We start from the raw sequence: 51,052 nt of genomic DNA, 5'->3' as shown, positions 1-51,052 counted from the left end.
ATTGCCGGCCGACCGGAACCCGGTCTCGCTCGGGAACGGCCTGCCGGCATCGACGGCGTAGAAACAGCACCACCGGTCGCGCTCGACGATCGCGCGGATGCCCTCGACCTCAACCACGGGGAAGGTCCGGATGGTCGGCTCGAAGCTGAAAAGGTCGGGCGCAGTCATAGGTCCGCTCCGATCAGCAGCGGCTGCACGGACCCGTCCGAGAAGACGGCATCGAGCGGGACGTCGGCGGTCGGCTCGTCGCCGGTCCATCGCTGCGGCCATGTGCCGGCGGCAATCAGCTCGCGAATGCGCGCCTCCTCCTCGTCGTTCAGCAGGTCGACGTGCGGCCGGCCGAGCCGGTCAGCCTCGGCGTTGCAGGCTGCCTGGATGGCCAGGATGCGGTCGAGCGCGTCGAGGCGCGCCGGCAGGGTGATCGGGCCCATGCGCTGCTGGTTCGGCACCAGCGTCCCGTCCTTGCGCGTCTCGCCGCCGGGCTGGCGCAGCCGGTTCCGGGCGAGCCGCAGCTCCCGGTAGATCGGGCGCAGGCCGAGCAGCGGGGCGAGGTACGACCACGCCGGCAGCGCAACGACCGCCTCCAGGGCCTTGTCCCGGGCCGCGAGCGGGCAGCCGACGCAGCCGGTGCGCGCGTTCGCCTCCTCGGCCTCGTCGCCACCGTAGGCGTCGGCCAGCATCGCCGTCGCCCAGCCGCCGTAGGCGCGCATCGGCGCGTAGACCCGCAGCCAGTCCCAGACGTTGCAGACCCGCCAGTGCAGGATCGGCGCGAGGGTCGCGAGACGCCCGCGGACGCCCTTCATGTCGGGGAGGACCTGCTGATACCAGCCCTGGCCGCACTCGGCCCCGTCCTTCGAGCAGCTCATCTCGATCCGCCTGTCGCGGATCGCGCTCTCACCCTGGCGGACGCCGGTGATCGTCAGCACCGTGTCTGCCTCGGGCATCCCGGCGAGGTCGGCCTCGATCGCGGCCGCCATCGGGTCGATCTTGATCTGCCGGGTGCACCAGCGGAGCGTGTTGTTGTTCGGCGGCGGCACGCCCCGGCCAAGAATGTAGACGAGGAAGCGGCGGTCGAGCGGCGCGGTGACGACGCGCAGCCGGATCCACGGGAGGCGCGCGAGCCGGGCCATGACGTCGGCCGCGGCGATCGCGAGGGGCGTCAGCTCCTGGCGGGTGTCGGCATAGTAGACGGTCAGCGTCTTCGGCGGCGCGAGCCGGCCGGCCTCGATCAGGTGGACGATCAACGTCAGCGTCGCGGTCGAGTCCTTCCCGCCCGACCACGCCATGGCCCAGTGCTCGTGCTGCGGGCCGTAGGCCTGGAGCGAGGCGAGGGTCATCTCGACCGCATCGTCGTAGACCAGGCGCTCGGCCGTCAGCGCGAAGAGGTCGTGCTGCCGAGAGCCGCGGAGGATCGGTGCGGGCGCGTTCACGCCGCCACCTGCAAAGCTGCGGCCTCGCGCTGGAGAGCGTCTTCGAGGGCCTTGGTCGCGGCGCGGTGCTCGGCCCAGGCCTGCTCGACCGTGGGCGGCGGGGGCGCCTCGATCGCGGCCGGGCCGTCGAAGAAGGCCTCAACCGGCACCTTGAGCAGGTCCGCGACGCGCTGGAGGTTGGCGGCGCCGATGCGGTTCTTGCCCTGCTCGTACTTCTGGACCTGCTGGAACGAGATCCCGAGGGCGTCGCCGAGACTGGTCTGGCTCATCCGCGCCCGCTCTCGAGCGATGCGGATCCGCCCGCCGATCCGGGCGTCGAGGTCGGTGCAGCGCTTCGGGCCGGGCACGGTGGTGGCCTCAGACATCGAACATCTCCGCAATGTCACGATCGACGGGTTGGCCCATGGCCCGGTTGAGCGTGGCCTCGACGACGAGGTCGGCCATGCTGGGTTCGGGGTCGTGGCCCTGGCGGCGCGCGCGGCGCTCGGCCTCGCGGACGAAGACCGGATGCTCCGGGACGCAGGCGCGGGCCGCCTTGAGCCCGTGATTCGCCTTCACGTGTGAGAACATCGCCTCGGTGCTGGCGAGCGTGCGGGTGCAGTGGGGGCAGCGGAGGGCGTTCATGCCGCCACCTCGGTGGGCGCCTCGGCCTTCATCCTGGCGGCCCAGAGCTTCACGGCCTCAAACGCCCAGCGCGATTGCGCCGTGTGCCGATAGAGCGGATCCTCGAAATCGCCCGTCAGATTGTAGATGCGCTCGGCCGACATGCTGTCGTCGTCGCGGAAGCGCCGGACAGCGTCCTTCCGGTCAGCCGGGTCGTTCTCATCGCCGCCGTATTCGTCGCAGAGCTGCTTGAACAACTGCGGCTGCCACTTGTGCCGCAAGCTTTCGTAGGCGCTCTGGATCAGAGCTTCGACGGTGGCCTCGCGGTCGTATTCCTCCTTGAACTCCGACTTGCTCGTGAGATAGTCGAAGTTGGCTCTGTCGACGAAATCAACCGCGCCCTCCAGGGTGTTGAACGCCGGCCAGACCTCGTAGACAGCCGTACCGAGATCGCCCCCGACCGCCAGCATGCCGGTGGCCCAGGTGACGCGGAAGGCGTAGGCGCCTGTTCCCGGCTTGCCGAGCCGCCACGACTTGGCCGGCACATCCTGCATGACGTGCTCGGCGAAGCTCAGCGCGGCGATGCGCTGAATATTCTCGTGCTCGCTCATGACTTCGCTCCGGGATCCTGGTCGATGCGCTCGGCGTCCTCGGCCTTGAGGGCGCGGTGCGAGGACACGAGCGCCCAGACGGCGCCGGCCAGGGCGAGGCCGATGGCGATCCCGATGAAGAGGCTGGGCCAGGACATCAGGCGGCCTCGTCCGAACCGCTGATCGGCCGGACCTGGAAGCACGTCGCCGTGCTCGCCTCGGCCTCGCAGATCAGGGAGCCGTAGCCGAGGAGCGTCTCGACCTTCTCACCGCGGCGGACCGGGCGGACGGACAGCTCCAGCATGGTGCCGTCCGTGAACCGGACGGCGAACAGGCGGCCGCGGCCCTCGTACCGGGCGCGGCGGCGTTCGTTGATCGTCTCGCGGTGGACGACGCGGCGCTGGGACGACGAGTAGCCGGACCACTCGCCTTCGAGGACGTAGCGGGCCATCTCAGGCGGCCTCCGTCCGGCGACGGATCTCAGTCTTGACCGTGAAGGCGACGTCCTCGTCCATGTCCTGACGGGCGCACCACATCAGGTAATCGAAGGGCACCTCGGACCAGAGCGTGCCGCGGTGCTTCCCGAAGGCGCAGCGGACCTGAAGGGCCGGCTGGGCCGAGATCAACACCAGGTCGTCGAGGGTGGTCCGGGCCAGCAGCTCGCGCAGCAGGAACGCGGTCACGTAGGCGTCGGGCCCGGCCCGGTGCGCGGGCTGGGCGATCTCGCGCTCCAGGCCGGCCGGGTTCAGCCAGTACCGGAGCGCCCCATTGTTGTGGGCCGGCGCCTCCGGCCAGATGCGCAACGCCGCCTTGTAGGTGCAGATCCAGTGCGCCTCGCCCGTCACCTCGCGCGTGAGCCACTGGCGCTCGAACCTCGCGTTGTGCGCAACCAGCACCACGTGCGGCGCCTGGAGCCATGCTTCCTCGAAGAGGGCGGATCGGACCGCCTCGGCGAAGGTCGGGGCGCCGACCACGTCGGCGTCCGTGATGTGGTGGACGGCGGACGTCTCCGGCGGGATCGGGCAGCCAGGATCCACGAGGAGGTTGTCCGGCTGGCCGACGCGCCAGCCATCGGCGTCCCGGACCAGATCGCAGAACCCGATCTCGCAGACGCCGGCGGGCGGCTCGAAACCGGTGGTCTCAAGATCAACGACACGGATCAGCATCACGCGGCCTCCGCCGTTCCGATGGCCAGAAGGGTCGCGACGCGGGCCTCGACCTCGCCGAGGAAGGCGCGCACGGCGGCCTCGTCCTTCGCGATCTGCTCGTCGTCGCGGTGGAGGCGCTTCACCCAGAGGCGGAGGGCCGGCGGCACGCTCGGGTGCCACGAGGCGAAGTCGCACCACTTCCGGCCCGTGCAGGCCATCTGCCAGCGCATCTGCGGCAGGTACTGCTCCGGGATCGTGCCGGAGAGCAGCGTGTCGAGGTGCGTGCGCAGGGTCGGGCACTTGATCTCGACGAGGCCGAGATCGCCCACCAGCCGGTCCGGGCTGGCGCCGGCCATGGCGATGCTCGGGTGCTCGACGAAGCCGATCTGGTCGACGTCGACGCCATGCAGGAAGGCATAGGCGTCGGCGGCCTGCGGCTCACGCTCGGAGCCCTCCAGCATCGGACCAGTGAGGTAGTGCTGGGTCGTGAGCCCGGTCAGCCGCTCGCCGACGAGCTCCATCAGGTAGCGCTCGCGCTCGGCGGTCGGCTTGCCGTCCTTCTTCACGGCGAGGATGTCGGCGATGCGGGAGGCGGTCGCCTTGCCGCAGCGCGCGTCGAGCCACTCCGGGCTCCCCTGGACCATATCGGCCATGTCAGCGGCCCTCCTGCTGACGGGCGCGGTTGGCCACGGTGGTCTTGATGGAGGCCAGAACCTCGTCGAACCGATTGGCCGGCAGGTCCGGCACGCTCTCGACGCCGAAGAAGCGCAGCAGCCGGTCCGGCGGGATCTTGTGCTCGGTGAGCTGCTTGCGGATCTGCTCCGCCTGCTCGTCGCTGATGACGTCGTCGTTGCCGCCGGCCGGTGCCCCGTCCGTGTCGTGCGGGTCGTTCGTCAGCGCGATGTTGAACACCTGCAGGACGAGGTAGCGCCGCGCGTAGGTGATCGTGGAGCCGATCCCCTGGATGGGGGTCTTGTTGGCCTTGCCCTGGGCGCCGGCCGTGTCGGGCGGCAGGTCGAGGTGATATGCGCGCTCGTGCCCCGCCTCGTGGGCACAGGTGCAGGTGACCCGGAGATTGCCCTGGATCGGCGAGGGCTCGGTGTCGAACGACAGCGAGAAGCCGTGCCGGGCGATGATCGGCGCCGTCGCCTTGGCGATGCTCTCCAGGCGGGCGTAGGCGGCACCGGAGTGCGTGTTGCGCGCGTCGCGCAGGACCCGCGGCAGCTCGGCCTGACAGGCGGACATCGCGGCGTTGAAGGCGATGCGCGCCCGCTCGGCCCGGTCCTCGCGGGCCATGACGAGGAACCGCTCGACGCGGTCCGGGTCAATGTTCGGGTCCCGGGCCATCCGCTCGATGATGGACAGGACGGCGGCGCCCTCTGCCGGCTGGATGGCGACCGGTGCTGGCGGGTGGTCTTCGAGGGTGGCGAGCTGCTGCTTGGCTTGGTTCACGGCGGATCTCCTGAGGCTACGGGGCGGGTGGCAGGCTCACTCCCCTGCCCGCTTGGCCTGGCGCTCCAGCCAGCCGCGGACCTTCGCGTCGTCGGTCTGGACGAGGACGGATTCCCCGCTGTCGCGGACGAAGGAGAGGCCGAACCCGGCGGATCGGGAGGCGAGCGTGAGGCGCCGCTCTCGGCCGGCCCTGAGCGCCGCGATGAGGTCGCCGCGCTCCCAGCGGGCGCGGATCTGTCCGACCTGGACGTGGACCGTGCCGGCGCGCGGCAGCAGCTCGGCCGCCTCGGCGGGGGTGAGGCGCATGTCCTCGGGCGCGGCCGCCGCGCGCGGCTCCGGGGCGGCGAGGGCCAGGGCCGCCGGCAGCGCCAGGGCGAGGTCGAGATAGCTGACGATGCTCACGGGCGGGCAAGCTCCAGGAGTGCCCGGCGGTCGGCCGCGGGCATGTGGCGGAAGGCGGTGAGGAGGGAGCGCTCGTCGTCGTTCAGCGCGACGCTCTCGGCGTCGAGGCCGGCGATGAGGCTGAGATCGAAGCCGTAGAGGCCGGCGAGCTGGGCGCGGCGGGCGAAGGGCACGGGCTCGTCGCCGCGTTCCCAGCCGCTGAGCGCGGTCTGCGATGCGCCGAGCAGGTGCGCGATCTCGGCCTGCGGAAGGCCGGCCCGCAGGCGAGCCTCGCGGATGATGCCAGCGACCGTCTGGCGCTCGGACAGCTCCACGGTGCTCGGGATCCCGCGCGGGCGCGGCCCAGTGGCAGCGAAGCGCGGGCGGGACGGCGGCCGCCGATCGATCCGGAGGAATGCCGCGTCGGAGGTGCGGGCCGGCCTCATCCGCGCCTCCCGGCGGCCCGGAGCCGGGTGCGCGCGTCGGCGAGCACCGTGACATCGTCGCGGCCGTCGAGGTCGACGCGTGTCTCGGCGGTAAAGAGGGCGATGCCAGCGGCCATGCTGGCGGCCGTGGCCTTCTCCAGCGCCTCCTCCAGGATGAGCTCGACGACCGCGCGCGGCTGGTCGAGGCCGGTCCGGGCGAGAAGGACCTGCAGCTCGCCGACCTGGCTCTCGAGAGCGCGCAGGACGGCGTAGAGGTCGGCGCTGTTGCGCTCGGCCATCTCGTGGGCTGCGACGTGCCGCGGCAGCGAGTGGGCGATCTCGCTGTAGGTCGGCAGACCGAGCAGCGCGGCTCGCTCGTCGACCGCCGCGATGAAGACCTCTTGGTTGAAGGTCAGAGGCTGGGGCGCGCTCAACGGACGCCTCCAGCCTGCAGGTTGCTGACGAGGGCGCGGTCCGCACGGAAGGCGGCGAGCTGCTCGCGCATGTCGGCGATCCAGGCGCTGTCCTCGCCGCCGCACCGGCCGAACGAGCCGAGGTGGCCGTGGTCGAAGGCGCGGAGGAAGCTGGCGACGGCGTCGGCCAGGGCTACGCCGCTCGGGAAGGTGACGGGCTCCAGAGCGTCGAGGCTCTCAGCCGGCAGAGCGTGCCGGTGCGCTTCGCGGAAGGCGTTCACAGCAGGGCTCCGGTCGGCGACCGAACAGCGGCCGGCGCGAGGGACAGGTCGAGGCGGGTGTCGCAGGCCGGCGGCTCGGTGCGGCCCAGCTCGCGGTTGGTCTCGACGCGGGCGGCGACCCAGCGGCGGGCGTGGTCCTCGACATCGGCGATCGCCGCGTTGAGGGCCGGGCTCTGGCTCGGGCGGAAGCGGGGATCGGGCAACTTGGCCCGGCCGGCGTCGCAGCGGGCGGCGAAGCGGGCGAGGCTGGCGGCGCGCGCCTTGGCGGAGTGGGTCGCCATGGTCAGGCGGCCTCCTCGTTCGCGCCGCCGATGCTGACGATCTCGAACGGGCCTCGCCCAGCCATCTCGTTCGCCTTGGCGCAGGCGGCCGGGCCGAAGCGCAGCACGTCACCGGCAGAGAACTTCGACCCGCGCAGCGCCGCGTCGGTGCAGCAGCCCCGCTCATCCGTGATGCGGATGATCTCCAGGGCCATGTCGGCGGCCATCCGCCGAGCGTGCTCGACCTGGAAGCCTTCCCAGCCGCCTCGAAGGTCGGCGACGATCTGCCCGAGATCGGATCCGCGGCAGGAGAAATTCGGTTCGCCGTACCCGATGCCGGTCGCATAGATCGCGGCATAGAGCGGCTTGTCCTCGTCGTCGGCCGCGGTGAGGTGGATGGAGACGCGAGCCTTCGGCCCAATCTCCTTCCTCAGGACGACGAGAGCAGCGTGCGCTTCGACGACGCTCATGGGGGCGGGCGTTGCGCCCGGCTTGCGCTGGGTGGCGGCCATGGTCAGCGCCCCCAGCCGAGGGACATGCCGCCGAGGGCGACGGTCCCGACGATCAGCGCCGGAACGACAAGGCCGAGGATGACGACGGCGCCCATCACGCGGCGTCCTGCAGGAGGGCGTCGGACGCCTCGCCGTTGCAGAGGATGTCGAAGACGGCGGCGAAGGGCGTGCCGTCGAAGGCGCGGTCCTCGATCTCGTGAGAGAGCGCGATCATCACGCGGGCCGGCTGCGCCAGGACGTGGGCAGCGATGGCGGCGGGCGCTTCACCGGCCGCGATGCGGGCGATGACGGCGGCGATTTGGGTGGAGGTGTTGGACACCGTGCGGCTCCATCGGCTCGGTGAGCGGCGATGAAGCGAAGATACCGTTCTGGTATGTTCAGTCAATACCAGTTCGGCATATTTTGCGTGCGGCGGATCCGGAAGCACCGCCGATCAGCAGCGCAAACGTGGCGGATATCCACATCCGTCCACAGGCTCAAACCGTCGCGGTATTTTCTGTTCGCCTTTTGTTCCTTTGTCGTGTCACCCTCTGGTTGTGGTCGAGCAGAGGAGTGGCCATGGGCCAAAGCGTTCAGTTCGCCGTCCAACGCTTTCAGGATGCCGGTCCGGGGCAGTGGTCTCGGGGGCGTCTCACCGAGTGCAGGACAGCAGACGAGGCTCGACGATTGGCAGAGCGTTGCGTTGCAAGGGGTGAGTCGACAGGAGCAGCGGCGTTTTCACGACGCTCATCAGGAGAGTTTGGAGTTCAGGACAGCCCGATCACCATTGCTGCTTTTGGCGATGTCCCACCGGAAGCGAAAGATATCCTTCCGTTTTGACCGACCGATCCACTTCATTAGGGGAGAGCACCACATGGCCCTCAAACCCATCGTCGCTCACAACGTGCAGCTCTTTGTGCTGGTGAAGGGCAAGCTGGTGGCGGGAAATCTCGTGAGCTGCAGGGATCCTGAGGACGCCTGCCGCACCGCCGAGCACAAGGTCCAGAGCGGCCGGGCAATCGGGGCGGCCGCCTTCACGCGTACGATCGTGGATCCAGAATATGACGATGGATCGGAGCCGACCACGCTCGCCACCTTCGGCCGGCTGCCGCCTGGGTTGGCGGACAACCTTCCGTTCTGACCTCAGCGCCGGAGGAGCTTCTGCATCGGCCGATATGTGCCGATGACGAAGGCTCGGACCGCGACTTGGAGATCCTCGCGCGGCTTCCACTCCAGCTCGCGCCGAGGAACGTGGATCGGCTCCTGCCACCGCGGATCGTCGCTGTCTGGGTGCAGCTCGACGGAGCCACCTTCGGCCACGCGGTAGACCTTGGCGGTGCGTTCACGCAGATGGCCACCGAACTGGATCTGCTCGACGATCACGAGTTCGCCGTTCTGCGGCTGGTGCCCGCTGATCCCGATATCGACGCAGTGCAGGATGTCGCCGTCGATCGCAATCTGATTGATCGAGGTGCCACGCACGACGAGGCCGTACTGCGCCTTCCGCGGGTAGCGCGAGTCCGGCACCACCGGCGCGCGCTCATAGATCGTCTCGTCGACTGCGGTATCGACGGTGAGGAATCGGCCGGCCGCGACTTCGCCCGGCACGTCCAGGCCGGCTTCCCCGTCGATCGTCCAGCCAGGCCCGTCCTCGCCTTCCGGCTCATTCAGGTTGGCAGGCGGGAAGAGCAGCGTCTCCGCGCTGATGCCGAGAGCAGGGGCGAGTCGCTCGGCCCATTCTTTCGTGAGCTTCCGCTCTCCGGCCTCGAGCCGGCGGATCTGCGGCTGCGAGGTGCTGGCCGCATCCGCAAGCTCCTGCTGGGTCAGTCGGGCTCTCTCCCGGAATTGCTTCAACGCGCTCATACCAAAGTGATATTTCGCGCCGTCCACGTCGTCTAAGGACAAAATGGTATGAGGGGGCTTGTCGCCGATATACCGTAACGGTATGTTGGTTGGTATGAGGCTCACCGACTACCTTCGCCAGCACGAGCTCACCCACACCGAGTTCGCCGCCATGATCGGCGCGACCCAGGCTGCGGTGACGCGATATGTGAACGGCCGGCGCAAGCCGAGCCTCGACAAGCTGATCCTGATCGAGCGCGTGACCGAAGGTGCGGTTCGTGCGCTCGATTTCGCCAACGACCCGGCGCCTGCTGATCCGTCAGACGCGGCATCCTCCGTCGAGGGGGCGGCCGCGTGATGGGCGCCGATCTCACGGACATCCTCGGCACCGATCGAGCGGTCAACACGCACGACGAGGCATGCCGTGTGATCGAAGCGGCGCTCGAGCGGCACAACGGTCCGTGCCCCAAGGTCTACGCCGACGTTCTCAGCGCCTACGTCGCCGCTACGGACTTCGGTCGCGCCGACCTCTTCTTGGAGGTGGCTTCTCGTGCGCTGAGCGGCGCCCCGCAGTCGGGGCCGCGCTGATGCTCGCGGCACTGGCCTTCCTCCTCAAGCTGATGGTCGTGGTCTCTGCCGGCGTGGCCGCCGGTGGCTTGCTCGGCTTCCGGCCGATCATCGCGGCGATCACCGTGCTGCCGGCCCTGCTGATCGGCTGTCGCGCCCTGGCGGTGCTGTGATGGCCGCCCCTCGCCTTTCGCCGCGTGCCCCTGCCGTCGCCAGCGTCGAGGCCTCTGCCTCGGCGGCGGTCTCCTGTCTGGAGCCCACCGTGACCGACGCAAAGACCCTACTGGCCCTTGGCTGCGCCTGCCGCCGCGCTGCGGGCGCGTTCGCGATCCTGGCGTCGCGTCTCTCCATCGAGGTCGAGCGCGGCGAGCATCCGGACACCGGCGCGCCGGCCGAGATGGCGCAGCAGGCCCTCGACCTGGAGCGCGCCGCGCAGCACCTCCAGGCCGAAGCCCAGGACGCCAAGCTGCTGGCGCTCCTGCAGCACCGGGAGCGGTTCGCTGACCTGGTGCGCATGGCCCAGGCCATGGACCGCGGGCTCAGCTTCGTGCCGGTCGAGCCGGTCGCCGCCCGGACGTCCAGCCCCGCGGACGTTGTCGTTGTCGGGCAGGACAACACCGCCTCGCTTCGCGAGCGCATGGGCCGCGGTCTGGCGCGTCTTCGGAGGCGCGCCTGAAATGTCGGTGCTCAAGCACATCGCCGGGTCTGCCGTTCTCGTCCGCGAGAACTGTAACGCGCCGGCCGTGCCGACGTCTTTACTGGCTGTCGCGCGGCTGTGCACAGCTTCCCCCCACCGCAGCGGTCGCAGGCTCACGCCTCCCGCCAGCGAGCGACCCGGCCGAGACCATCGCAAACTCGGACCCTCGGCCGGGTCGTCCCTCCTCCTGCGCGCGCGGCTTCAGCTCCCCAGCCCCACCGTTCGCGCTCGTGTGTGTGCGTCTCCGTCCAACCTCCCGCATTCGCTGCGCTCCTCTTCGACTTCCGCAAGATGTCGCCAAGGAGTGGTGCAGTGGGGACAAAGACTGACCGGAACCGAGCAATGCTGACCGCATCCCAAGCTCGGGACGAGACCTTGCCGAAGCTGTCGGCGCTCGTCCGCCTCGCCCAGTCGAGCATGGGCTCGAAGATGGCCGCCTACGACGCGGTTGGGCGCCGGATCGGCGCCTCGGGCTCCTGGGTCCGCAAGTTCATGGGGCGCCAGGACACCGGCCTCGACGGGCACGTCCTGCACAACATCCGGACCGCTTACGAGCGGCTCTGCTCGAACATCGAGGCCGCGGCCGACGCCGCAGAAGCCACCAACGCTCTGCTCCGGGAGGATCTCCATGCGGCTCTTCGCGCCGACCGTCCGGCTGCTGCGCGCACGCCTGGGGGAGCGCCGGCTGCGGGCGCAGCTCCGTGCCGTCCAGGACGGCCGACCGCACCGGCACTGGTCCGTCCGGATGCTCGCCCGCGTGTGCCGGGCCTGCCGGGTGCGGTTGATCTGACGGACTTGCCGCTGTGGCGGGCCGCGAACGAGGAGGAGTGAACGATGGGCGGGGTCCGCAAGGGCGAAGACGACGGCGCGGCTTCGGGAGATCAGACGGTGGTCGGCCCGGCTACGTCGGAGCTCGATTTCGGCGACGCGATCCGCGCGCTGAAGGCCGGTGCGCGCGTCTGCCGGGCCGGCTGGAACGGCAAGGGCATGTGGCTCTCGCTCAGCGGGCCGTCGCGCGGGCTCGAGGTCGTCGCGGAGCGGTTCTGGTCGGCCAACAACGCCGAGTTCGCGCGCCGCAATGGCGGCACCGCCGTCGTCCTTCCCGCCATCACCATGAAGACCGCCACCGGCGAGATCCTCATGGGCTGGCTGGCTTCCCAGTCGGACATGCTCGCCGACGACTGGATGGTCGTCTCCGCCTGACCCTTTCACCGGGCGGCGCGGCCGCTCGGCTCACCCTGAGGAGCCGTCATGCCCCAGTACACGAAGAAGCCGGTCACGATCGAAGCCCGGCAGTTCGAGACGAACAACGACGACGGCTCGCACATGAGCCTGCTCTGCGACTGGGCGAATGGATCGGCCGACAAGGTCGTCGTGACCCATGACGGCACCAGCATCTACATCGCGACCCTTGAGGGGACGATGCGCGCGGAGGTCGGCGACTGGATCATCCGCGGCGTGAAGGGCGAGCTGTACCCCTGCAAGCCGGACATCTTCGCGGCGTCCTATGTGCCGGCGTCCCGCGAGGCCGACGCCACCGGCAAGCCGGCGATCACCCGCGCCGAGGCCGATGCCAGCCTGTCGGCGGCCCCAGCGCCGCGCGTCACTCTGGAGAGCCTGGAGGCGAAAGTCGCGAGCGCGGAGTACTTCCGCTCGAAGACGCTCACGATCTGCATCCTGACCCTGGCGAACGGCTTCACGATCGTCGGGAAGTCGGCCTGCGCCTCGCCCGAGAACTACAGCCAGGCGCTCGGCGAGCGGTACGCTTACGACGACGCGTTCCGGCAGATCTGGGCCTTCGAGGGCTACCTGCTCCGCGAGCAGCTGGCGGCGACGGCCTGACCATGTCCGACGGCGCTTTCGTCACCACCCTGCCGGCGCACTTCGCGACCCTGCGCGAGGGCGTCGAGAAGCACGTGCCGTCGACCGCGGCGAACGTGCTGGTCCGGAACGGGCTGATCACGCTCCTCGCGTGGGCCGAGCGGATGGCGGAGATGCTGGCCGAGAAGACGCCGGCGACCGCGCAGCAGCAGTTCCACGCGCCGCTCGGCGACCGCTCGCTCATCGTCGAGGAGCCGCGCGTGCCTCGTCACGCCGGTCACGACCCGCGCCTGCCGGGCAACCGCCCGCACCCCTGAAACGAGAACCGCCCGGCCTGCGCGAACAGACCGGGCGGACGATGAAATCCCCTGCGACGGGTTGAGCTATGAAAGCCACAGGTTCTTCATCCAATCAAGTCTCGGCCGCTGAAGGTGTCGCCGCGGATGAACTTCGACAGTTCATCGAGCGGATTGAGCGGCTAGAGGAGGAGAAGGCCGGAGTCGCTGGCGACATCAAAGAGGTGTTCGCCGAAGCTAAGGGCCGTGGCTTCGACACGAAGGCCATGCGGACCATCCTCCGCATCCGCAAGCAGGATCACTCCGAACGCCAGGAACAGGAGGCGATCCTCGAGCTCTACATGCAGGCCCTCGGCATGCTGGCGGACACGCCGCTCGGCCGGGCCGCGGTGAGCCGCGAGTTCGCGGAGGCCCGCATCACGATCTCCGGGCCCGGCATCGAGCCGGTCGAGACCACCGGCGCCGGCCTCGCCCGCGCATCGGCGTCGCTCGGCGTCGAGGCACACGCTCAGCGCAACCGCCGCGGCGGCTCTGCCGCTCGCCAGATCGACCTCGAAGACGCCATCGCGGCGAGCCGGTGATCACCATGCGCCGCCCGCCTTCCTCTCATGGCCCCGTGTTCGCGCCGCCCGGCCGCCGCGTGGTCGATTCCGTGACCGTGCTCCTGCCGGTCCCGCCCTCGGTGAACGCCCTCTACCGGCATGGCGGGGGCAAGGGGCCCCATCGCTCCGACGTCTACCGGGCCTGGATCGACGGCGCCGGCTGGCGCCTCCAGGCCCAGCGCCCGGGACGCGTGCCGGGCCCGTACGTCCTGCTGCTGGCCGTGCCGCGCTCGTCCCGCATGGATCTCGACAACTCGGTCAAGGCGGTCTCCGACCTGCTGCAGCGGCATGGCGTCGTCGACAACGACCGGAACGCGGTCCGCGCGCTCCTGGAGTGGCACGCCGAGCACGACGAAGTCGCTGTCACGGTGCGCGGCCTGTCCGACGGCGCCGCCCTGGAGCCGATCGCCCCCGTGCGCCCTCCGCTGGAGGCAGTGGCATGACGTGGCTCCTGATGAGTGAGCGCCGCGTCCTCTACCGCGGTCCCTACGGGCAGGCGCTCGACGCCGCCGAGTCCTTCGAGCTCTGCGCCCGGTCGTTCCACCTGGACGGCACCGAGATGGCGCCCCGCCTCGCGCCGGGCGTGCGCCTGGTCCCGGAAGACATGATGCCGGTCCGCCGCCGGAGGGCAGCATGAGCACGCTTCTCGACCTCGACTCGCTCATCGCGAACAAAGTGTTCGAGGCACAGGGCGATCTCGCCCGCCTCCAGGACCTCTGCGCGGCGCTGACCGCCGGCGCCGGCCTCGCCATCGCGATTGCCGCCGAGGGCGACGGCGAAGTCGCGAACGTCCTCTGCGAGGCTGTCGCCGCTCAGGTGTTCGAGTGCGCCGCGACTCACGCCGGCCTAGCCCTCACCGCTCGGGGGCTCGCATGACGGTCCGCATCCACGTCGGCGACGTGCGCGAGCAGCTCCGCGCCATGCCGGACGCCTTCTTCGACAGCGTCGTGACCAGCCCGCCGTACTGGGGCCTCCGCGACTATGGCGTCGCTGGCCAGATCGGGCTCGAGCGGACGCTGGGCGAGCACCTCGCCGTCATGGTCGACGTGTTCCGCGAGGTCCGGCGCGTGCTCAAGCCGCGCGGCACCCTCTGGCTGAACTACGGCGACTGCTACGCCGCGACGCCGAACGGGCGCGCTGCTGCCGACGTCGTCGGTGACGATCGCACATTCCGGGACAAGCCCTTCTCCACGGTCGGGCCGATCCTGGAGCGGGGCCATTCGGCGGGTCGCGGACAGCGTGGAGACGTCTTCCGGACGCGGTCTGCGCTTCCGCCTTCCGGGCGTGTGGTGGCGGGCGGCTTCTTGAAGCCGAAGGACCTCTGCATGATCCCCAACCGGCTGGCGATCGCCCTACAGGACGATGGCTGGTGGGTCCGCTCGGAGATCATCTGGCACAAGCCGAACCCGATGCCAGAGTCGGTCTATGACCGGCCGACCACCGCGCACGAGAAGGTCTGGCTCCTCACGAAGAGCGAGGACTACTTCTACAACCACGAGGCCATCCGCGAGCCGGTGACCGGCGGCGCGCATGCGCGGGCCCGAGTGCTTGGTGTCGATACTGGGGTCGGCTGGGGTCGCCTGGATCGCTTGGACCCAGATCAGCCCGATCGCGGGCGAGGTCGCATCAAGGCGCCCGGCCCCAACTCGCGGCAGAACGTCGATCGCACTCCTCGATTGAGGAAGCTGGCTCCTGAGACCGACGCGCGGGTGAAGGCGAAAGCCTCCTTCGCGGAGGGCACCAAGAACCTCGTCGACACGCGCAACGCCCGGAACGTCTGGACGATCTCGCCGAAGGCATACCGCGAGGCGCACTTCGCTACGTTCCCGCCAGCCCTGGCCGAGCGCTGCATCAAGGCTGGCGTGCCGGCGCAGGCCTGCGGCCTCTGCGGCGCGGCTCTTCCGCATCCGCGGTGCGAGGGCCTGTGCCGCTTCGCTGAGCCGGTGGCCGGGCGCGTCCTCGACCCGTTCGGCGGCGCCGGCACCGTCGGCCTCGTCGCGGCCAGCCTCGGCCTCGACGCCACGCTGATCGAGCTCAACCCCGAATACGCGGCCATGTCCGCGCGCCGGATCGGGACCGCAGCCGAGATCGTCGGCGTGCCGGCGCCGCTTCTGATGGCGGCGGAGTAGCCGCCATGGGGTCAGATCGTCGCCGACGTGCGCTTCTCGTCACTTGCCCGAAGTGCGGGTCCCCTCCGAGTGTTGCCTGCTCTGGGAAGCGAGGCGCCCGTCTTGCGCCTCATGCTTCCCGCATGGCGGATTCACCGCCTCCGCGGGCCATCGCTGCGGTGGCTGTCCAGCGACCGCGGACAGAACGCTTCTACGACTGTGAGGCGTGGAGGGTTGTTCGCTACCAGGCGCTGCGCCGTAGCCGCGGCGTCTGCGAATGCTGCGGCGCGGGCCCTAGCCCTGGCCGCCCTCTCCACGTCGACCATGTGCGGCCGCGATCCCGTCGGCCAGATCTGGCCCTGACCCTCTCGAACCTTCAGGTTCTCTGCGCCGACTGCAACCTCGGCAAGGGGAACACCGACGAGATTGATTGGCGCAGCCCGGAGGCGCGCCCGTGAGTGTCAAGGCGCACGCATGGGCGAAGACCGTCAAGACCGGCAGCCCGACGCTGAAGGCGGTGCTCGTCGCCATCGCGGATTATGCAGATCAGGCCGGTAGGGCGTGGCCGTCGCAGGACAGGCTCGCCGAGGACACTGAGTTCTCGGTTCGAGCCGTGCGGAACGCGATCCTGGCTCTGGAAGAGAAGGGGCTCCTGAAGAGGGAGGAGCGCCGGCGAGCCGATGGCACGCGCGGGACCGATATCCTCATGCTTTCCATCAACCGGCACGAGATGCCGCTTGATGGCGAGCAACCGGCACCTCGTTCCAAGCAACCGGCACCTCATACCGACCAACCGGCACGACGTGCCGGGCTCACTACGTTTGAACCACCACAGAACCACCAACAGAACCGTTCCGATGCTACCGCATCGGGCCGGACGGGCGAGCCCGCCGAGCCGTTGTCGGTCCGCGATAGGCTCTGGTTCGATGGCGTCCTGACGCTGCGCGGCCTCGGGATGACCGATCCGGGCGCCCGCCGTCTGATCGGAAAGCTGCTGAGAGACACCGGCGGCGACGCAGGCCGAATCCACTGGGCGATCGACGAGGCTCGCGCCGCCGAGACGGGCGATCCGGTCCCCTACGTGACCCGCCTCCTCAACGACACGCCGACGGCGCGGCCTCAGTCACGGGCCTCCCCCGCCCGCCGCGGCACCGGCAACGGCTTCCTCGACGCTCTCATCGACGACCACGGGGGTTCCCATGACCCAGGTTCCAGCCACCACCACGCCGAACACGGAAACGTCCATCGCCTCGCGGCCGGCGGCCGCAACTCGGGCCGGTGACGTGGTGGTCGCGATCTACCGCAACCGCCTGGACCGCAGCGGCGGCTATGGCGTGCCGCCTGCGATCCGGTCGGACCAGGCCCCGACGGCTGCGGACCGCGGCGTGATGACGGACCGCCTCGTCGCGCTCCGGGCTGGCCTCTCCGACGGCGAGGATCCGAAGCCTGGACAGGTGGCGAAGCGCGACGTCGTCCTGGCTCTGCTGGCCGCGTTCCCGACCTTCGGCGTAGCTGCCGACGGTGCTCGGGCCACGGCGAACCTCTACGTCCGGGCGCTCGCCGAGCTGCCGACGTGGGCCGTTCGTGAGGCGGCCGCTCGCTTCCTCGGGGGCAAGACCCTGCTCCCCTGGACTGGGGAGCGCTGCCCGACACCGCCGCAGCTCGCCGCGGAGACGAGGCGGTCGCTCGACGAGATCCACGCCGAGATCGCCGGGCTGGTGGAGGTCCTCGACGCGGTGCCGTACCAGCCGATCTCGGATGCCGAGCGCCAGAAGGTGCTCGACGACATCGCGGCTGCGCCGAGCAGTCTGCTCATCGCCGGCAGGACGGAGCGCGGCACCTCACCGCCGATTCCCCGTCCCTCTGACGCCGAGATCGTGGCGCCGCTCCGCACCCTGGACGTCTCGCACCTCATGGCAAGCCTCGACCGCAAGCGGGTGCTGGCATGAGCAAGCGCCCCGACATCTGGAAGGCGGAGCTTCATCGCCGCGAGGCGGAGCGGCGCGCGGCTGAGGAGGCTGCGGAGCGAGCGGCGAAGGGAGGTGTCGACCGGACCTGCGCGTCATGCGGCGTGTTCGGCGCATCGTTCGGCTTCGGCGTCTTCCGGAATCGCAGCGACGGCATGTGGTCGTGCGCCGATCCGGACTGCCGTGCGAACGTCGAGGCGCGCGTGGCGCTGCCGCCGATGCCGGCTGCGCCCGCTCGGGCCGATCCGCCGGCGTCCGACCTGTTCGGCCGCTCTGCGGCCTGACCGATTTCCTTGATTCACGAGGTGTGAGCGATGCCGATCATCATCAACGGCAAGGTCTACAACGGCAGCAACGTCACGATCCGCGGCTCTCAAGTCATCATCGACGGGAAGCCGCATGGGGACGCGGTGAGCGGTGTCGTCGAGGTGCGCATCACCGAAGGCACGCCCGTAAGCGTGCAGAGCGACATGGACGTTCACTGCGGGGACGTCGCCGGCGATGTGACCGCCGGCATGGACGTCGAGTGCGGCTCGGTGGGCGGCAACGTCCGGTCCGGGATGAGCATCACCTGCGGCGACGTCTCTGGCGACATCAACGCCGGCATGGGCGTGAGCATGGGCCGGCGTCGGTGAGGAGATCCCGCGTCCGGTGCTGATGGCGAACCCGCTACGGATCGAAGGCCCGGACCCGCCGGCCATGACGTGCGCGGACGTGGAGCGGTGGCTGGTGGCGGCGTTCATGGCCTTCACCAGCTCGGGCATCTTCAGCGTCCGGCCGAACCGGCTCCAGCCGAACGACCCGCAGGAGATGCGGGCGACCTTCGACTGGATCGTGTTCTCCGCCGAGATCCTTGGCGCGGCCAGCCCAGAGCGGATCGCGCTGCTCACCTGGGCCCGGGCGAAGGCGCGGCGGCGGATCCGGCGGCACCGTCGGCTCCGGCTGCTGCGGGAGGTCCCGGGCGGCACCGTGACCGATTACTGCGCCGAGGTCGGCGTCCAGCGGCGCACCTTCGACCGGCGGCGGAAGCGGGCCTGCCACCGCCTCGCCGATGCCTGGAACGCAAAGGTCACGGGCACGCCGGAGTGACGCAGGCATAGATCACGCTTGCGTGTGTCCAAAAACGGGACGCAGATCAGGTGTCACGGATCGACGGAAGGTCGACCGCCTCAAGGGGCACCACCGTGGCAGCGTCCAGGACCAAGGCCATCTCCCTCGCCGGCTCGCCGGCGTTCCACCCGCCGGGCGCCGTCGACCGCCTCGCCGTGCTTCGGGCACAGCAGGCGGATCTCGCCGAGAAGCGTGCCGACAACGCTGAGCTGAAGGCGCGGCTGGCCGCGAAGGAAGCCGCCGAGAACGAGCGGACGAAGGACCTCTGCAAGGTCGTGATCGGGCGCATCCAGCAGCGCGAGGCCGATGCCCGCGAGCGCCGAAAGCTGGAGACGCCGCAGGATCGGCACCGGGCCAGCCAGCAGCGCAAGCGGCTGCGCCTCAACCCGCACGTCGAGCGGGACGCCGCGATCAAGCCCGGCCGGCGCATCGTCACGGACCCGGGGCGGCTCGGCGGCTTCGTCGAGGTGCAGGTCAACAAGCAGCTCGACGTCCTGACGATGGAGCACTCGGCCAGCCGGATCAGCGATCAGGAGTTCGCGGTCGGTCGGCTTCTTCAGGCCGCCTGGGTCGGCGATCGGTCCGAGGTCGATGGTCGCCTGGACCGGCTGGCGCAGTACGGGATCCTGCCCGGCGGCCAGTCCGGTGAGGACCTCGCCCCTCGCGAGATGGGTATGCTCCGGCAGGTATTCCGGGTCCGCGCCGTGACCCAGCTCGACGAGAAGCTGGCCGGCGTCATCGGCTGGATCGGGGTTCGCTTCCTCAAGGCCATTTTGGTCGAAGGCCATACCCTCAAGACCTACGCCTCGTGCACGGTCGGGGGCGGCGACCGCGGCGTCGGCCGGGTCGGGGATCGCTTCCGATGGCTGCTGGAATCGGTGACGGATCACTTCCACACCGCGGAGGGCGCCCGGCGCTACGCCCCGGATGACATCTACTCCGCCGACGCCGCGACGGTGCCGGATCGGGTCGCCGCGCTGAAGGCCAGGGCCGCGGAAGCGGAGGCCTCCGAAACCGCCCCGGCTTGACACCCGACGGGCGAAACGGCAGGGATCTATATGAAGCGAGACGCGCGCCCGGGGTCGAACGACCGCCGGGCGTTTTGCATGTCCGCCCCCCACTTCACCGAACCCGCTCAACAGCTTAGGCGTTGCTCCGGCAGACGCGGCAGCGGTTCCGCGATATGGTCGTTTCACCATGATCCAGCCGGGCGCACCCGCGTGAGCGCGCATGCGACAGTGACCGCGATCGAGCAGGAGGCCGCGGCCTTCTGCCGGCGGCGCTTCCGCGATCAGGCCGAGTATCTCGAAGCCAAGGACTCGCACTGCAAGCGCATCGCCGCGCTCGTGCGTCAGCTTTGGCCGCAGCTCGGCACCGTCGAGAAACGCACGTTCGGCCAGTCCGGCGTGAGCGAAAAGGGCAAGCCGTTCACCGTCGCTAGGCGGCGCCGGGCGGCCTGATCTGAGCCTCGGATTGGCTCCGACAAGGGAACTTGTCGGAAGTAATCCGCAGAGCGTAAGGGCGGAAAAAATCCGCCCGAAATATTCCGAGACCATTCCGGGGTGACGATGTCCCTTCTGCCGGTGCCCGCCGCGCCGGCGGATACGCTCGTCCCGCTCGACCGGGCGAAGGCCTACGCCGGGGCGTCGCGGTCGGACCGGACCCGGGCGGCCTACTCGTCGGCCCTCGGCGTGTTCGTGACCTGGTGCCGCGAGGCTGGCGCCGAACCCATGCCGGCCGACCCGCTGACCGTCGCGGCCTACGTCGCCCATCTCGCGGACACCGGCCGGAAGCCGGCGACCATCGACCTGCACGTGGCGGCCATCGCCGCGGCGCACCGGGCCGGCGGCTTCGACAACCCGGCCGCTTCGGAGGCGGTGAAGGCCACGATCCGCGGCGCCCGGCGGGCGCTCGGCACGCGCCAGACCAGGAAGGCGCCGGTCACGGCCGAGACCCTGCGGAAGATGCTCCGGAAGATCCCGGACAGCCCGGCAGGTCTGCGGGACCGCGCGCTGATCCTGCTGGGCTTCGCCGCCGCGCTTCGCCGGTCCGAGCTCGTCGCCCTCGACGTCGCCGACCTAGAGCGCGTGCCTGACGGGATCATCGTCCACGTCCGCCGCTCGAAGACGGACCAGGAGGGCGCGGGCCAGGAGATCGCCGTCCCGCGCGGCGCAAAGCTCAAGCCGTGCGAGGCGCTAGACGCCTGGCTGAAGGTGGCCGGCATCACGGCGGGCCCGGTGTTCCGGTCCGTCGGCAAGGGCGGCACGGTCTCGGCCGAGCGCCTCACCGATCGATCCGTGGCCGACATCGTGAAGCGGCATGCCGCGGCGGCCGGCCTCGATGCCTCACTCTTCTCCGGCCACTCGCTGCGCGCCGGCTTCGTCACCTCGGCGCTCGCCGCCGGGGCCGACGTCCTGAAGGTCATGCACGTCACCCGGCACACCGCGGTGACGACGCTCCAGAAATACGACCGGCGCGCCCGCGCCTTCGACGATCACGCTGGAAAGCGGTTCCTTTGACAGCTCGCCCCGACTTCACCCCGGCCGACGCGGACCGGGCGCTCCGCCATGCGCAGCGCCTCCAGCGCGACCCGGCGGCCCAGGCCTACGGCGACCACCTCCGCCGGCAGGGCCTGATCCCGGCGCCGGTCCAGCTCCCGGTCGAGACACCGTTCGACGAGGCCCGGGCCGGCGAGTTCGAGGTCCGCCGGTCCATGGCGATGCTGAGGGCTCGGTGATGCTGAAGCGCCTCGTCCTCCGCTTCCTGCTCCGCGGTCAGCCGGCCGCCCCCGCGCCGATCGTCCACCGCGGCGAGCGCGAGCTGACGTCCGGCCCCGACCTCGGTGCGCCGGCCGGCCCGGTCGCGAAGCTGTCTCGCGCCGACGCGGAGCTGCTGCTCGGCATCCCGGTGAGGATCATTCGCTGATGTCCCGGCTCGCCTATTACACCGACTTCGTCGCCATCCCGGTGCTGGCGCTCCTGCTGGTCGCCGTCGGCGGCGCCTCGTTCGCCGGCATCGCCCTCGGCCTCGCGGCGTGGACGCTCGCCGAGTACGTGATCCACCGCTGCCTGTTCCACCGGCTGCCGGTGTTCCGGGACGCGCACGATCTGCATCATGCCCGGCCGTGCGCCCGGACCGGCGTCACGTCGTGGCACTCGCTGGCGATCTTCGGCGCGCTGTTCCTGGTGCTGTCGGCCGGCATCCTGGCCGGGGTCGCGCTCGGCTACCTCGCCTACATCACCGCCCACCACGCCGTGCATCACTGGCGGATCGGCCCAGGGCATCCGCTCTACGGCCTGAAGATGCGCCACGCGATGCACCACCATGGTGTCGAGGCGAACTTCGGCGTGGTCACGACCTTCTGGGACCGCGTGTTCCGCACCTACCAGGCGCGCCGCTGATGCCCCGCCTCTGCGCCGCGATCCTGCTCGCCGGCATCGCCGCGGCGGCCCTGCGCCCGCGCCGGCCAGCCGCCTTCGTGACCGTCCGGCCCGCGCTGCCCGACGACGTGCGCGTCTCGGCCGAGCGTCTGATGCTCCTCTTCGGCGACATGCCGTCCCGGGCCAAGCACTGATGCCGCTCGACGATCAGCACCTTCGCTACGCCGGGATGAGCTACCGGCAGGCCTCGGAAGAAGCCGAGCGGCTTCTGAAGCGGGCCCTGGCGTCCGGATCCTGGTTCGCTCTGCCGGAGGCGCTCGTCGTCCTCCGCAGCGTGATGGATCGGCGGAAGGCCGGGCACTCGCCGGACACCGATGAGGGGGCGCTGTGATGCGCGAGATCGTCGGCTTCCGGCACCTCGCCGGCATCCTCCTCGTGCTCGTGGCCGGCTGGGCCTGGGTGTGGGTGTTCAACCGCCCCGCGCAGGCCGCCTCGTCCGGATTCCTGGCCGGCGCCCTCGCTTGCCCGGCCGGCGTCGAGGGCCCGGCCTGCACCCGCGAGACCGCGCTCGACGTGCTCACCCAGCCGGTGGCGCTGGTCACCGAGTGCCCGATGGTCGGCACGCTGCTGGCCACGCATCTGAGCCTGCCGTCCGGCGGCACGCACAAGACGTTCTGCGAGCGGCGGAAGGGCTGATGCTGGCCCGCCCTCGCCCGCCGGAGCGGCTGCTCGGCCAGGAAGGCGCCCTCACGGCGCTACCCTTCGAGCCCGCCCCCGAGCTGGAAACCTGGGCCCGCGCCGCCTTCATCAGCGAGGACGCGGTGCTGCTGAACGAGGAGCACGCCCACCTCCGCGAGGCCACGCTCGGCTTCATGTGGACGTCCGTGCCGAACGCGCGCGGCGGGAACGGTGTCGTTGGGCAGGCCGAGATCCCGTCCGTACAGGGCGGGAAGTGGGCCCGGGCCCGGTTTTTCCAGCAGGTCGAGGCGTGGTTCGGCCTCGTCCCGGACTTCATGATCACGCTCGACGCCGGCTTCGCAGACCAGGCCGACGACGCCACGTTCTGCTCCCTCGTCGAGCACGAGCTCTACCACTGCGCCCAGGCGAAGGACGCGTTCGGCGCTCCGCGGTTCTCGAAGGCGTCGGGCCGGCCGATCTTCACGATGCGCGGCCACGACGTCGAGGAGTTCGTCGGCGTCGTCGCCCGCTACGGCGTCGGTTCGGCGGCGGGCCAGACCGCGGCGCTGGTCGAGGCGGCCAACCGGCCCCCGATCGTCTGCGAGGCGGACATCGTCGGCGCGTGCGGCACCTGCGGGCGCCGAGTTTGATCCCGCTTTGACGGAAATGCACCCGTGAGCGCGCTGCCTGACGAGCTGAAAACCTTCATCGTCCAGCGACTTGCATGCTTCGACCCGCCCTCGGTGGTGGTGAAGGCGGTCAAGGCTGAGTTCGGCGAGGTGGTCACGCCGCAGCAGGTCGAGGCCTACAACCCGGAGCGCCGGGCCGGCCAGGGCTTGAGCGAGCACTTCCGGGAGCTGTTTCGCGTCACGCGCGAGGCCTTCCTCGAGGACACGGCGTCGATCGGCATCTCGCACCGCGTGACCCGCCTCCGGACGCTCCAACGCCTCGCCGATCGCGCCGAGACGCAGGGCAACATCGCCTTGGCCGCCCAGCTCGTCGTGCAGGCGGCGAAGGAGGTCGGCGACGTCTTCACCAACCGCCAGCGGATCGATGCCAATCACACCGTCCGCAGCCACGAGGACGCTCTCGGCGACCTTGAGTGATCGCGAGCGCGAGATCCGCCAGCGCCTGAAGGACGATTTCGAGCACTACGCGCCGCGCTGCCTGCGCATCCGGACGAAGTCGGGCAAGATCGTCCCGTTCACGCTGAACCGAGCGCAGCGGTACATCCACGAGCGCCTCCAGGAGCAGCTCCGCACGTCGGGGAGCGTCCGGGCGCTGATCCTGAAGGGGCGCCAGCAGGGCGCCTCGACGTACATCGGAGGCCGGTTCTTCTGGCGCACGACCCACAAGCGCGGCGTCCGCACCTTCATCCTGACGCACCAGGACGATTCCACGGCGGCGCTGTTCGAGATGGTCTCGCGCTATCACGAGCACTGCCCCTCGCTCGTGCGCCCGTCTGCCGGCGCGGCGAACGCGAAGGAGCTGCTCTTCGACCGCCTCGACAGCGGCTACAAGGTCGGCACGGCCGGCTCGAAGGCGGTGGGCCGCGGTAACACGCTCCAGCTCTTCCACGGCTCCGAGGTCGGTTTCTGGCCGCACGCGCAGAGCCACGCCTCGGGCATCCTCCAGGCCATCGCCGACGAGCCGGGCACCGAGGTGATCTTGGAGAGCACGGCCAACGGGGTCGGAAACTACTTCCACCAGCAGTGGCGCAAGGCCGAGCGCGGGGAGAGCGAGTTCCAGGCGATCTTCGTGCCGTGGTTCTGGCAGGACGAATACCGGAAGGTGCCGCCCCCCGACTTCACGCTGTCGCCCGATCCGGACGAGCAGGGCGAGTCCGAGGTTGATTACGCGGAGGCCTATGGGCTCGACGCGGAGCAGATGTTCTGGCGCCGGCGGAAGATCGCGGACCTGGGCGAGACCCTGTTCCGGCAGGAATACCCCGCCAACGCGGCCGAGGCTTTCCAGATGGCGAACACGAACGGCCTCATCAGCTCGAAGCTGGTCGTGGCCGCCCGCAAGCGCACGGTGCTGCCATCGGGCCCGCTCGTGTTCGGGTACGATCCGGCGCACCAGGGCGGCGACCGGCACGCGCTGGCCAAGCGCCGCGGCCGCAAGGTGCTCTGGGCCGGCGGCAAGCCCGGCCTGTCGATCCCGGAGAGCGCGAACTACGTCGCTGGCCACATCGACCGGGACGGCCCGATCAAGTGCTTCATTGACGTGACCGGCGGCTACGGCGCGGGCGTCTACGACATCCTGGTGGAGCGCGGGTACGGCCCCGAGGGTCGTAACATCGTCGTGCCGGTGAACTTCGGCGGCGCCCCGCTCCAGCCTGCCCGGGTCTCGCCGACCACGGACGAGGAGCTGCCCGGCCCGCTGAACCGCCGCGCCGAGATCTGGCTGAACTCGCTCGACTGGCTGATGGACCCGGCCGGCGTCGACCTTCCGGATGATGACGAGCTGCAGGCCGATGCCTGCTCGACCGGCTACAGCCACAACAGCCGCGGGTACATCCAGCTCTGGTCGAAGGAGAAGATGCGCTCGATGGGCATCCCCTCGCCGGATCTCTGGGACGCGGTTGCCCTGACCTTCGCCGAGCCGGTGATCGAGGCCAAGCCCCAGAACTGGGGCACGCCGAGCACCGCCTGGATCTCCTGATCCGCAGCACAGGACTTTGCCATGAAGCTCCGATTCCTCGCTCTCGCGGGGGCGCTCGCGCTCGCCTGCGCTGCCCCGGCCGAGGCGCAGCAGGCCCGCGTCTTCTCCGGCTGCGCCGGCCCGGTGCTGACCTCCGGCGACGGTACCGGCTTCGTCGTCGACGCGATCGGCAAGCTCTGCATCACGACCGGCGGCTCGGCTTCGTTCTCGGTCGCTCGGACCAGCGGCATCGGCACCACCGGCGTGCAGGTCTCGGCCGCTGATCCGGCCAACCGACGCACCGTGTCGAACATCGGCTCGGTGGCGTGCGAGATCATGCCGAGCGCGGGCGCCTACGGCACCGGCTACCCGCTGGCCGCCGGGCAGGCCTTCACCTTCGACGACGCTGGCCGGACCAAAGCCGCGATCTTCGTGGCGTGCTCGGCCGCTGGCGGCTCCGTGGCGGTGATGAGCTACTGAGGCGGTCGTGCGCGTTCTTGTTGCCCTCCTGCTGGCGTGTGGCCCTGCCCTGGCGGCGGGCCCCTCCAGCACCCCGCCGAACCTGTCCGCCTATGCGACGCAGGGGGCCCTCTCGGCCGTGCAGGCTCAGATCCCGCAGCCTGCCACGGCGGCCCCTCCGATGGAGCAGCCAGGTGGCGCACCGGGATCGGCCCTGACCTTCCGCCGCGGTGATGCGGTGCAGCCGCGGATCACACGCTCGAAGACGGTCACGCTCGACGCGAGCGGCACGGCGACCTTCGATTGGACCGCGCAGGGCGCGCTCTCGGCTCCGGTGCAGGTCGTGCTCGGCCCGGTCTACGCCGGCACCGGCATCCCGAAGTGCTGGATCACGGCCTCGTCGGCGACCGCCACTTCGATCAAGTGCGTGATTGAGCAGGGCGGAAACCTGACACTCTCCGCGCTGACGGCCGCAGCGACGCTCGGGCTGAACCTCAACGCCACCTCGGCGGCGGGCATGCAGGTCGGCGTCGTGGTGCTGCCGTCGTCGTAAACGCTTTCGCTTGACCCGACGGGCGAACCCCGTCAGAGAGCTATCGCCGCGAGACGTGCGGGCGCTGCCCCGTCTCGTTGTCACCCTCTACAATCTGCAGGATCCTCGATGGCGCGCACCGATGCGGTCAGCGACGACGATCTGCTGCGCCTGATCGACGAGGAGATTGCCGGCGGCATCTCCTTCGAGAACGATCTCACGCTGAACGGCGAGCGTCGCAGTCGCACCAGCTCGACCAAGGGCGACCGCGAGACCGCGCTCGAATACTTCGATGGAGTCGTGCGCGACCTCCCGGCCGAAACGGGCCGGTCCCAGGTCGTGTCCCGCGACGTGTCCGACATCATCGGGACCATGCTGCCCGGCCTGATGCGGGTGTTCGACGGCTCGGACCGGGTCGCTGTCTACAGCCCGGCCCGGCCCGGCGACGAGAAGAGCGCCGACCAGGCCACGGACTACGTGAACCACGTCTGGGCGAACGACTGCGACGGCTACCTGATCCTGCTCACCTGGATCATGGATGCGCTCCAGGTCCGCAACGGCATCGTGAAGGCCTACTGGGACCCGACGCCGGAGACGGAGGCCGAGGAGTTCACCGGTCTCTCCGACGAGCAGCTCGTGATCCTGTTCGACGATCCCGACGTGGAGGTGGTCGGCTACGCCGAGCGGCCGCAGATGGTCCAGGATCCGGCCACGGGCCAGTCCGTGCCGCTGCCGCTGCACGATGTGAAGATCCGCCGCCGCACCTCGTCCGGCCGGCTCGTGATCGAGAACGTGCCGCCCGAGGACTTCGGCATCTCGCGCCGGGGCAAGTCGGTCGATACGGCCCGGTGTGTCTGGCACCGCACGAAGCTGACCCGGTCCGACCTGCTTAAGCAGGGCTACAAGCGCGATCTGGTGTGGTCGCTGCCGGCCTCCGACGGCGCGCCGTCCGAGACGGTCGACCGCGAGCAGGATGCCGGTGTCGGCGCCGAGGGCTCGGGCGCGAACACCGAGATCGACATCGTCGAGGCCTACGTCTTCGCCGACTGCGATGGCGACGGCATCGCGGAGTCCCGGAAGGTCGTCACGGCCGGCGGGGCCGGCGGTCGCAAGCTTCTCAAGAACGAGGAGTGGAGCGACGATCGTCCGTTCGCGGACCTGACCCCGCAGGTGGTCCCGCATCGCTGGATGGGCCGCTCCATCGCCGACGACGTGATGGACCTGATGCGGGTGAAGACCTCGCTCTGGCGCGGCGTCCTCGACAACACGTACGCGCAGAACCGGCCGCAGCGCGAGGCGGTTCAGGACGACATCATCAACCCGGACGAGGTGCTGAACCCGACCTTCGGCGGCGTGATCCGGGTGAAGAAGGCCGGCGCGGTCCGGGACGTCGTCACCCCGCAGATCGCCGACAAGATCCTCGTCGCGATCCAGGCGGTGGACGGCATCGCCCAGCGCCGCACCGGCGTCTCCGGCGCGACCGCCTCGCTCGACGCGACCGCCCTGGAGCCGCAGACGGCCACGGCCGAGCAGCTGGAGCACGATGCCAGCTACGCCCGCGTCGAGCTGATCGCCCGGAACATGGCCAAGCTCGGCGTGAAGAAGCTGTTCTCGAAGATCCTGCGCATCATCGTGCGCAATCAGGACCGGCCGCGGACGATCCGCCTCCGCGACCAGTGGGTGGAGTTCGACCCGCGCGCCTGGAACGCGTCGATGGACGTCGAGGTGAACATCGGCATGGGCACCGGCTCGCGCGAGCGGGACCTGACCATGCTGGCCGGCGTCGCGGCCCGGCAGGAGAAGATCATCCAGACGCTCGGCCCGGACAACCCGGTCGTGACGCCCTCGATGTACGTGAAGACCCTGCACAAGATGGTCGAGGCGTCCGGGCTGAAGGCGCCCGAGACCTACTTCGCCGACGTGTCGGACGAGGACTTCGCGAAGTGGATGGCGAGCCGTCCGCAGCAGCAGGATCCCCGCGCGCAGGCCGAGGTCGCCAAGATCCAGGCCCAGGTGCAGGGCGACCAGCAGAAGATCGCCGCGCAGGTCGAGGGCGACCGCACCCGGGCCGAAGCGCACATCCAGATCGAGCGCGAGCGCATGGTCGCGGAAGGTGATCTGGAGCGCGATCGCGTGAACCGCGACTTCGCCCTGCGCCGCGAGGAGATGAACCTCGAAGCGCAGCTGAAGGGCACCGAGATCCTGGCCGGCATGCACTCGCCGGCGCAGACCGACATTCCGAGGCAGGGATGAGCGATCTCCCCACCGTCTCGCTGCTGATGCTCGATTTCGGGCAGGTCGCGGTGCCGGCCAGCGTCGAGGAGCATGTTCGGCGCTGCTGTCCGAAATCGGGGCTGCTGGCGGAGTACGTCGAGCGACAGGTCTCGCGCGCGCGCACGGCTTACGAGGCCGGCGAGGATATGTCGGCTTTCCGCCCCGAGGAGTGGTCGACCTTCATGGCGCGCTTTCTCCTGCGCTCGACCACGTCGCCCTTCCTGGAGGCGGTGGATCCGGCAGGTTTTCGCGATCTCTGCGCCGAGGGCCTTCTGATCGAAGAGATGCACCCGACCCGGTACCGGTTCGCCGTGACGGAGAAGGGGCAGATCGAGCGGCGTGAGGTGAAGTGGTGAGCGACCGCGATCCCGCGTCCCGCGCGCTGCGTGCGCAGGCCCTCCTCGCCGACGAGACCTTCGTCGAGGCGCTGGGTGAGATCGAGGCCGGTGCCGTCGATGCCCTCGCCCGCGCCAACGTGGCCGACCCGGCCGCGCTGATCGAACACACGGCCCTCATCCAGGCCGTCAGAGCCGTCCGCCGGCACGTCGAGTCCATCGTGACCAACGCCGCGCTGAGCGACCGCCCCGGGCCCTCCTTCGCCTGAGGGCGGGGCCACCCACTCCTGAAAGTTGACCGATGAGCGATGCCAACACCTCGGCCCCGGCCGAGACTGGTGAACTCGACATGTCCGCAGCCGCGGACCTTGTTCCCGACGACGCGTTCGAGCTGGCCGAGGACTCCCCCGAGGAGCACCCCGAGGGCGGCACCGAGCCCGGCGCCAACGAAGAGGCTCCCACCGAGGAAGAGCCGGAGGGCGATCTGCCCCCCGAGCCGACCGAGGAGGAGCCGCCGGCCGAACCCGAACAGCCCGAGCCGACCGCCGAGGGACCGCAGACCGTCGTCATCGACGGCAAGGCGATACCCCTCCAGGAAGTGCAGAACGGCTACCTCCGCCAGGCCGATTACACGCGCAAGACCCAGGAGGTGGCGGCCGAGCGCCAAGCCCTCCAGGCCGAGCGCACCACCGTCACGAACGACCGCCAGCAGCTCGCTTCGATCCTCGACCTCGCCACCGACATCGTGAAGGCCCACCTCCCCCCGGAGCCGGACCCCGCGCTGATCGACACGGACGTGGTCGGCTACATGCAGCAGGATCGCGCCTACAAGGCCGCGATGGCCGAGCTCCAGAAGCTCGCCGACGCACGCAAGACCGCCGATGCCGGCTCCACCAAGGAGCGGGAAGAGGCGGACGAGCAGGCCCAGACGGCGCGCAACGAGGCGCTCGCCACCGAGTATCGGACACTCCAGTCCAAGGTTCCGGAACTCCGGACGCCCGAGGGGCACAAGGCCTTCTTCGCGAGGGCCGAGGCCGCAGGCGCGCACTACGGGCTCAGCCCGCAGGACGTGCAGGGCATCCAGGATCACCGGGCCCTTCTGGTGCTGACCGATGCTGCGAAGTGGCGAGAGCTGCAGGCGAAGAAGCCCGCCGCCGTCCAGCGCGCGCAGGCCGCTCCTCCGATCCGGGCCGCCGCACGGCAGGCCCCGGGCACCCGGAGCGCGGATGCGGTCGCATCGGCCCGGGCTCGGCTCGAGCGCGACGGGTCCATCGAGGCCGCCGCCGACCTCCTCGACGACAGCCTCTTCTCCTGACCCGAGCCGTCCGTTCGCCTGAGGGGCGCCGGCGGATCATCTCTCCGAGGACATCATGACCCAGGTTGCGGGCACCCTCGATACCTACGTCCAGAAGGGCCAGCGCGAGGACCTCCAGGACGCGATCTACAACATCTCCAAGGCCGACACGCCGTTCATCTCGAACATCGGGCGCGGCAAGGCCAAGGCGGTGAAGCACGAGTGGCAGACCGACGCCCTGGCGCCGGCCGACACGACCAACGCGCAGCTGGAAGGCGACGAGTTCTCGTACACCCAGCGCGCCGGCACCATCCGCGTCGGCAACGTCTGCCAGATCAGCCGCAAGCCGATCATCGTCTCGGGCACCGCGGAGGCCGTCGACAAGGCGGGCCGCAAGTCCGAGGTGAAGTACCAGAGCCTGAAGGCCGGTAAGGAGCTGAAGAAGGACGAGGAGGCCATCCTCCTGTCCGGCCAGGCCTCCAACGCCGGCGGGTCGACCTCGAACGGGGGCACCAACACCCCGCGCAAGCTCGGCGGCTTCCCCTCCTGGCTCGTGACGAACGTCTCCCGCGGTGCCGGTGGCGCCAACGGCGGCTTCAATCAGGGCACCGGGCAGGTGGTCGCTCCGACCGCCGGCACGGCGCGGGCCTTCGCCGAGAGCCAGGTGAAGGACATTCAGCAGTCCTGCTACACGGCCGGCGGCAACCCCTCGATGCTGATGATGCCGGTCGCCTACAAGCGCCAGTTCTCGGCCTTCCCGGGCATCGCCCAGCAGCGCCGCGACACCGGCAACAAGGCGGCGACCATCGTGGCGGCCGCGGACGTCTACGTCGGCGACTTCGGTCCGCTGTCCGCGGTGCCGAACCGTCAGTTCGTGGCCAACCGCGTGCTGATGATCGACCCCTCCATGGTGAAGCTCGCGTGGCTGCGCCCGATGCAGGTCGTGAAGCCGGCCCAGACCGGCGACGCCACCAAGCGGATGCTCCTCACGGAGTACACCCTGGAGGTCTCGAACGAGGCCGCCCACGGCACGATCGAGGACCTGACCTGATCCTCGGCTGACAGCCTGACACGACCCTGATCGGGGCGCCCTAACCGGCGCCCCGTTCGCGTTTCTGCCCCCTCGAACCCGGAGGCCAGCGTGGCCGATACCTCGAACCCGAACCCGGCCCCCAAGCCGGCCGACAAGCCCGCCGCCGCCCCGGCGCCCACCGTCACCGTCCTGATGGAGCGCGATTACTGGCCGAAGGGTCCGCGCCCGGCCGACCTGCCGGAGGACCAGGAGTACCGCGTCCGCGCCGGCGAGAGCGCCGAGCTGGGCGTCGACGAGGCGATGGACGTCGTCGAGGCCGGCATCGGCCGCCGCGACCGCGCGAAGGTCGCCTGATGCAGTCCGCCGCGACCTCCGCCGTCGTGGCGGAATCCGACCTCGTGTTCGACGGCGACTGGTGCCTGATCGACCACGATCCGCTGACCGGCAAGCAGGTCTGGGCCCTCGACGAGGGCGGCAAGCTGCGCATCCGTGAGGTGATGCCGGTCGACGAGATCCTCGCCGAGAACGCCGCGCTCCAGGTCGAGAACCTGAACCGGCCGTTCGGCGATATGGCGCTCGTCGCCCGCGTCCCGATGCACATCTGGTCGAACCGGCTGGCGCCGGCGATCGTGCAGCAGGATCGGGCCTACCTGTCCCGCTGGCTCAACGACAGCAACCACGCCCGCTTCCGCACCCGCGCGGGCAGGATCTGAGCCATGGCCGGTTTCGACGACGTCGACGACCTGACCGGCACGCTGGAGGATTACCTTGAGCGCGCCGACCTGCGGTCCCGCATCCCGACCTTCATCCGTCTGGCCGAGGTGCGCCTCGACCGGCGGCTGAACCTCGCGGACAACGAGACCGCTCTGTCGCTGGTGCTCGTCGACGGCGCCGCACCGCTCCCGGACGATTTTCGGGCGTGGCGTTCGGTGACCGGTCCCTGCGGCGAGCAGATCGATTACGTGGCGCCCCACGCCTTCGCGTCATCGTCCCGCGATCCGTGGCCGGTGTCCGGCCGCAGCGGCTTCGCCCAGGGCGCGTTCACGATCCTCGGATCGATCTCGCTCGAAGACATCGTCGACTCCACCGATCCCTGGCAGTTCGGCCTCGACAACGCCTTCATCCGGGTCGCGCCGTGCTTCGGCTCGGTCTCGCTGGTCTACCGCCAGGGCATCCCGCCGCTGTCGGATGCACGACCGTCGAACTGGCTGCTGGCCAAACACCCGGACCTCTACCTCTACGCCGCCCTGCTGGAGGCTGAGCCATTCCTGCGCCGCGACGCCCGTGTCGCGACGTGGCGAGCCATGCTTGAGGCCGCCATGGCCGACCTGACCGCGCTCGACCGCGACGCGCGCTGGGGCCGCTCGCGCATGCGCGCCTCCGAACCGACCCCCTGAGGCGCCCATGGCCGTCGAGATCACGGACTACCCGAGCCTGTCGGCCGCGTTCGAGGACTACCTCGCGCGCACCGACCTGACCGAGTTCCTGCCCTACTTCGTGCGCGTCACCGAGGCGTGGCTGAACCGGCAGCTCCGCACCCGGGAGATGATGGCCACCGCTGGCCTCCTGCCGGTCGCAGGCACGCCCGGGTACACGATCCCGGGCGACTATCTGGAGTGGATCGCGCTCCAGTGGTCCTCGGCCGACCTCTCGCGCGTGCAGATGCTGCGCTACGTCGAGCCAGACAGCCCGGAGTTCCGGCACCGGTTCCGGCCGAACGGCGACCCGCAGTACTTCACCGTGCTCGGTGACCAGGTGCAGACCCGCTCGCTCCAGCCGGGCAAGGTCAGCCTGACCTATTACCGGCAGATCCCGGCGCTCTCCGCCGCCGCGCCGACGAACTGGCTCCTGACCAAGGCGCCGGAGCTGTACCTCTACGGCGTCATGGCCGAGGCCTACCGCTTCCAGAAGGACGAGGCCCGGAACCAGAAGTGGCTCGCCGATGGCATGTCGTTCCTCCAGGCGCTGATGGGCCAGGGCGACTCCCAGAAGACGGGCGGGCGCCCGCGTCGCACGGCCGAGGATCAGGCCGAGGCCACCGCCCGCGACACGCCGAACTAAGCCGTGCCGGACCCGATCAAGCTGGCGCCGTTCGCGCCTGACACGGCCTCGGTCGACGCCGCGGTCTCGGCGGTCGCCACGAACGTCGTGCCGCGCTCCGACGGCTACGGCCCGGTGCTGGCGCCGGTACCGCTGTCGCTGGCCCTGCCGGCGGAGTGCCGCGGCGCGATCGCGGTGTTCTCCCCGACCTACAACTTCCCGATCTACGTGGCCGGCACGTCGAAGGGCCTGTTCGTCTACAAGACGACGGATCAGGCTTGGCACGAGGTGACGAACCCGAGCACCTCCTACAGCGTACCGCCCGGGGACTACTGGTCCTTCGCCGTCTACGGCACCCTGCTGCTCGTCTGCTCGGCCGGCACCCCGGTGCAGAAGGCGACAATCGACGTGCTCCAGGCCGGCACGCAGCCGTTCGCGGACCTCGGTGGCTCCCCGCCCCGGGCCCGGCACATGGGCGTCGTCGGCGACTTCCTCGTGCTGGCCGGCCTGCCGGACACGCCGCAGACGGTGCGCTGGTCGAACAGCGGCAACATCGAGCAGTGGCCGCTCGGTCAGCTCGACCAGACCGGCGACGAGCAGCAGCTCCCCGACGGCGGCGCCGTGACCGGCTTCGCGGGCGGCGAGTACGGCGTGATCTTCCAGGAGCGGGCGATCCGGCGCATGACGCTGAGCCCGGATTCCGGGAACGTGTTCGACTGCTCGGTGCTCGAGGAGAACCGCGGCGCCGTCGCGCCCTGGTGCATCGCCAAGGTCGGCCCGCGCATCTTCTTCCTCGACCGCGACGGCTTCTACGCCCTGGTGATCGGCGGCGGCCCGTCCACGCCGATCGGCGCCGAGCGGGTGAACCGGTTCTTTCAGGGCCGCGTCGATCCGGAGCGGGTCGGCATGACGGTGGCGTTCCGGGACCCGACCGGCGAGCGCATCCTGTTCGCCTACCGGCTCGCGGGCACCGACGCTGCGGACCCGTCCCTGCTGGGCGAGGCCCTGCTGTACGACTGGCTCCTCGACCGCTGGTCGTTCATCAACACCCCGATCCGCTTCGGCATGTCAGCGGCGACGCCGGACACCTCGATCGACAGCATCGAGGGGTCGATCGACGACCCGGCCCAGCCCTCCCTTGATGACCCCATGTATCAGGGCGGCGCCACGCTGCTCGCGGTGATGACGACGGACAACCGCCTCGCCGTGCTCGATGGAGCGCCGCTGGAGGCGGTGGTGCAGACCCCCGACGCGATGCTGGCGCGGCCGAACCGGGCCTTCGTGCGCGGCGTCCGCCTCGACACGGACGCCGACGACTGGCGCGTGACGATGGGCGTGCGCGAGAGCCTCGGCGCCTCGACCCCGATGCGATGGCTCAGCGAGTCCGCGCCGACCGTCGAGCGGTTCGCCCCGGCCCGCGCCTCCGGCCGCTACCACCGTGCCCGGGTGCGGATCCCGGCCGGCACGACCTGGTCCTACGTCTCGGCCATCGAGCCGGACGCGACCGCTGAGGGCTCGCGATGAACGTCCCCGGCCGGAACGAGAAGGACCTGTCCCTCTTCAGCCGCGCGATCGACGACCTCGCGCGCGGCGCCACCAACGCGATCTCGTCGGACACCTTCACCCTGGCCAACGGCGTCTCGCGCACGAAGGTGCCCTGCGAGAATTGCAGCCTCGGCGCCCTGCCGCGCTGGGTCCCGGTCACGGAATCCGCGTCGAAGGCGACGGTGTGGCTGATCTCGGCCGACCGCGGCAGCTTCACCGTCGGTCATGATCTCAACCCGGCGACCGACCGCACCTTCCGCTTCGAGATGCGCCGGGCCTAATGCGCCTCCAGCCTCTGTCGATGCCGCTCGCGCCTGATCTCGCAGAGCGCGTCGAGGCATGTCTGGGCGCCGCCTGCGCGCTGCCCCGCTGCGACCTGACCGTGGCCGGCCTGCTGGCATCCTGCGCGGCGGGCGAGGCGCAGCTCGTCGGCATCTTCGAGGGCGACCGGTTCGTGGCGGCGGGCGTGACGCAGGTCCGCCAGCACCGCGGCGGTCGCCTGTCCTGCTGGGTCCTGTCCCTCGGCGGCCGCGCGGCGGGCCCGTGGGGCGCCGTCATCTCCGCCGTTGAGCGCGGCGCCGCCCGGCTCGGCTGCACCACCGTCGAATTCGTCGGCCGCCGCGGCTGGGCCCGCGTGCTGCCGGATTACACCGCCGCGGCCTGCGACCTCGGCACCCACTTCGTGAAGCGCATCGGGGCCTGACATGGGCGGCGGTACCAAGACCCAGACCACGGTCCAGCAGCAGAACAACGACCCGTGGGCGCCGGCACAGCCCGCGCTCCAGGGCGTGCTCGCCGGCGCGAGCGCGGCGTACAACTCGGGCGTCGGCTCGCAGGTCTACACCGGCCCGCGCTACGCCGGCCTGGGTGACACGTCGCTCGCCGCGCTCGACACGATCGCCGGCAGCGCAAACGCCGGGCAGGGCGCGGCGAAGGCCGGCGACAGCTACCTGACCGGCCTCCTGCAGAACGGCGGCACCACGTCGGGCATCCAGTCCGCGCTCGCCGGCCTCGACAGCATCGGGAAGATCGACACGTCGCGGGTGACGTCGCTCGCCGACCAGATGGCCGATCCGAACAACCTCGCCTACTCGACGGCGCGGGCGCTCACCCGGGGCGACTATAACCTCTCGACCGACGGCTACACCGGCCTGCTCAACGGGCTTTCCGGCCAGACGCAGACGGAGAAGTCGCTGCAGGATGCCGCCGACGGCAAGTTCCTGGGCGGGGCGAACCCCTACCTCGACGCGGTGATCGGCCGGAGCCAGGGTGAGGCGGCCTCGAAGATCGCCCAGCAGATGGGCGCGGCGGGCCGCACCGGCTCGGGCCGGTATGCCGCGACGATCGCCGACTCCCTCGGCGCGATCGGCACGCAGGCGCGGTACACGGACTACGATAACGAGCGCACCCGGCAGATGCAGGCGGCCACGGCGATCGACAGCTCGCGCAACGCCCGCACCAGCCTCCAGCAGGGGCTCTACGGGTCGATCAACAACGCCGAGCAGGCCAACGCCGGCCTCGCCCTCTCCGGAGCCGGGCTCTACAACTCGACAAACACGACGGCGCTCGGCGGCGCGACCGCGCTGGCCGGCATCGACAATCAGAACATCCAGAACGGCATCCAGACCGCCGGGCTGAAGCTGTCGGCCGCGCAGGCGGACCGGGCCGCGGCGCTCCAGGGTCTCGGCATGGTCGGGACGAACATCGACAATCTCCAACGCCCGGGGCTGACCCTGGCCGGTGTCGGCGCCGCCCTCGACGCGGACCGCCAGGCGCAGCTCGACGCCGCGCAGGAGCAGTTCGCCGACCAGCAGGCGTCGCCCTGGAAGCAACTCGGCCTCTACGCCGGTATCGTCGACCCGATCGCGGGCCTCGGCGGCTCCTCGAGCGGCACGTCGGTGCAGAAGATCCCGCAGCCGGGCGTGCTCCAGCAGCTCCTCGGGGGCGGCCTGGCCATCGCCGGCACCGCCTCGAAGTTCATCGGCAAGTAGGAGCGCGTCGTGTCCGCAGGTCTCGCGCCGTTCGGCGCCCTCTCCCCGGCCGACATCGCCCGGCTGATGCAGCAGGCGCGGCCGCAGGTGGATATCACGGCCGACGACGTGCCGGCCGCCATCCCGCCGGGCTTCACCGGCTTCGTGCCCCCGACCGCCCCGACCATGCAGCCGCAGGTCACCGCCGCGGCGCCGGTCGTCGAGCCAGAGGCGCCGGCCCGCGCGCCGCTGCGCATGTTCGGCGCCCTGCCCCCGCAGATGTCGGCGCCCGGCGCCGCGGAGCCGGATCGGTCGCCGCTGCCGAGCCTCGTCGGCTCGCGCGCGCCCGCCCTCCCGGTCAGCGCACCGTCCGTGCCGCGTGGTGATGAGGCGCCGGCCGCCGCTGTGCCGCCGCGCCCGCTGAGTTTTGGCAGCCTGCCGGCGCCCACCGCTCCGGCGACAACCGGGTCGACGACCGCTCCCGCAGCGCCCGCGATGTCCTCCCCCGCAGCGGAGCCGTCGCTCCTCGACCGGATCGGAGATGGACTGCGAAATCTCAACGCGAACGGCGGTGGCGACCTCCTCACCTCGCTCGGGATCGGCCTCATGTCGACGCCCGGCTTTGGTCGCGGCGCGGCGGCCGGGCTGAAGGCCTACCAGGACAACGAAGGGAAGCGGGCAGCCTCGGCACTGGCCCAGGCCGAGTTTGGTCTGAAGGCCCGGAAGGCGCAGCAGGAGCAGGGCGTCCAGAACCTAACCGCTCGCGCCATCATGACGAAGCTCCCCGGCACGTCGGCCGAGGATGCCGTCGCGCTCGCCGGCAACCCCGACTTCGTGAAGAGCTTCCTCTCGGGGAACTACGGCGCGCCGGAGGGCTACGTCCGGACGTCGACCGGCCTAGTGCCGGTGGCAGGCGGCCCGCAGGACCTGGGAACGCTGAAGGCGCGCGCGCAGGCGCAGGCCGAGGGCACCGCGGCCGGGGCGAAGGACGACGTGCAGATCATCACCCGCCCGGACGGGTCGATCGTCGGGGTGAACAAGTCCCGGATCGGGGAAGCCGATGGCCCGGCCGCGCTCACCCCCGTGGCCCCGGCGACGGGCGGCGCCCGGGTATGGGGCACGATCGGCGCCGATGGCCGGATGATCGAGCCGCCGCCCGGTACCCCGGCGGGCACGCCCGGCGCGTACGACGAGAAGGGCATGCCGCACGTCGCCCTGACGCAGGGCACGAACCAGCTCCCGCAGAAGGCCAACGCCGAGCTGGATCAGGCCGCCGTGAAGGCGATCACCGAGAGCCGCGCGAAGGCCGAGGGCGCGATCGGCACCATCGCCGCTATCAACCGCCAGAAGGAGGCGCTCGACCGCGGCATCGTGGCGGGCGCCGGCGCCGACTGGCGGACGCAGGCCCGGGCGATCACGGCGCAGGTCCTGGGCATCCCGGACAGCTACGTGACCAACTCGCAGCTCTTCGACCAAGCCGCGACCCAGAAGAGCGCCGAGCTGGCGAAGGCCATCTCGCAGTCCGGCCACACGACCAACATGGACCTCCAGCTCGGCAAGACCATTTCGTCGGGCGATCGGTCGAGCGTCGAGGCGGCCCTGCGCGCCGGCATCGAGGCGCAGGAGATCCTCGCCAAGAACACGATCGCCCACCACAACGCGAGCGTGGACCGGTTCGCGACGCCGGAGACGGCGCAGCGCGCGGGCTTCTTCAAGGTGGAGCAGCCCGAGATCTACCAGTACCGTCCGGCCGCCCCTGATCGCACGGCGGTCGAGGCCGAGATGCGCCGCCGCGGGATGATGCGCTGATGGATCTCTCGAAGATCTCCGACGACGAGCTGCAGCGCCTCTACCAGAGCGCGCCCGCGCCTCAGGCGACGGCCGGCGCCGCGCCGAAGGCCGACCTCGCCGGCATGTCGGATGCGGACCTGCTGAAGCTGCACCGCGGCTTCTCGGACGCGCCGACGGCGGCCGAGCCCGGTGACGCCTCGGCTGCTGTCGGTCGCGGGCTGATCGACGGCATTCCCGTCGTCGGGCCGTACCTGCTCGCGGGCGCGAACCGCGCCGCCGCCGGCATCCGTGCCCTGAAGAACGACACGCGCTTCTCGGACGAGCTGGCGAACGTCGAGCGCTTCGGTGAGCGCACGGCGGCCGAGCACCCGATCGCGTCGGGGGCGGGCGAGATCGGCGGTGGTGTTGTTGGCGCGCTGCCCCTCATGGCGGCCGCGCCCGCGGCGTTCGGGATCTCCGGCGCCGCGCTGCCCGTACGCATGGCAGCCTCCGCAGTCTCCGGCTCCGGCCTCGGAGCGGCGGATGCGGCGGTCCGGTCCGGTGGCGACCTCGGCGCGATCGAGCAGGGCGCCGCGATCGGCGGCGGTCTCGGCGCGGCCGGCCCGGCGATCGGTGCCGGTGTCGGCCGGGTCGTCCGCGCGATCAAGGGCGGCAATCCCGGCGAGCACCTCCTGCGCGAGGCGACCCACGGCCTCACGGAATCCGAGTTGGCGGCGGCGCAGTCGCTGCGGGATGGCGCGATGAACAGCCCGGGCGGCCCGGTTGCCCTGTCGGTGGATGAGGCGCTGAACGCGGCCACCGGCGGCAAGGCGGTTCGCGCGTCCCAACTCGCCCGGGTGGCGGCGAACTCCGGCGGCGAGGGCAGCCGGATCGCCGGCGAGTTCTACGCGGCCCGTCCGGCGCAGGTCGACAACGCCGGCCGCGCCCTGTTCGACCGCATCGGTGCGGAGCCGGCGAGCCCGACCGGGCTGGGCTTCGACGTGCAGACCGCGGCACGCCAGGGCGTGATGCAGACGCCGGAGGGCACCGCCCTCTCGCAGGCCCGCGCCGCGACCGGGCCCCGGATCACGCCGGAGCAGGCCGGCCGCACCATCCAGGGCGAGCTTCGCGGCGTTGCCGATGGCCTGGAAGCCCGCCGGGCCGCGCAGGCTGACATCGACTATCGCGCCGCGCGGGCCGCTCCGGAGACGGTCGGCATTGAGCGGACGACCACGGTGGAGCGACCGGGCGATCCGATCGTGACGGAGCAGCGGTACAGCCGGCCGCAGTTCGCGGATGGCGCGCCCGCGCCGCTTGGCCCGCCGCCTGGCCGCGCCGATGGCGCCATTCAGGAGGCCGGTCCGGTCAGTCTCGGGCGGTTTATCGCCCAGAACGGCGGCCTGCCGCTCGAGGGCGACGTGCTCGCCACCGACCTGCACAAATTCGGCATCCCCGGCCTCGGCAACGTCGCGCGGCCGGGCGGGAAGTCGATCGACAGCTTCTGGCGCGAGCGGCTGATCGAGGAGGGCTACTTCCGCCCCGACACCGACGGCGGCATGGCACGGGACATCTCGTCCGAGCTGCTGCGCAAGCTCCAGAACGAGCAGCGCGGCGTACCGTCCTACCCGCTCGGTTCCAGCCGAGCGATGGGGTCCGGTCCGACCGCCGGGCAGCTCGGCGACGAATATGCCGCTGCGCTCTCGCAGGCGGAGACCCGGCTGAACGGTGACCTGCGCGCCGCCGGTATCGACCCGGCCAGCGTGCACCCCGATGTCCGGTCGCGGACCCTCGGCGCCCTGATGCGCGGTGAGACCGCCGAGCCCCTCGACGCGTTCGAGCGCACGGTGAACGCGATGCGCGAGCAGCCCGCGCCGCTCGTGAAGACGCCCACCGTGACGGAGGAGATCCCCGACGTCCGCTTCGGACAGGTCGACCCGAGACCCGCGCTCGCCGCGGTGGCGGAGCAGGGCCGCACCGCGAAGGGTGATGTGCGGGGCGCTCTGACGGCGGCCGGCCGCGACCTGCGCGAGCCCGGCGGCGACCTCGACATGAGCGTCGCAGGTCTGCTCCACGCCCGCGAACGCCTCGACTTCAGCATCCGCGCCGCGCAGGACATCGGCGACGCCACGAAGGTTCGCGACCTCCAGGCGACCCGGGCCGCGCTCGACGCGCAGTTGAAGAGCGTGCCGGAGGTGGCGACCGCCGACGCGAACTTCGCCGCCAACTCGGCCCCCCTGGAGCCGTTCACCGGCAACAATCCGCTCGGCCGCGTGGTCCGACGGGACGATCTCACCGGCCGCATGGCGACCCCGGCCGAGCAGGTGCCGGGCATCGTCGGACAGCCGTCCGCGGCGCGCGAGATGCTCGCCCAACCGGCGCCGAACTCGCGCCAGGCGCTGGGCCGCCACTTCGAGACGCAGATCCTCGACCGAGCGACCGGCGCGAACGGCGACCTATCGGCGGACACGCTCCGCGCCGCGATGCGCGAGCACGCCGATGTGCTCGACGCGCTCCCCGAGGTCCGCGACCGGCTATCCCGCCTGACGATGGCGCGCGAGGGCATGTCCCGGATCGAGGCGTCGCCGCTCGGCCAGATCGCGCAGCGTCCCGACGTGGCCGCGGCGACCCGCGCCCTGTTCGCGACGAACCCGGGACCAGGCAGCCATGTCGAGGTGGCGAGCGCGATGCAGGCGCTGGCCCGCAACGACGCCCCGGCAGCCCAGAGCCTCGCCCGGACCTACCTGGAGACGGTGTTCAACGAAGCGACGCAGCAGTCGAAGGGGGTCGCGTCGCAGTATGGCGGCGCCGGGTTCGCCTCGGCGATCCGGGGCAACGCGCAGCAGCGCCACAACCTCGAAGCCGTGATCCGCGCGCTGCCCGAGGGCGAGACGCGCTGGGGCGGGCTCGACCGGCTCCTGACGACCCTGGAGGCGACCGGCTACCGGCCGACGAAGGGGTCGGACACCGCGTTCAACCACGCGATCCAGAAGGAATTCCAGTCCGGCAAGACGCACGTCGGGCAGGCGGTCTCGGATGCAGTCACCGGCATGGTGGCGGGTGCGGCGGCCGGCGGCTTTAAGGGCGGCATCGCCGGTCTAGCGGTTGGCGCGAAGCACGGGATCGGCGACGCGATGATGCGCGCGCGGATGCTGAACTCGGGCGAGGCTGTCGCGCGGCTGATGTTCGACCCGAAGGCGCTCCCGGACCTGCGGGCGCTGGCGAAGTCGGCTCCGGGCAGCAAGAACGCGGAGCTGTTCACGCACCGCCTCCTGACGCTCGCGAATGGCGGATCTGGTCAACTCCGGCAGTCAGCGGCGGCGCGGTAGCGGCGGCCTCATCCTGCCGGCGGCGTCGCGTGGCCAGAGGCCGTAGATGCCACACAGAGCGAAGAAGCCGACGATCAGAAGCAGCGAGCCGGCATCACCAAAGGTGCCGGTGAGCCAACCGTTGAACGTTGGGACGGTCGCATACAGCACCGCCCGCACGGCGAGCATGATCCCGACGAACAGGACGAGTGCGAGGATGATGCGAGCCCAGCGTGGCATGTTCCTCACCGGCACCGAATGTACTGCATGGACGCACGCGCGCCCGTGACGGTCTCGAACAGGATCCCGCCTCGCCGAAGCTCGAAATCGACAGTGATGGTCGACACCTTGTCGTCGGTGGTCCGCGCCGCTCGTGCGCCAAGTGCCTTGATGAAGCGCCCGCTGGTAGTGCCGCTGACCGTCTCTGGGCTGATCCGTACCCATGATCGGTCAGACGGAGCATTCGCCGGTGAACGCCGCAACAGATCGCACGTGATAGGCGACTCAGCCCAAAGGCCGAGGAGCGCAGGCGGGAAGCCTCCACGTTGCGCCGCAGCCGGCGAAGCGGACGCGAGCGGAGCCGCAATGAGCAGGATCTGAAGCCAGCGGGGCATACCGCTACGGTAGCATGCTCCGTGGTCCGGGTCAGCGCTCGGCCAACTCTCGACTCGCCATTCTCACATGTCGCCCTTGATCCATTGCCTCCGGCCTTCAGTCGGCCCCGGCATCCATGTAAATGTTACCGTCTCACTCAACCTGGGAAATTTGATAATTCCGAACACATCCACATCATAACTGGCCTGCATTTTGACCGCCGCACGCTGCATCTTGGAGCCTCCAAAACTAATTGTTCCTTTATTGCAGAATATATTTGCAACTCCCCCTGGCGGCAAAAGGGGCTTGTTAGCTCTTGTTACAATAGTCCCATTGGTGAGTTCGCTATTTCCCTCATATGTTGCCCTTACAATTTGACAGGCCCAATTAATGTTTGTAATATTGAATATGTGACTGCTATTTGTAAGTGAAAACGGATAGTAAAATGGATCTGCCGGATCGGAGACGGGCGACGTTATTACTGCAGCAGTTTCGTAATATCGGTCATAGACAAGATAGCTAACAGACAATAAAGTGAAGCCTCGGAACAGCCATGCCATTGAGGCTTCGAACCAGCGCGATGAATGGGACTTCTTGGGCGGGTTTGATGGTGGGGGTGGGTGTCGCTCTGGCGGTCCTGCTGGCGGCATACCGCTCGGCCCATCAAGAGTCGCTTTTTGCTCCGCAGCCTGGGGTGTCTCACTCGACCCCGTGATTGGCGCAGGACCTGTTCCGCCGCTTCCGCTTGACATATGCTCTCGTCATTCTTGGTAGCTTCGCAACTCCAAGATGACCGGGCCGGGTAGCTTGAGCAAGCGCCCGGCCCACCCCTTGACCCGACGGGCGAACCGCGGGAATAAGCCACCGTCCGCAGCGCTGCGCGCCGGACCCTGAAAGCCGCTCCGCAAGGGCGGCTTTTGTCGTTTCAGGACCTCCCGACATGCCGACCGACCCGCGCGTCGCCGCTGTGATCGCCGCAGCGGCGCAGGGCAGTGGCCTGGACCAGCGCTATCCCGGCTTCATGGAGCGGATGGCGCAGGTCGAGAGCAGCGGGGATCCCGGCGCCTCGAACCCATCCGGCGCGGCGGGCCTGTATCAGTTCATGCCGAAGACGGCGGCAGCCTACGGGCTCGCCGACCCGTACGACCCGGATGCCTCGGCGCAGGCAGCGGCCCGGCTGACCCTCGACAACGCCGCCTCGCTGAAGCGCGCGCTCGGACGAGAGCCGACGCAGGGCGAGCTCTACCTCGCGCACCAGCAGGGGGCCGGTGGCGCCTCGAAGCTGCTCGCGAACCCGGATGCGCCCGCGGCCGACCTCGTCGGCGCAAAGGCCGTCACCGGCAACGGCGGCACGGCCGGAATGAGCGCGAGGGACTTCGCCGGCTTGTGGATGAGCAAGTTCGACGGCGGCGGCCGCACCATGACGATGCCGGGCGGCGGGGCGATCCGCGGCGCCTTCGGCCTCTCCGGACCGGTCGCGGCCGGCACCGCAGGCTCGGTGACGCCGGCCGGCGGCGCCGCCATGCAGTCGCCCGAGGCGGATCGCACCCTCCAGGTCGCCTCGCTGCTCCGGACGCTCACCGCCGCCGATGCGCCCGCGGCTTCGCCGGTCGCGCAGGCCGCCGCGGCGCCCGCGCAGGCGCCAGTGCAGATGCACCCGGCCCGCCGGCAGGCCCCCGCCTTCGACGCGCAGCGCTTCTTCGCGCTGCTGCCCGGCGCCACGACCCGCTAACCCGAGGACGGCTCTATGCCCGGCGCCATCAACTGGGACGTCGCGCCCTCGGGCAACGACGTCTCGGATCCCCCCATCATCTTCAACGAGGGGCAGCCGGCCAAGACCATCAACGACGCCATGCGCGCGCTGATGGCGTCCATGAAGCTCTGGATGCTCGACAACGCGGGCGTGAACCAGGCCTACGGCTCGGACGCGTACACGGTGATCACCCGACAGGGCGTGTCGGCCAAGGTCGCAGCCCAGGCGCACACCCTCAAGTTCCGGACCACGACGACCAATCTCAACCCGTGCACGCTGTGTGCGGACGGGAACACGCCGAAGCCCTGGCTACGCTGGGATGGGACGCAGTTCGGCCCGGGCGATATCGGGCAGAACGTCGTCTGGTCGGTGGTCTACGATCCAGACGCGCAGGTCTACCGGACCCTGTCGCCGACCACCGAGCAGGCTGGGGCGATCAAGGCCTTCGGCGGCCCCAACGCGCCGTCCGGATGGGAGATCTGCGACGGTCGGCCGGTCTCGCGCACCAGTTACGCCGCCCTGCTCGCCGCGATCAGCACGTTCTGGGGCAACGGCGACGGCTTCACGACCTTCAACCTGCCGGATCTGCGCGGCCGCTCGCTGTTCGGCGCGAACCGCGGGCTTAACTTGCTCTCGGGCGCAGGCGGCCTCGTCGGTTCGCTCGGCTACCTCGGCGGCGGTGAGGTGGTGGCGATGCTGCCGAACCAGATGCCGCGCCACATGCACACCTCGACCATGTCGCCGGCCGGCTTCTTCCAGCCGAACATCCAGAGCGCCGGCAGCCACAACCACGGCGGCACCAACATCGACGGCGCTCACGACCACACCGGCTCGACCAACGTGACGGGGAACCACGCCCACGTCGGCACGACCGACATCAGCGGCGACCACGCCCACGTCGTGCAGTACGGCTACGGCCTGGTGAGCACCGCGACGCCGAACAACGCGCAGGTCGTCACCGGCATCAACCTGGGTTCGCAGGGCAACGGCCAGACCACCCAGAGCGGCCCGCACGTCCACACATTCACGACCGTCGCGACCGGCAACCACGCGCACAGCTTCGGCACCGATCCCGGCGGCACGCACAGCCACGGCATCCAGCTCGACGGTAGCCACGTCCACACGATCGATCCGACGCCGAACCACACCCACACGCTGGTGATCGACACGGCCGGCTCGGGCGACCCGCACCCGAACGTGCCGCCGGGCGCCGTGGTGACCTGGGCCATCAAGACCTGAGGACCCGATGAGCGCTTTCGACTGGTCCACCAACGCGGGGCTCAACGCCATCGCGGACAAAGCCATGCCCGTCCCGGACGGCGTGTCGGCCCGCGTATACGCGAGCTTGGTGCGCGGGCTGATGGCCGGCGTGGCGCAGCTCATCGCCGACACCTCGGGCGCGCTCGTCTCGGTCGGGCTCGGCGACCTCTACGCGGTGAACACTTTCTCCGGACTGAAGCCGAAGCCCGGGACGATGATCGCCTTCTGGGCCCATCGGACCAACGAGGCCGAGCCGTCCCTGATGGTCGACGGCTACGGGCCGGTCGCGTTCCTGTCGGCCGACGGCAACGAGCTCGCGCCCGGCGCCGTCGTCCAGGGCCAGCTCCAGATGGTCGTCTGGGACGAGGCCGTGTCGCCGGAGAAACCGGCGTGGCGCAAGATCAACCCGGCCGCGACCGACCTGCAGGTGCTGAACGCCCAGACCGCGCTCGAAGCGCTGGCCGCCTTCCTGCCGAAGGAGGCGCCCGACGGCGCCGGCAAGCTCTGGTACTCGAACGGCTCGTTCCAGGTCACCACCGGGGCGCAGTCGTGAGCGTCTTCGACTGGTCGACTCGGCCTGCCGCCAACGCGGTCTCGGATGCCGGCGTGCCGGCGCTCGACGGCGCCTCCGCTCGTGAGCTGCCGGGCCTCGTCCGCGACCTCATGGCGGCCGTCGCCGGCTACATCGGCGACCAGGGCGGCGCGATCCGTACCGGCGGCATGTTCAACGCCTACGTGGCTCGCACCAGCTCCGGTGTCCGCGCGATCCGACCCGGCGTCGCCGTCCTCGTCCAGGTCGACCGCGACAACACCGACGACCCGACGCTGAACGTCGACGGCACCGGTGCCCGGCCCTGGCTCGACATGGACGGCACCCCGCCGCCGTACGGGGCCGTGCGGGCCGGCGCCTTCTACCTCGCCATCGCGTCCGGCCCGGGCTGGGTCAGCGACTTCGGCGGCATCGCGCGCAGCGATGCCGAGGATGCGGCGATCACCGCGGCCTTGGTTTTCGGCGGGATCTGAGCATGAAGCAGATCGATCTCACCGGCGTGGTGCTGAACCCCGCCGCGGGCACGCTCGACTTCTCGAGCGTGAACATCGACCCGCGCACCGTGCTGGCGGTCCTGCACGAGCCGACGAACCAGTGGATCTACGCCGTCGGTCGGCGCGGCTTGGGCCGGAAGTCGATCAACGGCGCGGTCCTGACCCTCGTCTTCAGGACCGCAGCGCTGTCGCCCGGACCGATCATCGGGTTCCGCGACGACGGCGTGGACGTCGCGAGCGACGTCCGCCTGGAGGCCTGCCGCGCGCTGCTCGCCACCGGCAACGTGACGCTGTCGAACATCTCGACCGGCATCGGCACGCCCGCGGACGCAGCGCCGGGCTCGGATGCCGGCGCGGGCTCCCTGATCGCCAAGCTGACCCGGCTGCTCGGGACGCAAACCGGCATCGCCACGGTGCTCGCCGCGATCCGCGATCGGCTGCCGGCCGCGCTGGTCGGCGGTCGCCTCTCGGTCGACGGGTCCGGTGTGACGCAGCCGATCTCGGCCGTGGCGCTGCCGCTGCCGGCCGGCGCCGCAACCTCGGCGCTCCAGGGCACCGGCAACGCCACCCTCTCGAACCTCTCGACCGGCCTTGGCACCCCCTCGGACACGGATCCCGGCTCGGACACCGCGCCGGGCTCGGTCCTGGCGCTGCTCCGCCGTGGCCTCGGGAACTGGACTGCCCTCCTCGCCCGGGTGCCGGCCCTCGTCGCCGGGCGCATCCCGGTGGACGGATCCGGCGTCACCCAGCCGATCTCGGCCGCAGGCCTCCCCCTCCCGGCAGGGGCCGCGACCGACGCGAAGTCCGAGGCGATCCGGGCGCTCCTCGCCGGCACGCTGAAGGTCGCGACGCCGATCCCGGCCAGCATCGTCACCGGGCAGGTGAAGATCGCGACCACCGGGACCGCCGTGGCGCTCCCGAACGTGGCTCTGGTCAACGGCATCGTGGTGAAGGCCAAGACTTCGAACGCGGCGCAGACCTCGGCCGCGCCCGGCGTGGTCGGTCCCGTCGGCGTGACGACGGTCATTGACGGCACCGGCCCGGGCTACCCGCTCGCACCCGGCGAGGCGGCTTCCTTCGCCTGCTCGAACGCGAACGCCGTCTCGGTCAACGGCACGGCCGGCGACGTCTTCTTCTACGAGGGGAACTGACCATGGCCGCGCCAGCGATCCCGCCGCCGACCCCGCTCCAGTTCGCCACCACAGCCCAGGCGCAGTCCGCGCTCGACGCAGGCACGGTGATCAGCCCGGCGCTCGCCTTGGCGCTGCTCAAGGCGCAGCCCGGCGCGGTCCTGCGCGCCGCCTACGACCTCCTGCCGAAGTCGCCGGACGGTCTCAACGTCGGTGATCCCTGGATCTCCGGCAACACCCTCCAGTTCGTCGCCTCGTGAGGACCGACATGCGCTCCCGTCTTCTGGCTCGCGTCCTCACGGCGTTCGCCGCACTGCTCATCGCCGCCCCCGCGGTCGCGTACGACGCCAGCAGGGCGCCGCGCTACGCCTCGCCGGACATGTACCGGCCGAACGTCGACGCCCTGACCGTCAACGGTTCTGGGCTGACGTGTGCGCCGGGTGCACCCTGTGACATCGGGAGCATGAAGGTCGCCTTCCCGAGCCTGGCGATCCGAAGCCTGCTCGATCGTCTGTCCGAGCGCCCCTCCGTCGTCGACTATGGCGTCGACATGACGGGGGCGACCGACAGCTCGGCCGCCCTCGCGGCTGCGCTCAACTCCGGCAAGAAGGTGACGGCGCCCTGCGGCATCATCCGGTTGCTTTCGACCGTCGCCGTGACTGCGCAGGCAGATTTCACCGGATCCGGCGCCTGCACCCTCTTCAAGTACGACGTGCCCGCCGGCGCGGCGGTCACCCCGCTCCTCGACATCCAGAAGACCGCCATCGGGTCCAGGTTCGACAATTTCGCCGTCGACCATCAGGCCAACTCGAAGGGCTACACCCCCAACGTCGTCTACGGCGGCAACATCATCGCGTCGTCGGCCATCCTCGTGCAGGCCGACGACACGAGCGTGACGCGGATCACGGCCTCCAACGGCTTCGATAACTGCATCGCCATCGTCCAGTTCGCCGGCACGGGCGCGACCGTCAATTCCGGACAGCCGCGCAGGGCTTCCGTCCGCACCGCTCGCACGAATGGGTGCGGCGTCGGCTCTACGCCGAAGGCTGGGGCCGGCGTCGATGTCGGGTCCGGCAGCCTGGCTGTGGTCGACGACCTCGTCGATATCGGATCCTACGGCGCGTTCATCCTCGACCTCGGGGCGGGCGCGCAGGGCTCGTTCTCGAACCTGCACGGGTTCTTCAACAAGTGGGACCCGACGGGGACGGGCAATTACACCTTCTACATCGGTGCAGGCGGCAGCCAGTTCTCGAACCTGCATTCCTTCCAGGCCGCCTATCGCGGGCTCTGGGTGGACGGGTTCGCAACCGACACCACCATCGCCAACGTGATGATCAAGGCACCCGCGGCGGAAGGCGTCGTGCTGACCGCCGCGCGCACGTCGATCGCCAACCTGGCGATCAACTCCCCCGGCTACGGCAAGCCGAACGGGACCGTCGATGCGATCACCATCCCCAACGGGACGAGGTCCCTCACGGACATCAACATCACCGGCCTCGTCGTCAGCGCGGACTTCAGCACGGCCCGGTACGGCATCAGCAAGAGCGGCACGGGCACGATCTCGGGCTCGGTCGTCGGCTCGTCCTTCACCGGCGCGGCATCCGGGGCTGTCGCCCCCGGCGTCGACTCCACCTTCGCGGTGCTCGACGCGGGCGCTCTCGCAGGGGCTTGGACGACGTACACGCCGACGGTGACCACCAGCAGCGGCGCGTTCACTACGGTTTCGGCGACGGGCAAGTACCGCCTCGTCGGCAAGAGCATTCGCTTCTCGGTCACCGTGAACCTCGGCGACAAGGGTACCGCGGCGGATCTCCGGGTCTCGCTGCCGTTCGCGGCCAAAGGCGTGGCTCCGCTGTCTGGGGCGGAGACCGCTGCGACCGGGCGCGGGCTCAGCGGCTACGTGCTCAACGGGCAGTCCATGGCCGTCATCAAGAACCCAGACGGGACCAACCCGCTGACGAACGGCTACGTGCTCACGGTCAGCGGCGATTACGAGCTCCCCTGATCTGCACGCTCGACACCCCGCAGCTCTCCGCTGCGGGGTGCTGATCTGACGCCGGGCCGCCGATCGGCCGCCTGCCCCAAGCCGGAACTCCGACGCCCATCATGCTCCTGCGCCTCCCGGCGCGGGCCGCCCTCGCGTGCTTCGTGCTCGCGGGATCGGCCTCGTGCGCCCATGCCGAAGTCGCTTCCTGGTACGGCCCGGGCTTCCACGGCCGCCTTGCCGCCGACGGCTCGCGCTTTGACCAGGACGCGCTCACCGCCGCGCACAAGACGCTGCCGTTCGGGACCCGAGTGCGAGTGACCTGCGCTGCCACGGGCCGGTCGGTCGTCGTGCGGATCACGGATCGCGGCCCGTTCATCGCCGGCCGGGCGATCGACCTCTCGCGCGGCGCGGCCCGGGCCATCGGCCTGTCGGGCGTCGGCCGCGTCCACCTCGCCATCCTCGGCTGACCTGGAGACCACCATGGACGTCTCGGCCATCGGACGCGCCGCCCTCGAGGGGCGCGAAGGCACCCGGCTGACCGCCTACAAGGATTCCGTCGGCGTCTGGACGATCGGGACCGGCATCACGACCGCCTCCGGGCTGATCAAGGTCGTGCCGGGCCTGACGATCACGCCGCTCCAGTCCGACGCGCTCTTCGCTGCGGCGCTGGAGAAGTACGCGGCGCCGGTCCGCGCCGCCCTGGCCAAGCCCGTCCCGCAGCCGTTCTTCGATGCCTGCGTGAGCCTCGCCTACAACATCGGGCCTGTCGGCTTCGCGCACTCCACCGTGGTCCGCCGCGCCAATGCCGGCGACCTCGCGGGCGCCGTCGAGGCGTTTCTGATGTGGAACAAGCCAACCGCGATCATCTCGCGCCGGCAGGGCGAGCGCGACCAGGCCGCCCTCGCGTCCTACGCCGGCGCCAAGGTCTACGCGCGCCGCGGCGACCGCTCGCCCGTGAAGGCGATGGCCGGCACGCTGCCGGCGCCGGCGACCGTGCCCGATCCGCTCGCGCCGATGACGGCTGCGAAGCCGCCGGCCGCCGCACCGGTCCCGGCCGCCGAGCCGGGCTTCTGGGCGCGCCTCCACGCTCTCCTCTCCCGCAAGACCAAGGTGGCCTGACATGCACCGCGCTCGCTTCGGCCGGGTTCGCCTCGGCATCCTGCGCTGGTACGCCGCCGCGCGCGGGTACCGGATCTACGCGCTCGCGCTGGTGCTCGCGGTGCCGGACATCCTCGACGCCCTCGCCGGCGTCGACTTCACCGTCCTGCTCCCGCCGGGCTGGGGCGCGAAGTCGGCCTCCATCCTTGCGATCGCGCGCGTCGTCTTGGGCATCGTGATCCGGCGCCTTGCCATGGTCGGGCCGCCCCCGGCCGGGGGACCGCGCTGATGGGGACCGTCCTCGCCATGGCCGGCAGCCTCCTCGTGAAGCTGTTCGGCTCGGGCATCGTCCAGGCGGTGCTCGCCTACCTCAACAAGCGCTCCGACAACGGGGTGCTGACGAACGCGCAGAACGTCACCGGCGACGTCACGGTCGCCCAGGCG

At 70.5% G+C, this 51,052-nt stretch carries 80 protein-coding genes and 1 pseudogene (2 of these 81 only partly in view); 61 read left to right on the top strand and 20 right to left on the bottom strand.

Annotated features, from left to right (window positions below; translation table 11 throughout):
• The 17 genes from MOTC310_RS12070 to MOTC310_RS11990 form a co-directional block, all read right to left on the bottom strand.
• On the bottom strand, nt 1–168 hold the beginning of the coding sequence (locus MOTC310_RS12070) for a hypothetical protein (RefSeq protein ID WP_331301930.1). Its footprint begins 513 nt before the window's first position; only the first 168 of its 681 coding nucleotides appear in the window; it begins with the start codon at nt 166–168; its stop codon lies off the left edge, out of view.
• A complete protein-coding gene (locus tag MOTC310_RS12065) occupies nt 165–1,430 on the bottom strand; it encodes a phosphoadenosine phosphosulfate reductase domain-containing protein (protein WP_331301929.1) in 1,266 nt (421 codons plus the stop codon). The genes MOTC310_RS12070 and MOTC310_RS12065 overlap by 4 nt, the downstream gene beginning before the upstream one ends.
• Entirely contained in the window at nt 1,427–1,795 is a 369-nt protein-coding gene (locus MOTC310_RS12060; protein ID WP_331301928.1) for a helix-turn-helix domain-containing protein, read from the bottom strand. The genes MOTC310_RS12065 and MOTC310_RS12060 overlap by 4 nt, the downstream gene beginning before the upstream one ends.
• On the bottom strand, nt 1,788–2,054 hold the full coding sequence (locus MOTC310_RS12055; protein ID WP_331301927.1) for a hypothetical protein: 267 nt from the start codon (nt 2,052–2,054) through the stop codon (nt 1,788–1,790). Before MOTC310_RS12055 ends, MOTC310_RS12060 begins: the two co-directional genes overlap by 8 nt.
• The gene (locus MOTC310_RS12050) at nt 2,051–2,644 is read right to left on the bottom strand and encodes a hypothetical protein (RefSeq protein ID WP_331301926.1); all 594 of its coding nucleotides are present in this window, start codon (nt 2,642–2,644) and stop codon (nt 2,051–2,053) included. The genes MOTC310_RS12055 and MOTC310_RS12050 overlap by 4 nt, the downstream gene beginning before the upstream one ends.
• Complete coding sequence (locus MOTC310_RS12045) at nt 2,641–2,781, bottom strand: hypothetical protein (RefSeq protein ID WP_331301925.1); 141 nt, start codon at nt 2,779–2,781, stop codon at nt 2,641–2,643. The genes MOTC310_RS12050 and MOTC310_RS12045 overlap by 4 nt, the downstream gene beginning before the upstream one ends.
• The gene (locus tag MOTC310_RS12040) at nt 2,781–3,074 is read right to left on the bottom strand and encodes a hypothetical protein (protein ID WP_331301924.1); all 294 of its coding nucleotides are present in this window, start codon (nt 3,072–3,074) and stop codon (nt 2,781–2,783) included. The genes MOTC310_RS12045 and MOTC310_RS12040 overlap by 1 nt, the downstream gene beginning before the upstream one ends.
• Nucleotide 3,075: 1 nt before the next feature.
• Complete coding sequence (locus MOTC310_RS12035; RefSeq protein ID WP_331301923.1) at nt 3,076–3,789, bottom strand: exonuclease domain-containing protein; 714 nt, start codon at nt 3,787–3,789, stop codon at nt 3,076–3,078.
• On the bottom strand, nt 3,789–4,424 hold the full coding sequence (locus MOTC310_RS12030) for a lambda exonuclease family protein (RefSeq protein ID WP_331301922.1): 636 nt from the start codon (nt 4,422–4,424) through the stop codon (nt 3,789–3,791). The genes MOTC310_RS12035 and MOTC310_RS12030 overlap by 1 nt, the downstream gene beginning before the upstream one ends.
• Before the next feature lies 1 nt (nt 4,425).
• Nucleotides 4,426–5,223, bottom strand: coding sequence for an ERF family protein (locus tag MOTC310_RS12025; protein WP_331301921.1), 798 nt, complete (start codon nt 5,221–5,223; stop codon nt 4,426–4,428).
• Nucleotides 5,224–5,259: 36 nt separating this feature from the next.
• On the bottom strand, nt 5,260–5,625 hold the full coding sequence (locus MOTC310_RS12020) for a hypothetical protein (RefSeq protein WP_331301920.1): 366 nt from the start codon (nt 5,623–5,625) through the stop codon (nt 5,260–5,262).
• On the bottom strand, nt 5,622–5,939 hold the full coding sequence (locus MOTC310_RS12015) for a helix-turn-helix domain-containing protein (RefSeq protein WP_331301919.1): 318 nt from the start codon (nt 5,937–5,939) through the stop codon (nt 5,622–5,624). The genes MOTC310_RS12020 and MOTC310_RS12015 overlap by 4 nt, the downstream gene beginning before the upstream one ends.
• Nucleotides 5,940–6,046: 107 nt before the next feature.
• Nucleotides 6,047–6,463: a hypothetical protein gene (locus MOTC310_RS12010; protein ID WP_331301918.1), complete on the bottom strand. Its 417-nt coding sequence runs from the start codon at nt 6,461–6,463 to the stop codon at nt 6,047–6,049.
• Nucleotides 6,460–6,723, bottom strand: a complete 264-nt coding sequence (locus tag MOTC310_RS12005) for a hypothetical protein (RefSeq protein WP_331301917.1) — start codon at nt 6,721–6,723, stop codon at nt 6,460–6,462. The genes MOTC310_RS12010 and MOTC310_RS12005 overlap by 4 nt, the downstream gene beginning before the upstream one ends.
• Nucleotides 6,720–7,004 (bottom strand): hypothetical protein, encoded by a 285-nt coding sequence (locus tag MOTC310_RS12000; protein ID WP_331301916.1) that lies wholly within the window; start codon nt 7,002–7,004, stop codon nt 6,720–6,722. Before MOTC310_RS12000 ends, MOTC310_RS12005 begins: the two co-directional genes overlap by 4 nt.
• Nucleotides 7,005–7,006: 2 nt before the next feature.
• Nucleotides 7,007–7,495 (bottom strand): hypothetical protein, encoded by a 489-nt coding sequence (locus MOTC310_RS11995; RefSeq protein WP_331301915.1) that lies wholly within the window; start codon nt 7,493–7,495, stop codon nt 7,007–7,009.
• 94 nt (nt 7,496–7,589) lie between these two features.
• Nucleotides 7,590–7,814, bottom strand: a complete 225-nt coding sequence (locus MOTC310_RS11990; RefSeq protein ID WP_331301914.1) for a hypothetical protein — start codon at nt 7,812–7,814, stop codon at nt 7,590–7,592.
• A 20-nt stretch (nt 7,815–7,834) separates the two neighbouring features.
• Between MOTC310_RS11990 and MOTC310_RS11985 the strand changes: the two genes are divergently transcribed.
• Nucleotides 7,835–8,314, top strand: coding sequence for a hypothetical protein (locus tag MOTC310_RS11985; protein WP_331301913.1), 480 nt, complete (start codon nt 7,835–7,837; stop codon nt 8,312–8,314).
• Nucleotides 8,315–8,348: 34 nt separating this feature from the next.
• Nucleotides 8,349–8,615, top strand: a complete 267-nt coding sequence (locus MOTC310_RS11980; RefSeq protein WP_331301912.1) for a hypothetical protein — start codon at nt 8,349–8,351, stop codon at nt 8,613–8,615.
• Between the two features lie 2 nt (nt 8,616–8,617).
• Here MOTC310_RS11980 and MOTC310_RS11975 read toward each other — a convergent pair whose 3' ends face one another.
• The gene (locus tag MOTC310_RS11975; RefSeq protein WP_024828191.1) at nt 8,618–9,337 is read right to left on the bottom strand and encodes a helix-turn-helix domain-containing protein; all 720 of its coding nucleotides are present in this window, start codon (nt 9,335–9,337) and stop codon (nt 8,618–8,620) included.
• A gap of 94 nt (nt 9,338–9,431) precedes the next feature.
• Here MOTC310_RS11975 and MOTC310_RS11970 point away from each other — a divergent pair, with 94 nt between their 5' ends.
• The 48 genes and pseudogenes from MOTC310_RS11970 (at nt 9,432) to MOTC310_RS11735 (ending at nt 41,763) form a co-directional block, all read left to right on the top strand.
• Nucleotides 9,432–9,674, top strand: coding sequence for a helix-turn-helix domain-containing protein (locus tag MOTC310_RS11970; RefSeq protein ID WP_043387429.1), 243 nt, complete (start codon nt 9,432–9,434; stop codon nt 9,672–9,674).
• The gene (locus tag MOTC310_RS11965) at nt 9,674–9,904 is read left to right on the top strand and encodes a hypothetical protein (RefSeq protein ID WP_331301911.1); all 231 of its coding nucleotides are present in this window, start codon (nt 9,674–9,676) and stop codon (nt 9,902–9,904) included. The genes MOTC310_RS11970 and MOTC310_RS11965 overlap by 1 nt, the downstream gene beginning before the upstream one ends.
• Nucleotides 9,904–10,056 carry a hypothetical protein gene (locus tag MOTC310_RS11960; protein WP_331301910.1) on the top strand — a complete coding sequence of 51 codons (153 nt, stop codon included), beginning with the start codon at nt 9,904–9,906 and terminating at the stop codon, nt 10,054–10,056. Before MOTC310_RS11965 ends, MOTC310_RS11960 begins: the two co-directional genes overlap by 1 nt.
• A gap of 89 nt (nt 10,057–10,145) precedes the next feature.
• Nucleotides 10,146–10,559, top strand: a complete 414-nt coding sequence (locus tag MOTC310_RS11955) for a hypothetical protein (protein WP_331301909.1) — start codon at nt 10,146–10,148, stop codon at nt 10,557–10,559.
• 363 nt (nt 10,560–10,922) lie between these two features.
• Nucleotides 10,923–11,411, top strand: coding sequence for a hypothetical protein (locus tag MOTC310_RS11950; protein WP_331301908.1), 489 nt, complete (start codon nt 10,923–10,925; stop codon nt 11,409–11,411).
• Between the two features lie 3 nt (nt 11,412–11,414).
• Nucleotides 11,415–11,783: a DUF2829 domain-containing protein gene (locus tag MOTC310_RS11945; RefSeq protein ID WP_331301907.1), complete on the top strand. Its 369-nt coding sequence runs from the start codon at nt 11,415–11,417 to the stop codon at nt 11,781–11,783.
• 48 nt (nt 11,784–11,831) lie between these two features.
• Entirely contained in the window at nt 11,832–12,422 is a 591-nt protein-coding gene (locus MOTC310_RS11940) for a Gp49 family protein (protein WP_331301906.1), read from the top strand.
• Nucleotides 12,423–12,424: 2 nt separating this feature from the next.
• Nucleotides 12,425–12,718 carry a hypothetical protein gene (locus MOTC310_RS11935; RefSeq protein ID WP_331301905.1) on the top strand — a complete coding sequence of 98 codons (294 nt, stop codon included), beginning with the start codon at nt 12,425–12,427 and terminating at the stop codon, nt 12,716–12,718.
• 68 nt (nt 12,719–12,786) lie between these two features.
• Nucleotides 12,787–13,056: pseudogene (locus MOTC310_RS11930) on the top strand (DUF2312 domain-containing protein); the annotation flags it as partial.
• A gap of 227 nt (nt 13,057–13,283) precedes the next feature.
• Nucleotides 13,284–13,742: a RusA family crossover junction endodeoxyribonuclease gene (locus MOTC310_RS11925; RefSeq protein WP_331301904.1), complete on the top strand. Its 459-nt coding sequence runs from the start codon at nt 13,284–13,286 to the stop codon at nt 13,740–13,742.
• Nucleotides 13,739–13,936, top strand: a complete 198-nt coding sequence (locus tag MOTC310_RS11920) for a hypothetical protein (RefSeq protein WP_331301903.1) — start codon at nt 13,739–13,741, stop codon at nt 13,934–13,936. Before MOTC310_RS11925 ends, MOTC310_RS11920 begins: the two co-directional genes overlap by 4 nt.
• Entirely contained in the window at nt 13,933–14,175 is a 243-nt protein-coding gene (locus MOTC310_RS11915; protein WP_331301902.1) for a hypothetical protein, read from the top strand. Before MOTC310_RS11920 ends, MOTC310_RS11915 begins: the two co-directional genes overlap by 4 nt.
• A complete protein-coding gene (locus MOTC310_RS11910; RefSeq protein ID WP_331301901.1) occupies nt 14,172–15,428 on the top strand; it encodes a DNA-methyltransferase in 1,257 nt (418 codons plus the stop codon). The genes MOTC310_RS11915 and MOTC310_RS11910 overlap by 4 nt, the downstream gene beginning before the upstream one ends.
• 5 nt (nt 15,429–15,433) lie before the next feature.
• A complete protein-coding gene (locus MOTC310_RS11905) occupies nt 15,434–15,865 on the top strand; it encodes an HNH endonuclease (protein WP_331301900.1) in 432 nt (143 codons plus the stop codon).
• Nucleotides 15,862–16,689: a helix-turn-helix domain-containing protein gene (locus MOTC310_RS11900; protein WP_331301899.1), complete on the top strand. Its 828-nt coding sequence runs from the start codon at nt 15,862–15,864 to the stop codon at nt 16,687–16,689. Before MOTC310_RS11905 ends, MOTC310_RS11900 begins: the two co-directional genes overlap by 4 nt.
• A 106-nt stretch (nt 16,690–16,795) precedes the next feature.
• Nucleotides 16,796–17,356 (top strand): hypothetical protein, encoded by a 561-nt coding sequence (locus tag MOTC310_RS11895; RefSeq protein ID WP_331301898.1) that lies wholly within the window; start codon nt 16,796–16,798, stop codon nt 17,354–17,356.
• The gene (locus MOTC310_RS11890; RefSeq protein WP_331301897.1) at nt 17,353–17,658 is read left to right on the top strand and encodes a hypothetical protein; all 306 of its coding nucleotides are present in this window, start codon (nt 17,353–17,355) and stop codon (nt 17,656–17,658) included. Before MOTC310_RS11895 ends, MOTC310_RS11890 begins: the two co-directional genes overlap by 4 nt.
• 30 nt (nt 17,659–17,688) lie before the next feature.
• Nucleotides 17,689–18,009 carry a hypothetical protein gene (locus MOTC310_RS11885; RefSeq protein WP_331301896.1) on the top strand — a complete coding sequence of 107 codons (321 nt, stop codon included), beginning with the start codon at nt 17,689–17,691 and terminating at the stop codon, nt 18,007–18,009.
• 64 nt (nt 18,010–18,073) lie between these two features.
• Entirely contained in the window at nt 18,074–18,463 is a 390-nt protein-coding gene (locus MOTC310_RS11880) for a hypothetical protein (protein ID WP_331301895.1), read from the top strand.
• Nucleotides 18,464–18,558: 95 nt separating this feature from the next.
• Nucleotides 18,559–19,512 (top strand): hypothetical protein, encoded by a 954-nt coding sequence (locus MOTC310_RS11875; RefSeq protein WP_331301894.1) that lies wholly within the window; start codon nt 18,559–18,561, stop codon nt 19,510–19,512.
• Nucleotides 19,513–19,722: 210 nt separating this feature from the next.
• Nucleotides 19,723–19,944: a hypothetical protein gene (locus MOTC310_RS11870; RefSeq protein WP_331301893.1), complete on the top strand. Its 222-nt coding sequence runs from the start codon at nt 19,723–19,725 to the stop codon at nt 19,942–19,944.
• A 108-nt stretch (nt 19,945–20,052) separates the two neighbouring features.
• Entirely contained in the window at nt 20,053–21,003 is a 951-nt protein-coding gene (locus MOTC310_RS11865) for a site-specific integrase (protein ID WP_331302224.1), read from the top strand.
• A complete protein-coding gene (locus MOTC310_RS11860; RefSeq protein WP_331301892.1) occupies nt 21,000–21,221 on the top strand; it encodes a hypothetical protein in 222 nt (73 codons plus the stop codon). The genes MOTC310_RS11865 and MOTC310_RS11860 overlap by 4 nt, the downstream gene beginning before the upstream one ends.
• Nucleotides 21,221–21,409: a hypothetical protein gene (locus tag MOTC310_RS11855; protein ID WP_331301891.1), complete on the top strand. Its 189-nt coding sequence runs from the start codon at nt 21,221–21,223 to the stop codon at nt 21,407–21,409. The genes MOTC310_RS11860 and MOTC310_RS11855 overlap by 1 nt, the downstream gene beginning before the upstream one ends.
• Nucleotides 21,409–21,885 carry a sterol desaturase family protein gene (locus MOTC310_RS11850; RefSeq protein WP_331301890.1) on the top strand — a complete coding sequence of 159 codons (477 nt, stop codon included), beginning with the start codon at nt 21,409–21,411 and terminating at the stop codon, nt 21,883–21,885. The genes MOTC310_RS11855 and MOTC310_RS11850 overlap by 1 nt, the downstream gene beginning before the upstream one ends.
• Nucleotides 21,885–22,058 carry a hypothetical protein gene (locus MOTC310_RS11845; protein WP_331301889.1) on the top strand — a complete coding sequence of 58 codons (174 nt, stop codon included), beginning with the start codon at nt 21,885–21,887 and terminating at the stop codon, nt 22,056–22,058. Before MOTC310_RS11850 ends, MOTC310_RS11845 begins: the two co-directional genes overlap by 1 nt.
• Nucleotides 22,058–22,255 (top strand): hypothetical protein, encoded by a 198-nt coding sequence (locus MOTC310_RS11840; protein WP_331301888.1) that lies wholly within the window; start codon nt 22,058–22,060, stop codon nt 22,253–22,255. The genes MOTC310_RS11845 and MOTC310_RS11840 overlap by 1 nt, the downstream gene beginning before the upstream one ends.
• Nucleotides 22,255–22,560 carry a hypothetical protein gene (locus tag MOTC310_RS11835; RefSeq protein ID WP_331301887.1) on the top strand — a complete coding sequence of 102 codons (306 nt, stop codon included), beginning with the start codon at nt 22,255–22,257 and terminating at the stop codon, nt 22,558–22,560. Before MOTC310_RS11840 ends, MOTC310_RS11835 begins: the two co-directional genes overlap by 1 nt.
• The gene (locus MOTC310_RS11830; protein WP_331301886.1) at nt 22,560–23,192 is read left to right on the top strand and encodes a putative metallopeptidase; all 633 of its coding nucleotides are present in this window, start codon (nt 22,560–22,562) and stop codon (nt 23,190–23,192) included. The genes MOTC310_RS11835 and MOTC310_RS11830 overlap by 1 nt, the downstream gene beginning before the upstream one ends.
• Before the next feature lie 24 nt (nt 23,193–23,216).
• The gene (locus MOTC310_RS11825) at nt 23,217–23,648 is read left to right on the top strand and encodes a DUF2280 domain-containing protein (protein WP_331301885.1); all 432 of its coding nucleotides are present in this window, start codon (nt 23,217–23,219) and stop codon (nt 23,646–23,648) included.
• Nucleotides 23,641–25,206 (top strand): terminase large subunit, encoded by a 1,566-nt coding sequence (locus MOTC310_RS11820; protein ID WP_331301884.1) that lies wholly within the window; start codon nt 23,641–23,643, stop codon nt 25,204–25,206. The genes MOTC310_RS11825 and MOTC310_RS11820 overlap by 8 nt, the downstream gene beginning before the upstream one ends.
• A gap of 21 nt (nt 25,207–25,227) precedes the next feature.
• Nucleotides 25,228–25,665: a hypothetical protein gene (locus MOTC310_RS11815; protein WP_331301883.1), complete on the top strand. Its 438-nt coding sequence runs from the start codon at nt 25,228–25,230 to the stop codon at nt 25,663–25,665.
• A gap of 7 nt (nt 25,666–25,672) precedes the next feature.
• Nucleotides 25,673–26,197 (top strand): hypothetical protein, encoded by a 525-nt coding sequence (locus MOTC310_RS11810; protein WP_331301882.1) that lies wholly within the window; start codon nt 25,673–25,675, stop codon nt 26,195–26,197.
• Between the two features lie 108 nt (nt 26,198–26,305).
• The gene (locus tag MOTC310_RS11805; RefSeq protein ID WP_331301881.1) at nt 26,306–28,429 is read left to right on the top strand and encodes a portal protein; all 2,124 of its coding nucleotides are present in this window, start codon (nt 26,306–26,308) and stop codon (nt 28,427–28,429) included.
• The gene (locus MOTC310_RS11800; RefSeq protein ID WP_331301880.1) at nt 28,426–28,806 is read left to right on the top strand and encodes a hypothetical protein; all 381 of its coding nucleotides are present in this window, start codon (nt 28,426–28,428) and stop codon (nt 28,804–28,806) included. Before MOTC310_RS11805 ends, MOTC310_RS11800 begins: the two co-directional genes overlap by 4 nt.
• Nucleotides 28,803–29,054: a hypothetical protein gene (locus tag MOTC310_RS11795; protein ID WP_043387897.1), complete on the top strand. Its 252-nt coding sequence runs from the start codon at nt 28,803–28,805 to the stop codon at nt 29,052–29,054. The genes MOTC310_RS11800 and MOTC310_RS11795 overlap by 4 nt, the downstream gene beginning before the upstream one ends.
• 32 nt (nt 29,055–29,086) lie before the next feature.
• On the top strand, nt 29,087–30,100 hold the full coding sequence (locus tag MOTC310_RS11790; protein ID WP_331301879.1) for a hypothetical protein: 1,014 nt from the start codon (nt 29,087–29,089) through the stop codon (nt 30,098–30,100).
• A 55-nt stretch (nt 30,101–30,155) separates the two neighbouring features.
• Nucleotides 30,156–31,130: a DUF5309 domain-containing protein gene (locus MOTC310_RS11785; RefSeq protein WP_331301878.1), complete on the top strand. Its 975-nt coding sequence runs from the start codon at nt 30,156–30,158 to the stop codon at nt 31,128–31,130.
• Between the two features lie 90 nt (nt 31,131–31,220).
• Nucleotides 31,221–31,466, top strand: coding sequence for a hypothetical protein (locus tag MOTC310_RS11780; RefSeq protein WP_331301877.1), 246 nt, complete (start codon nt 31,221–31,223; stop codon nt 31,464–31,466).
• Complete coding sequence (locus MOTC310_RS11775; RefSeq protein ID WP_043387901.1) at nt 31,466–31,825, top strand: hypothetical protein; 360 nt, start codon at nt 31,466–31,468, stop codon at nt 31,823–31,825. The genes MOTC310_RS11780 and MOTC310_RS11775 overlap by 1 nt, the downstream gene beginning before the upstream one ends.
• Nucleotides 31,826–31,828: 3 nt before the next feature.
• Nucleotides 31,829–32,509 (top strand): phage adaptor protein, encoded by a 681-nt coding sequence (locus MOTC310_RS11770; RefSeq protein ID WP_331301876.1) that lies wholly within the window; start codon nt 31,829–31,831, stop codon nt 32,507–32,509.
• A 7-nt stretch (nt 32,510–32,516) separates the two neighbouring features.
• Nucleotides 32,517–33,173 (top strand): phage adaptor protein, encoded by a 657-nt coding sequence (locus MOTC310_RS11765; protein ID WP_331301875.1) that lies wholly within the window; start codon nt 32,517–32,519, stop codon nt 33,171–33,173.
• A gap of 3 nt (nt 33,174–33,176) precedes the next feature.
• Complete coding sequence (locus tag MOTC310_RS11760; protein WP_331301874.1) at nt 33,177–34,676, top strand: hypothetical protein; 1,500 nt, start codon at nt 33,177–33,179, stop codon at nt 34,674–34,676.
• Nucleotides 34,673–34,978: a hypothetical protein gene (locus MOTC310_RS11755; protein ID WP_331301873.1), complete on the top strand. Its 306-nt coding sequence runs from the start codon at nt 34,673–34,675 to the stop codon at nt 34,976–34,978. Before MOTC310_RS11760 ends, MOTC310_RS11755 begins: the two co-directional genes overlap by 4 nt.
• Nucleotides 34,978–35,400: a hypothetical protein gene (locus MOTC310_RS11750; RefSeq protein WP_331301872.1), complete on the top strand. Its 423-nt coding sequence runs from the start codon at nt 34,978–34,980 to the stop codon at nt 35,398–35,400. Before MOTC310_RS11755 ends, MOTC310_RS11750 begins: the two co-directional genes overlap by 1 nt.
• 1 nt (nt 35,401) lies before the next feature.
• The gene (locus tag MOTC310_RS11745; RefSeq protein ID WP_331301871.1) at nt 35,402–36,688 is read left to right on the top strand and encodes a hypothetical protein; all 1,287 of its coding nucleotides are present in this window, start codon (nt 35,402–35,404) and stop codon (nt 36,686–36,688) included.
• A 9-nt stretch (nt 36,689–36,697) separates the two neighbouring features.
• Complete coding sequence (locus MOTC310_RS11740; protein ID WP_331301870.1) at nt 36,698–38,476, top strand: hypothetical protein; 1,779 nt, start codon at nt 36,698–36,700, stop codon at nt 38,474–38,476.
• Nucleotides 38,476–41,763, top strand: coding sequence for a hypothetical protein (locus MOTC310_RS11735; RefSeq protein ID WP_331301869.1), 3,288 nt, complete (start codon nt 38,476–38,478; stop codon nt 41,761–41,763). Before MOTC310_RS11740 ends, MOTC310_RS11735 begins: the two co-directional genes overlap by 1 nt.
• On the opposite strand, the gene MOTC310_RS11730 is transcribed toward MOTC310_RS11735, so the two are convergent.
• A complete protein-coding gene (locus MOTC310_RS11730) occupies nt 41,746–41,982 on the bottom strand; it encodes a hypothetical protein (protein ID WP_331301868.1) in 237 nt (78 codons plus the stop codon). The two genes, MOTC310_RS11735 and MOTC310_RS11730, sit on opposite strands and share 18 nt — an antisense overlap.
• 437 nt (nt 41,983–42,419) lie before the next feature.
• The gene (locus MOTC310_RS11725) at nt 42,420–42,896 is read right to left on the bottom strand and encodes a hypothetical protein (RefSeq protein ID WP_331301867.1); all 477 of its coding nucleotides are present in this window, start codon (nt 42,894–42,896) and stop codon (nt 42,420–42,422) included.
• 380 nt (nt 42,897–43,276) lie between these two features.
• On the opposite strand from MOTC310_RS11725, the gene MOTC310_RS11720 reads away from it, so the two are divergent.
• From MOTC310_RS11720 to MOTC310_RS11670, 11 genes are all read left to right on the top strand, one after another.
• The gene (locus MOTC310_RS11720) at nt 43,277–44,068 is read left to right on the top strand and encodes a transglycosylase SLT domain-containing protein (protein WP_331301866.1); all 792 of its coding nucleotides are present in this window, start codon (nt 43,277–43,279) and stop codon (nt 44,066–44,068) included.
• Between the two features lie 15 nt (nt 44,069–44,083).
• Complete coding sequence (locus MOTC310_RS11715; RefSeq protein ID WP_331301865.1) at nt 44,084–45,328, top strand: phage tail protein; 1,245 nt, start codon at nt 44,084–44,086, stop codon at nt 45,326–45,328.
• Nucleotides 45,329–45,335: 7 nt separating this feature from the next.
• Entirely contained in the window at nt 45,336–45,902 is a 567-nt protein-coding gene (locus MOTC310_RS11710) for a hypothetical protein (protein WP_331301864.1), read from the top strand.
• Nucleotides 45,899–46,372, top strand: coding sequence for a hypothetical protein (locus MOTC310_RS11705; protein WP_331301863.1), 474 nt, complete (start codon nt 45,899–45,901; stop codon nt 46,370–46,372). Before MOTC310_RS11710 ends, MOTC310_RS11705 begins: the two co-directional genes overlap by 4 nt.
• A 2-nt stretch (nt 46,373–46,374) precedes the next feature.
• Nucleotides 46,375–47,544 (top strand): hypothetical protein, encoded by a 1,170-nt coding sequence (locus MOTC310_RS11700; protein WP_331301862.1) that lies wholly within the window; start codon nt 46,375–46,377, stop codon nt 47,542–47,544.
• Between the two features lie 2 nt (nt 47,545–47,546).
• Complete coding sequence (locus MOTC310_RS11695; RefSeq protein ID WP_331301861.1) at nt 47,547–47,783, top strand: hypothetical protein; 237 nt, start codon at nt 47,547–47,549, stop codon at nt 47,781–47,783.
• Nucleotides 47,784–47,791: 8 nt separating this feature from the next.
• Nucleotides 47,792–49,528 carry an autotransporter outer membrane beta-barrel domain-containing protein gene (locus MOTC310_RS11690; RefSeq protein WP_331301860.1) on the top strand — a complete coding sequence of 579 codons (1,737 nt, stop codon included), beginning with the start codon at nt 47,792–47,794 and terminating at the stop codon, nt 49,526–49,528.
• Nucleotides 49,529–49,629: 101 nt separating this feature from the next.
• Nucleotides 49,630–49,977 carry a septal ring lytic transglycosylase RlpA family protein gene (locus MOTC310_RS11685; protein ID WP_331301859.1) on the top strand — a complete coding sequence of 116 codons (348 nt, stop codon included), beginning with the start codon at nt 49,630–49,632 and terminating at the stop codon, nt 49,975–49,977.
• Nucleotides 49,978–49,990: 13 nt separating this feature from the next.
• Nucleotides 49,991–50,629 carry a lysozyme gene (locus MOTC310_RS11680; protein ID WP_331301858.1) on the top strand — a complete coding sequence of 213 codons (639 nt, stop codon included), beginning with the start codon at nt 49,991–49,993 and terminating at the stop codon, nt 50,627–50,629.
• A 1-nt stretch (nt 50,630) separates the two neighbouring features.
• The gene (locus MOTC310_RS11675) at nt 50,631–50,897 is read left to right on the top strand and encodes a hypothetical protein (RefSeq protein WP_331301857.1); all 267 of its coding nucleotides are present in this window, start codon (nt 50,631–50,633) and stop codon (nt 50,895–50,897) included.
• Nucleotides 50,897–51,052: the 5' portion of a hypothetical protein gene (locus tag MOTC310_RS11670; protein WP_331301856.1), read on the top strand. Its footprint extends 270 nt past the window's final position; 156 of the gene's 426 nt are visible here — the first part of the coding sequence; its start codon is at nt 50,897–50,899; the stop codon falls past the right edge of the window. Before MOTC310_RS11675 ends, MOTC310_RS11670 begins: the two co-directional genes overlap by 1 nt.

Origin of the sequence: Methylobacterium oryzae (genome assembly GCF_036441375.1) — a bacterium.
Lineage (GTDB): Bacteria > Pseudomonadota > Alphaproteobacteria > Rhizobiales > Beijerinckiaceae > Methylobacterium > Methylobacterium oryzae_A.
This window is presented reverse-complemented; position numbering and strand designations above follow the sequence as displayed.

Bases quoted from the DNA above. Each gene is read 5' to 3' on its own strand.
- MOTC310_RS12060 (WP_331301928.1), bottom strand. From the start codon at position 1,795: ATGTCTGAGGCCACCACCGTGCCCGGCCCGAAGCGCTGCACCGACCTC.
- MOTC310_RS12055 (WP_331301927.1), bottom strand. From the start codon at position 2,054: ATGAACGCCCTCCGCTGCCCCCACTGCACCCGCACGCTCGCCAGCACC.
- MOTC310_RS12050 (WP_331301926.1), bottom strand. From the start codon at position 2,644: ATGAGCGAGCACGAGAATATTCAGCGCATCGCCGCGCTGAGCTTCGCC.
- MOTC310_RS12045 (WP_331301925.1), bottom strand. From the start codon at position 2,781: ATGTCCTGGCCCAGCCTCTTCATCGGGATCGCCATCGGCCTCGCCCTG.
- MOTC310_RS12040 (WP_331301924.1), bottom strand. From the start codon at position 3,074: ATGGCCCGCTACGTCCTCGAAGGCGAGTGGTCCGGCTACTCGTCGTCC.
- MOTC310_RS12035 (WP_331301923.1), bottom strand. From the start codon at position 3,789: ATGCTGATCCGTGTCGTTGATCTTGAGACCACCGGTTTCGAGCCGCCC.
- MOTC310_RS12030 (WP_331301922.1), bottom strand. From the start codon at position 4,424: ATGGCCGATATGGTCCAGGGGAGCCCGGAGTGGCTCGACGCGCGCTGC.
- MOTC310_RS12000 (WP_331301916.1), bottom strand. From the start codon at position 7,004: ATGGCGACCCACTCCGCCAAGGCGCGCGCCGCCAGCCTCGCCCGCTTC.
- MOTC310_RS11995 (WP_331301915.1), bottom strand. From the start codon at position 7,495: ATGGCCGCCACCCAGCGCAAGCCGGGCGCAACGCCCGCCCCCATGAGC.
- MOTC310_RS11980 (WP_331301912.1), top strand. From the start codon at position 8,349: ATGGCCCTCAAACCCATCGTCGCTCACAACGTGCAGCTCTTTGTGCTG.
- MOTC310_RS11975 (WP_024828191.1), bottom strand. From the start codon at position 9,337: ATGAGCGCGTTGAAGCAATTCCGGGAGAGAGCCCGACTGACCCAGCAG.
- MOTC310_RS11970 (WP_043387429.1), top strand. From the start codon at position 9,432: ATGAGGCTCACCGACTACCTTCGCCAGCACGAGCTCACCCACACCGAG.
- MOTC310_RS11965 (WP_331301911.1), top strand. From the start codon at position 9,674: ATGGGCGCCGATCTCACGGACATCCTCGGCACCGATCGAGCGGTCAAC.
- MOTC310_RS11960 (WP_331301910.1), top strand. From the start codon at position 9,904: ATGCTCGCGGCACTGGCCTTCCTCCTCAAGCTGATGGTCGTGGTCTCT.
- MOTC310_RS11950 (WP_331301908.1), top strand. From the start codon at position 10,923: ATGCTGACCGCATCCCAAGCTCGGGACGAGACCTTGCCGAAGCTGTCG.
- MOTC310_RS11945 (WP_331301907.1), top strand. From the start codon at position 11,415: ATGGGCGGGGTCCGCAAGGGCGAAGACGACGGCGCGGCTTCGGGAGAT.
- MOTC310_RS11940 (WP_331301906.1), top strand. From the start codon at position 11,832: ATGCCCCAGTACACGAAGAAGCCGGTCACGATCGAAGCCCGGCAGTTC.
- MOTC310_RS11935 (WP_331301905.1), top strand. From the start codon at position 12,425: ATGTCCGACGGCGCTTTCGTCACCACCCTGCCGGCGCACTTCGCGACC.
- MOTC310_RS11925 (WP_331301904.1), top strand. From the start codon at position 13,284: ATGCGCCGCCCGCCTTCCTCTCATGGCCCCGTGTTCGCGCCGCCCGGC.
- MOTC310_RS11920 (WP_331301903.1), top strand. From the start codon at position 13,739: ATGACGTGGCTCCTGATGAGTGAGCGCCGCGTCCTCTACCGCGGTCCC.
- MOTC310_RS11915 (WP_331301902.1), top strand. From the start codon at position 13,933: ATGAGCACGCTTCTCGACCTCGACTCGCTCATCGCGAACAAAGTGTTC.
- MOTC310_RS11910 (WP_331301901.1), top strand. From the start codon at position 14,172: ATGACGGTCCGCATCCACGTCGGCGACGTGCGCGAGCAGCTCCGCGCC.
- MOTC310_RS11905 (WP_331301900.1), top strand. From the start codon at position 15,434: ATGGGGTCAGATCGTCGCCGACGTGCGCTTCTCGTCACTTGCCCGAAG.
- MOTC310_RS11895 (WP_331301898.1), top strand. From the start codon at position 16,796: ATGACGGACCGCCTCGTCGCGCTCCGGGCTGGCCTCTCCGACGGCGAG.
- MOTC310_RS11890 (WP_331301897.1), top strand. From the start codon at position 17,353: ATGAGCAAGCGCCCCGACATCTGGAAGGCGGAGCTTCATCGCCGCGAG.
- MOTC310_RS11885 (WP_331301896.1), top strand. From the start codon at position 17,689: ATGCCGATCATCATCAACGGCAAGGTCTACAACGGCAGCAACGTCACG.
- MOTC310_RS11880 (WP_331301895.1), top strand. From the start codon at position 18,074: ATGACGTGCGCGGACGTGGAGCGGTGGCTGGTGGCGGCGTTCATGGCC.
- MOTC310_RS11865 (WP_331302224.1), top strand. From the start codon at position 20,053: ATGTCCCTTCTGCCGGTGCCCGCCGCGCCGGCGGATACGCTCGTCCCG.
- MOTC310_RS11855 (WP_331301891.1), top strand. From the start codon at position 21,221: ATGCTGAAGCGCCTCGTCCTCCGCTTCCTGCTCCGCGGTCAGCCGGCC.
- MOTC310_RS11850 (WP_331301890.1), top strand. From the start codon at position 21,409: ATGTCCCGGCTCGCCTATTACACCGACTTCGTCGCCATCCCGGTGCTG.
- MOTC310_RS11845 (WP_331301889.1), top strand. From the start codon at position 21,885: ATGCCCCGCCTCTGCGCCGCGATCCTGCTCGCCGGCATCGCCGCGGCG.
- MOTC310_RS11840 (WP_331301888.1), top strand. From the start codon at position 22,058: ATGCCGCTCGACGATCAGCACCTTCGCTACGCCGGGATGAGCTACCGG.
- MOTC310_RS11835 (WP_331301887.1), top strand. From the start codon at position 22,255: ATGCGCGAGATCGTCGGCTTCCGGCACCTCGCCGGCATCCTCCTCGTG.
- MOTC310_RS11830 (WP_331301886.1), top strand. From the start codon at position 22,560: ATGCTGGCCCGCCCTCGCCCGCCGGAGCGGCTGCTCGGCCAGGAAGGC.
- MOTC310_RS11815 (WP_331301883.1), top strand. From the start codon at position 25,228: ATGAAGCTCCGATTCCTCGCTCTCGCGGGGGCGCTCGCGCTCGCCTGC.
- MOTC310_RS11805 (WP_331301881.1), top strand. From the start codon at position 26,306: ATGGCGCGCACCGATGCGGTCAGCGACGACGATCTGCTGCGCCTGATC.
- MOTC310_RS11800 (WP_331301880.1), top strand. From the start codon at position 28,426: ATGAGCGATCTCCCCACCGTCTCGCTGCTGATGCTCGATTTCGGGCAG.
- MOTC310_RS11790 (WP_331301879.1), top strand. From the start codon at position 29,087: ATGAGCGATGCCAACACCTCGGCCCCGGCCGAGACTGGTGAACTCGAC.
- MOTC310_RS11785 (WP_331301878.1), top strand. From the start codon at position 30,156: ATGACCCAGGTTGCGGGCACCCTCGATACCTACGTCCAGAAGGGCCAG.
- MOTC310_RS11775 (WP_043387901.1), top strand. From the start codon at position 31,466: ATGCAGTCCGCCGCGACCTCCGCCGTCGTGGCGGAATCCGACCTCGTG.
- MOTC310_RS11770 (WP_331301876.1), top strand. From the start codon at position 31,829: ATGGCCGGTTTCGACGACGTCGACGACCTGACCGGCACGCTGGAGGAT.
- MOTC310_RS11765 (WP_331301875.1), top strand. From the start codon at position 32,517: ATGGCCGTCGAGATCACGGACTACCCGAGCCTGTCGGCCGCGTTCGAG.
- MOTC310_RS11755 (WP_331301873.1), top strand. From the start codon at position 34,673: ATGAACGTCCCCGGCCGGAACGAGAAGGACCTGTCCCTCTTCAGCCGC.
- MOTC310_RS11750 (WP_331301872.1), top strand. From the start codon at position 34,978: ATGCGCCTCCAGCCTCTGTCGATGCCGCTCGCGCCTGATCTCGCAGAG.
- MOTC310_RS11745 (WP_331301871.1), top strand. From the start codon at position 35,402: ATGGGCGGCGGTACCAAGACCCAGACCACGGTCCAGCAGCAGAACAAC.
- MOTC310_RS11735 (WP_331301869.1), top strand. From the start codon at position 38,476: ATGGATCTCTCGAAGATCTCCGACGACGAGCTGCAGCGCCTCTACCAG.
- MOTC310_RS11730 (WP_331301868.1), bottom strand. From the start codon at position 41,982: ATGCCACGCTGGGCTCGCATCATCCTCGCACTCGTCCTGTTCGTCGGG.
- MOTC310_RS11725 (WP_331301867.1), bottom strand. From the start codon at position 42,896: ATGGCATGGCTGTTCCGAGGCTTCACTTTATTGTCTGTTAGCTATCTT.
- MOTC310_RS11720 (WP_331301866.1), top strand. From the start codon at position 43,277: ATGCCGACCGACCCGCGCGTCGCCGCTGTGATCGCCGCAGCGGCGCAG.
- MOTC310_RS11715 (WP_331301865.1), top strand. From the start codon at position 44,084: ATGCCCGGCGCCATCAACTGGGACGTCGCGCCCTCGGGCAACGACGTC.
- MOTC310_RS11710 (WP_331301864.1), top strand. From the start codon at position 45,336: ATGAGCGCTTTCGACTGGTCCACCAACGCGGGGCTCAACGCCATCGCG.
- MOTC310_RS11700 (WP_331301862.1), top strand. From the start codon at position 46,375: ATGAAGCAGATCGATCTCACCGGCGTGGTGCTGAACCCCGCCGCGGGC.
- MOTC310_RS11695 (WP_331301861.1), top strand. From the start codon at position 47,547: ATGGCCGCGCCAGCGATCCCGCCGCCGACCCCGCTCCAGTTCGCCACC.
- MOTC310_RS11690 (WP_331301860.1), top strand. From the start codon at position 47,792: ATGCGCTCCCGTCTTCTGGCTCGCGTCCTCACGGCGTTCGCCGCACTG.
- MOTC310_RS11685 (WP_331301859.1), top strand. From the start codon at position 49,630: ATGCTCCTGCGCCTCCCGGCGCGGGCCGCCCTCGCGTGCTTCGTGCTC.
- MOTC310_RS11680 (WP_331301858.1), top strand. From the start codon at position 49,991: ATGGACGTCTCGGCCATCGGACGCGCCGCCCTCGAGGGGCGCGAAGGC.
- MOTC310_RS11675 (WP_331301857.1), top strand. From the start codon at position 50,631: ATGCACCGCGCTCGCTTCGGCCGGGTTCGCCTCGGCATCCTGCGCTGG.